General features: G+C 43.9%; 60 protein-coding genes and 1 pseudogene (1 of these 61 running past the window's edge). 41 read left to right on the forward strand and 20 right to left on the reverse strand.

Features of this window, described 5'->3' with window-relative positions; genetic code table 11:
- From ACGCCZ_RS15310 to ACGCCZ_RS15350, 9 genes are all read left to right on the forward strand, one after another.
- The coding region (locus tag ACGCCZ_RS15310; protein ID WP_411656459.1) for a hypothetical protein at nt 1–362 on the forward strand (362 nt) is incomplete at its 5' end.
- 74 nt (nt 363–436) lie between these two features.
- Entirely contained in the window at nt 437–616 is a 180-nt protein-coding gene (locus ACGCCZ_RS15315; RefSeq protein WP_411656460.1) for a hypothetical protein, read from the forward strand.
- Between the two features lie 64 nt (nt 617–680).
- Nucleotides 681–1,271, forward strand: coding sequence for a signal peptidase I (locus ACGCCZ_RS15320; protein ID WP_411656461.1), 591 nt, complete (start codon nt 681–683; stop codon nt 1,269–1,271).
- 416 nt (nt 1,272–1,687) lie between these two features.
- Complete coding sequence (locus ACGCCZ_RS15325) at nt 1,688–2,218, forward strand: hypothetical protein (protein WP_411656462.1); 531 nt, start codon at nt 1,688–1,690, stop codon at nt 2,216–2,218.
- A gap of 893 nt (nt 2,219–3,111) precedes the next feature.
- Complete coding sequence (locus tag ACGCCZ_RS15330) at nt 3,112–3,489, forward strand: SdpI family protein (protein WP_054323878.1); 378 nt, start codon at nt 3,112–3,114, stop codon at nt 3,487–3,489.
- The gene (locus tag ACGCCZ_RS15335; protein ID WP_082402165.1) at nt 3,473–3,997 is read left to right on the forward strand and encodes a GNAT family N-acetyltransferase; all 525 of its coding nucleotides are present in this window, start codon (nt 3,473–3,475) and stop codon (nt 3,995–3,997) included. The genes ACGCCZ_RS15330 and ACGCCZ_RS15335 overlap by 17 nt, the downstream gene beginning before the upstream one ends.
- A gap of 871 nt (nt 3,998–4,868) precedes the next feature.
- The gene (thpR, locus tag ACGCCZ_RS15340; protein WP_054323876.1) at nt 4,869–5,444 is read left to right on the forward strand and encodes an RNA 2',3'-cyclic phosphodiesterase; all 576 of its coding nucleotides are present in this window, start codon (nt 4,869–4,871) and stop codon (nt 5,442–5,444) included.
- Nucleotides 5,445–5,462: 18 nt separating this feature from the next.
- Nucleotides 5,463–5,684, forward strand: coding sequence for a GIY-YIG nuclease family protein (locus tag ACGCCZ_RS15345; RefSeq protein ID WP_411656463.1), 222 nt, complete (start codon nt 5,463–5,465; stop codon nt 5,682–5,684).
- A 129-nt stretch (nt 5,685–5,813) separates the two neighbouring features.
- Entirely contained in the window at nt 5,814–6,158 is a 345-nt protein-coding gene (locus ACGCCZ_RS15350; RefSeq protein WP_054323874.1) for a phenylpyruvate tautomerase MIF-related protein, read from the forward strand.
- Between the two features lie 240 nt (nt 6,159–6,398).
- On the opposite strand, the gene ACGCCZ_RS15355 is transcribed toward ACGCCZ_RS15350, so the two are convergent.
- Nucleotides 6,399–7,229: an undecaprenyl-diphosphate phosphatase gene (locus ACGCCZ_RS15355; protein ID WP_411656464.1), complete on the reverse strand. Its 831-nt coding sequence runs from the start codon at nt 7,227–7,229 to the stop codon at nt 6,399–6,401.
- A 335-nt stretch (nt 7,230–7,564) separates the two neighbouring features.
- Here ACGCCZ_RS15355 and ACGCCZ_RS15360 point away from each other — a divergent pair, with 335 nt between their 5' ends.
- From ACGCCZ_RS15360 to ACGCCZ_RS15400, 9 genes are all read left to right on the forward strand, one after another.
- Nucleotides 7,565–7,795 carry an acyl carrier protein gene (locus ACGCCZ_RS15360; protein WP_054323873.1) on the forward strand — a complete coding sequence of 77 codons (231 nt, stop codon included), beginning with the start codon at nt 7,565–7,567 and terminating at the stop codon, nt 7,793–7,795.
- Entirely contained in the window at nt 7,792–8,403 is a 612-nt protein-coding gene (locus tag ACGCCZ_RS15365) for a 4'-phosphopantetheinyl transferase family protein (RefSeq protein WP_054323872.1), read from the forward strand. The genes ACGCCZ_RS15360 and ACGCCZ_RS15365 overlap by 4 nt, the downstream gene beginning before the upstream one ends.
- Nucleotides 8,363–9,913 (forward strand): AMP-dependent synthetase/ligase, encoded by a 1,551-nt coding sequence (locus tag ACGCCZ_RS15370; RefSeq protein WP_411656465.1) that lies wholly within the window; start codon nt 8,363–8,365, stop codon nt 9,911–9,913. The genes ACGCCZ_RS15365 and ACGCCZ_RS15370 overlap by 41 nt, the downstream gene beginning before the upstream one ends.
- A gap of 200 nt (nt 9,914–10,113) precedes the next feature.
- Nucleotides 10,114–11,178: an HD-GYP domain-containing protein gene (locus ACGCCZ_RS15375; RefSeq protein WP_054323871.1), complete on the forward strand. Its 1,065-nt coding sequence runs from the start codon at nt 10,114–10,116 to the stop codon at nt 11,176–11,178.
- Between the two features lie 49 nt (nt 11,179–11,227).
- Complete coding sequence (locus tag ACGCCZ_RS15380) at nt 11,228–11,794, forward strand: prolyl-tRNA synthetase associated domain-containing protein (protein ID WP_054323870.1); 567 nt, start codon at nt 11,228–11,230, stop codon at nt 11,792–11,794.
- 222 nt (nt 11,795–12,016) lie between these two features.
- The gene (locus ACGCCZ_RS15385) at nt 12,017–13,090 is read left to right on the forward strand and encodes a tetratricopeptide repeat-containing glycosyltransferase family 2 protein (protein ID WP_411656466.1); all 1,074 of its coding nucleotides are present in this window, start codon (nt 12,017–12,019) and stop codon (nt 13,088–13,090) included.
- Between the two features lie 422 nt (nt 13,091–13,512).
- A complete protein-coding gene (locus ACGCCZ_RS15390; RefSeq protein WP_411656467.1) occupies nt 13,513–17,094 on the forward strand; it encodes an Ig-like domain-containing protein in 3,582 nt (1,193 codons plus the stop codon).
- 1 nt (nt 17,095) lies between these two features.
- Nucleotides 17,096–20,050 carry an Ig-like domain-containing protein gene (locus ACGCCZ_RS15395; protein ID WP_411656468.1) on the forward strand — a complete coding sequence of 985 codons (2,955 nt, stop codon included), beginning with the start codon at nt 17,096–17,098 and terminating at the stop codon, nt 20,048–20,050.
- Nucleotides 20,020–20,937: a hypothetical protein gene (locus ACGCCZ_RS15400; RefSeq protein WP_411656469.1), complete on the forward strand. Its 918-nt coding sequence runs from the start codon at nt 20,020–20,022 to the stop codon at nt 20,935–20,937. The genes ACGCCZ_RS15395 and ACGCCZ_RS15400 overlap by 31 nt, the downstream gene beginning before the upstream one ends.
- Before the next feature lie 70 nt (nt 20,938–21,007).
- Here ACGCCZ_RS15400 and ACGCCZ_RS15405 read toward each other — a convergent pair whose 3' ends face one another.
- Nucleotides 21,008–21,232 carry a hypothetical protein gene (locus ACGCCZ_RS15405; RefSeq protein WP_152918347.1) on the reverse strand — a complete coding sequence of 75 codons (225 nt, stop codon included), beginning with the start codon at nt 21,230–21,232 and terminating at the stop codon, nt 21,008–21,010.
- Nucleotides 21,233–21,691: 459 nt separating this feature from the next.
- On the opposite strand from ACGCCZ_RS15405, the gene ACGCCZ_RS15410 reads away from it, so the two are divergent.
- The 3 genes from ACGCCZ_RS15410 to ACGCCZ_RS15420 all read left to right on the forward strand — a co-directional run bounded on the left by ACGCCZ_RS15410 (nt 21,692) and on the right by ACGCCZ_RS15420 (nt 24,882).
- Nucleotides 21,692–22,114, forward strand: a complete 423-nt coding sequence (locus tag ACGCCZ_RS15410) for a MarR family winged helix-turn-helix transcriptional regulator (protein ID WP_054323868.1) — start codon at nt 21,692–21,694, stop codon at nt 22,112–22,114.
- A gap of 142 nt (nt 22,115–22,256) precedes the next feature.
- Complete coding sequence (locus tag ACGCCZ_RS15415) at nt 22,257–23,090, forward strand: DegV family protein (protein ID WP_411656470.1); 834 nt, start codon at nt 22,257–22,259, stop codon at nt 23,088–23,090.
- 436 nt (nt 23,091–23,526) lie between these two features.
- Nucleotides 23,527–24,882, forward strand: coding sequence for a sodium-dependent transporter (locus ACGCCZ_RS15420; protein WP_054323866.1), 1,356 nt, complete (start codon nt 23,527–23,529; stop codon nt 24,880–24,882).
- A gap of 397 nt (nt 24,883–25,279) precedes the next feature.
- On the opposite strand, the gene ACGCCZ_RS15425 is transcribed toward ACGCCZ_RS15420, so the two are convergent.
- Together ACGCCZ_RS15425 and ACGCCZ_RS15430 are read right to left on the reverse strand one after the other, a co-directional pair.
- Entirely contained in the window at nt 25,280–27,022 is a 1,743-nt protein-coding gene (locus ACGCCZ_RS15425; protein WP_411656471.1) for an ABC transporter ATP-binding protein, read from the reverse strand.
- 155 nt (nt 27,023–27,177) lie between these two features.
- Complete coding sequence (locus tag ACGCCZ_RS15430; protein ID WP_054323865.1) at nt 27,178–27,693, reverse strand: peptidylprolyl isomerase; 516 nt, start codon at nt 27,691–27,693, stop codon at nt 27,178–27,180.
- 236 nt (nt 27,694–27,929) lie between these two features.
- On the opposite strand from ACGCCZ_RS15430, the gene ACGCCZ_RS15435 reads away from it, so the two are divergent.
- The 4 genes from ACGCCZ_RS15435 (at nt 27,930) to ACGCCZ_RS15450 (ending at nt 30,953) form a co-directional block, all read left to right on the forward strand.
- Nucleotides 27,930–28,046 carry a homocysteine S-methyltransferase family protein gene (locus ACGCCZ_RS15435; protein WP_152918352.1) on the forward strand — a complete coding sequence of 39 codons (117 nt, stop codon included), beginning with the start codon at nt 27,930–27,932 and terminating at the stop codon, nt 28,044–28,046.
- Nucleotides 28,047–28,395: 349 nt separating this feature from the next.
- A complete protein-coding gene (locus tag ACGCCZ_RS15440; RefSeq protein ID WP_411656472.1) occupies nt 28,396–29,574 on the forward strand; it encodes an FN3 associated domain-containing protein in 1,179 nt (392 codons plus the stop codon).
- Nucleotides 29,575–29,590: 16 nt separating this feature from the next.
- On the forward strand, nt 29,591–30,103 hold the full coding sequence (locus ACGCCZ_RS15445) for an Ig-like domain-containing protein (protein WP_411656473.1): 513 nt from the start codon (nt 29,591–29,593) through the stop codon (nt 30,101–30,103).
- Nucleotides 30,104–30,194: 91 nt separating this feature from the next.
- Entirely contained in the window at nt 30,195–30,953 is a 759-nt protein-coding gene (locus tag ACGCCZ_RS15450) for an exodeoxyribonuclease III (protein WP_085531778.1), read from the forward strand.
- Between the two features lie 265 nt (nt 30,954–31,218).
- On the opposite strand, the gene ACGCCZ_RS15455 is transcribed toward ACGCCZ_RS15450, so the two are convergent.
- Both ACGCCZ_RS15455 and ACGCCZ_RS15460 read right to left on the reverse strand, forming a co-directional pair.
- Entirely contained in the window at nt 31,219–31,764 is a 546-nt protein-coding gene (locus tag ACGCCZ_RS15455; protein WP_054323862.1) for a DUF1836 domain-containing protein, read from the reverse strand.
- 45 nt (nt 31,765–31,809) lie between these two features.
- Nucleotides 31,810–32,697, reverse strand: coding sequence for an AraC family transcriptional regulator (locus ACGCCZ_RS15460; protein WP_411656474.1), 888 nt, complete (start codon nt 32,695–32,697; stop codon nt 31,810–31,812).
- A gap of 375 nt (nt 32,698–33,072) precedes the next feature.
- Between ACGCCZ_RS15460 and ACGCCZ_RS15465 the strand changes: the two genes are divergently transcribed.
- The 4 genes and pseudogenes from ACGCCZ_RS15465 (at nt 33,073) to ACGCCZ_RS15480 (ending at nt 38,626) form a co-directional block, all read left to right on the forward strand.
- Nucleotides 33,073–33,447 carry an OadG family protein gene (locus ACGCCZ_RS15465; protein ID WP_054323860.1) on the forward strand — a complete coding sequence of 125 codons (375 nt, stop codon included), beginning with the start codon at nt 33,073–33,075 and terminating at the stop codon, nt 33,445–33,447.
- Between the two features lie 92 nt (nt 33,448–33,539).
- A complete protein-coding gene (locus ACGCCZ_RS15470) occupies nt 33,540–34,709 on the forward strand; it encodes a sodium ion-translocating decarboxylase subunit beta (protein WP_054323859.1) in 1,170 nt (389 codons plus the stop codon).
- Nucleotides 34,710–34,874: 165 nt separating this feature from the next.
- A pseudogene (locus ACGCCZ_RS15475) lies at nt 34,875–37,223 on the forward strand (ATP-dependent helicase).
- A 41-nt stretch (nt 37,224–37,264) separates the two neighbouring features.
- Nucleotides 37,265–38,626 carry an MATE family efflux transporter gene (locus ACGCCZ_RS15480; RefSeq protein ID WP_054323927.1) on the forward strand — a complete coding sequence of 454 codons (1,362 nt, stop codon included), beginning with the start codon at nt 37,265–37,267 and terminating at the stop codon, nt 38,624–38,626.
- 211 nt (nt 38,627–38,837) lie between these two features.
- On the opposite strand, the gene ACGCCZ_RS15485 is transcribed toward ACGCCZ_RS15480, so the two are convergent.
- Complete coding sequence (locus ACGCCZ_RS15485) at nt 38,838–39,515, reverse strand: hypothetical protein (protein ID WP_054323858.1); 678 nt, start codon at nt 39,513–39,515, stop codon at nt 38,838–38,840.
- A 112-nt stretch (nt 39,516–39,627) separates the two neighbouring features.
- The gene (locus tag ACGCCZ_RS15490; protein WP_411656475.1) at nt 39,628–41,124 is read right to left on the reverse strand and encodes a recombinase family protein; all 1,497 of its coding nucleotides are present in this window, start codon (nt 41,122–41,124) and stop codon (nt 39,628–39,630) included.
- Nucleotides 41,125–41,374: 250 nt separating this feature from the next.
- Here ACGCCZ_RS15490 and ACGCCZ_RS15495 point away from each other — a divergent pair, with 250 nt between their 5' ends.
- Nucleotides 41,375–41,602 carry a hypothetical protein gene (locus ACGCCZ_RS15495; RefSeq protein ID WP_411656476.1) on the forward strand — a complete coding sequence of 76 codons (228 nt, stop codon included), beginning with the start codon at nt 41,375–41,377 and terminating at the stop codon, nt 41,600–41,602.
- A 214-nt stretch (nt 41,603–41,816) separates the two neighbouring features.
- Here the strand turns inward: ACGCCZ_RS15495 and ACGCCZ_RS15500 are convergent, their stop codons facing one another.
- The 9 genes from ACGCCZ_RS15500 to ACGCCZ_RS15540 form a co-directional block, all read right to left on the reverse strand.
- Nucleotides 41,817–43,430: a recombinase family protein gene (locus ACGCCZ_RS15500; protein ID WP_044904667.1), complete on the reverse strand. Its 1,614-nt coding sequence runs from the start codon at nt 43,428–43,430 to the stop codon at nt 41,817–41,819.
- Nucleotides 43,431–43,541: 111 nt separating this feature from the next.
- On the reverse strand, nt 43,542–43,751 hold the full coding sequence (locus ACGCCZ_RS15505) for a hypothetical protein (RefSeq protein WP_002303258.1): 210 nt from the start codon (nt 43,749–43,751) through the stop codon (nt 43,542–43,544).
- Between the two features lie 870 nt (nt 43,752–44,621).
- Complete coding sequence (locus ACGCCZ_RS15510; protein ID WP_003019503.1) at nt 44,622–45,788, reverse strand: XRE family transcriptional regulator; 1,167 nt, start codon at nt 45,786–45,788, stop codon at nt 44,622–44,624.
- Nucleotides 45,789–46,166: 378 nt separating this feature from the next.
- Nucleotides 46,167–46,595, reverse strand: coding sequence for a DUF2185 domain-containing protein (locus tag ACGCCZ_RS15515; RefSeq protein ID WP_411656477.1), 429 nt, complete (start codon nt 46,593–46,595; stop codon nt 46,167–46,169).
- A gap of 2 nt (nt 46,596–46,597) precedes the next feature.
- Complete coding sequence (locus ACGCCZ_RS15520; RefSeq protein WP_411656478.1) at nt 46,598–46,927, reverse strand: hypothetical protein; 330 nt, start codon at nt 46,925–46,927, stop codon at nt 46,598–46,600.
- A gap of 64 nt (nt 46,928–46,991) precedes the next feature.
- Nucleotides 46,992–47,897: a hypothetical protein gene (locus tag ACGCCZ_RS15525; protein ID WP_411656479.1), complete on the reverse strand. Its 906-nt coding sequence runs from the start codon at nt 47,895–47,897 to the stop codon at nt 46,992–46,994.
- Nucleotides 47,898–48,087: 190 nt separating this feature from the next.
- Nucleotides 48,088–48,198 carry a helix-turn-helix domain-containing protein gene (locus ACGCCZ_RS15530; RefSeq protein WP_411656505.1) on the reverse strand — a complete coding sequence of 37 codons (111 nt, stop codon included), beginning with the start codon at nt 48,196–48,198 and terminating at the stop codon, nt 48,088–48,090.
- Between the two features lie 712 nt (nt 48,199–48,910).
- Nucleotides 48,911–49,285, reverse strand: a complete 375-nt coding sequence (locus tag ACGCCZ_RS15535; RefSeq protein ID WP_411656480.1) for a type II toxin-antitoxin system HicB family antitoxin — start codon at nt 49,283–49,285, stop codon at nt 48,911–48,913.
- A 286-nt stretch (nt 49,286–49,571) separates the two neighbouring features.
- A complete protein-coding gene (locus ACGCCZ_RS15540; protein ID WP_143255359.1) occupies nt 49,572–49,772 on the reverse strand; it encodes a type II toxin-antitoxin system HicB family antitoxin in 201 nt (66 codons plus the stop codon).
- A gap of 409 nt (nt 49,773–50,181) precedes the next feature.
- Here ACGCCZ_RS15540 and ACGCCZ_RS15545 point away from each other — a divergent pair, with 409 nt between their 5' ends.
- The 6 genes from ACGCCZ_RS15545 to ACGCCZ_RS15570 all read left to right on the forward strand — a co-directional run bounded on the left by ACGCCZ_RS15545 (nt 50,182) and on the right by ACGCCZ_RS15570 (nt 53,219).
- Entirely contained in the window at nt 50,182–50,394 is a 213-nt protein-coding gene (locus tag ACGCCZ_RS15545) for a hypothetical protein (RefSeq protein WP_054323853.1), read from the forward strand.
- 43 nt (nt 50,395–50,437) lie between these two features.
- Nucleotides 50,438–50,743: a hypothetical protein gene (locus ACGCCZ_RS15550; RefSeq protein WP_411656481.1), complete on the forward strand. Its 306-nt coding sequence runs from the start codon at nt 50,438–50,440 to the stop codon at nt 50,741–50,743.
- Between the two features lie 201 nt (nt 50,744–50,944).
- On the forward strand, nt 50,945–51,097 hold the full coding sequence (locus tag ACGCCZ_RS15555; RefSeq protein WP_411656482.1) for a hypothetical protein: 153 nt from the start codon (nt 50,945–50,947) through the stop codon (nt 51,095–51,097).
- A gap of 503 nt (nt 51,098–51,600) precedes the next feature.
- Entirely contained in the window at nt 51,601–51,810 is a 210-nt protein-coding gene (locus ACGCCZ_RS15560; RefSeq protein ID WP_411656483.1) for a hypothetical protein, read from the forward strand.
- Entirely contained in the window at nt 51,797–52,249 is a 453-nt protein-coding gene (locus ACGCCZ_RS15565; RefSeq protein WP_411656484.1) for a hypothetical protein, read from the forward strand. The genes ACGCCZ_RS15560 and ACGCCZ_RS15565 overlap by 14 nt, the downstream gene beginning before the upstream one ends.
- Nucleotides 52,250–52,652: 403 nt before the next feature.
- Nucleotides 52,653–53,219: a Gp15 family bacteriophage protein gene (locus ACGCCZ_RS15570; protein ID WP_054323849.1), complete on the forward strand. Its 567-nt coding sequence runs from the start codon at nt 52,653–52,655 to the stop codon at nt 53,217–53,219.
- Between the two features lie 33 nt (nt 53,220–53,252).
- Here ACGCCZ_RS15570 and ACGCCZ_RS15575 read toward each other — a convergent pair whose 3' ends face one another.
- A complete protein-coding gene (locus tag ACGCCZ_RS15575) occupies nt 53,253–53,678 on the reverse strand; it encodes an LITAF-like zinc ribbon domain-containing protein (protein ID WP_411656485.1) in 426 nt (141 codons plus the stop codon).
- 414 nt (nt 53,679–54,092) lie between these two features.
- Between ACGCCZ_RS15575 and ACGCCZ_RS15580 the strand changes: the two genes are divergently transcribed.
- From ACGCCZ_RS15580 to ACGCCZ_RS15595, 4 genes are all read left to right on the forward strand, one after another.
- Nucleotides 54,093–54,506 carry a Rha family transcriptional regulator gene (locus ACGCCZ_RS15580; protein ID WP_411656486.1) on the forward strand — a complete coding sequence of 138 codons (414 nt, stop codon included), beginning with the start codon at nt 54,093–54,095 and terminating at the stop codon, nt 54,504–54,506.
- A gap of 739 nt (nt 54,507–55,245) precedes the next feature.
- Nucleotides 55,246–55,494: a type II toxin-antitoxin system Phd/YefM family antitoxin gene (locus ACGCCZ_RS15585; protein ID WP_054323846.1), complete on the forward strand. Its 249-nt coding sequence runs from the start codon at nt 55,246–55,248 to the stop codon at nt 55,492–55,494.
- A 2-nt stretch (nt 55,495–55,496) separates the two neighbouring features.
- Nucleotides 55,497–55,757: a Txe/YoeB family addiction module toxin gene (locus ACGCCZ_RS15590; protein WP_054323845.1), complete on the forward strand. Its 261-nt coding sequence runs from the start codon at nt 55,497–55,499 to the stop codon at nt 55,755–55,757.
- Nucleotides 55,758–56,421: 664 nt separating this feature from the next.
- Complete coding sequence (locus ACGCCZ_RS15595; protein WP_158088935.1) at nt 56,422–56,571, forward strand: hypothetical protein; 150 nt, start codon at nt 56,422–56,424, stop codon at nt 56,569–56,571.
- 17 nt (nt 56,572–56,588) lie between these two features.
- On the opposite strand, the gene ACGCCZ_RS15600 is transcribed toward ACGCCZ_RS15595, so the two are convergent.
- Together ACGCCZ_RS15600 and ACGCCZ_RS15605 are read right to left on the reverse strand one after the other, a co-directional pair.
- Nucleotides 56,589–56,876 (reverse strand): helix-turn-helix domain-containing protein, encoded by a 288-nt coding sequence (locus tag ACGCCZ_RS15600; protein ID WP_082402161.1) that lies wholly within the window; start codon nt 56,874–56,876, stop codon nt 56,589–56,591.
- Nucleotides 56,877–56,893: 17 nt separating this feature from the next.
- On the reverse strand, nt 56,894–57,481 hold the full coding sequence (locus ACGCCZ_RS15605) for a sigma-70 family RNA polymerase sigma factor (protein WP_054323843.1): 588 nt from the start codon (nt 57,479–57,481) through the stop codon (nt 56,894–56,896).
- A gap of 178 nt (nt 57,482–57,659) precedes the next feature.
- On the opposite strand from ACGCCZ_RS15605, the gene ACGCCZ_RS15610 reads away from it, so the two are divergent.
- Nucleotides 57,660–57,671, forward strand: the 5' portion of a protein-coding gene (locus tag ACGCCZ_RS15610) for a hypothetical protein (protein ID WP_411656487.1). 309 nt of this gene lie beyond the right edge of the window; the window shows 12 of its 321 coding nt (coding positions 1–12); it begins with the start codon at nt 57,660–57,662; its stop codon lies off the right edge, out of view.

Consider the following 57,671-nt stretch of genomic DNA (forward strand, 5'->3'; position numbering starts at 1 on the left):
GTGCCGGAGCATTCTGTTCCGGCACACCGGTCTATCTTATTCACAAGGGGAAGGGCAAGTTGTTCAAACTGCTAAAAGAATCGTGGCTGAGTCTCACACTGGTATTGGTGATTCTGGCGACCGTCTGTACAGCCACGTTTGCATGGCGGGAAGACCTGGACAAGGTCAGTCTCACAGCAAAAAGTGTGCTGCTCAATGCGAAGATGGACCTTGCGAACAACGCGGAGTCCGACCTGGGTGTTTTAAATCTGGCGGCTTTACAGGATGGCCAGACAGCTTATATTCGATTTCAAATGGAGAATTACTCCAATATTCCTTCTGCCGTATCTTTCCGTGTTTCTAGTGAAGGACGCGAACGGTGAAGAAATTACAGATGCTTTGGAAGGCTGGGAGGTTTCTATTTTGAGTGAAGGCGAACCTTTGAAGCTTTCTGAGGATGGCATTTCTTTTATCTGCAGAGGTTCCAGCGGTGGAAAATGGTTCTGAGATCAATGCTTATACGCTGCAGTTAAAGGCTGCCCCTGATGCGGACTACAGCGAATTGGGTACAGAGGACGCGCAGCTGTATGTCACGGCGGATATTCGAATTCTTGAGGAGGAAACTGTTCAGGAATAAGAAATCGGTTGTCGATCATACTCAGCGGATTTTGTAGAATGTCATAGTAGAGAGGCTGCGTGTGATGGAACAAGTTAAAAAAATATGGTCGATCATCTGTAATATCTTGAATGCTTTTTTCTTGGTTTTACTGGTGGGGTTGGTCGTGGTTTTGCTTTATCTCGCGATCGGCTCGAAAGGAAACGGGTTGCCGTTTCTACAAAATTATCAGTTGTTTACGGTGTTGAGCGGGAGTATGGAACCAACTTTGAATGTTGGCGGCGTAATCATTGTGGAGAAAGTGGACCCGATGACGCTTGAAGAAGGGGACATTATTACATTTGTTTCCAATGATACCACACTCAACGGAAAGGTTGTCAGCCACCGGATTCTTCAGGTGGTCGATAATAATAATGGCCGAATGTTTATCACAAAAGGCGACGCGAATGAGGACCGCGATGATGCGGCGGCTGTCCCCGATAATGTGATTGGACGCGTTATTTTCCATATTCCTTACTTGGGGTATCTCCTCAATTTTATGAAGACGAAAAATGGTTTTTTCTTGATTCTACTTTTGCCGCGGCATGATTATTTTTGTTGGTGGGAGACCATCAGTTTGTTGAAGAATTTTTGGGCCTATGTGGATGAGAAAAAGGCACTCAAGGAGGGAAAGTAGTAGGACGGTTCAGAAGAAGAACCGGAACTTCCGGAAAAGAGCGAACAACCTGAGGAAAAGCAGCAGGCGGGGCCCGAGAAATCTATGGGAATAGAAACAGGGGAATCTGCTTCGGGACCGAATGCGGTACAATCTTCAAATGAAGATGCAGGCGAAGAAATGCTTTTAGCTGCTGATAAAACAGAATACAACCGATGAGCAGTTTGCAGAGGATTTGCTCCAATCGGATAATGAAACGGAAAACAAACCGACAAGTTGTACATAGATCAAATTTGTGAATCGATCTGGAGGAGTGGTTGTTATGAAGAAGAACTTTTTGAAATTACCAGTGGCTGCCATATTAAGTATGGGCCTCTTGCTCTACAGCGGTAACAGGGACAACACTCGCTTCAGAGGAAGGGGAAGAGGGGTCGTTCTTGGGCACCGATCAAGAGATGGCCGTTTCGGTCTATGATGGGGACCTGCCGGATTTTAACGAGGCAGCGGTACCGGACGGCGCTTCTGCTTTTAAGAAAATGGTAAAATCCAATGGGAAAGAAGACTCCATTCAGCTTTCCGCAGAGGATCTGTTGAATGGACAAATTACAATAAAGAGGCCTGTGAATCTCTCGATTGAAGGATATGATGCCTTAAGTGCTTCAGAACAGAACAAGATTAAACTTGTCATCGATCTTCCGGACAAATTGGAGGAAGATTCTTTGTATGCGATGACGATCCTTGGACTTCCAGAGGAGCATATTGTTGTGCGAAATCTGGGGCCGGTAAGCTTGTATGTAGGAGATATTCCGGAAGCGAATGTGCCAGAAGAGGATGTGGAGGAATCTTCGAAAGAACCAAGCAACAATTCCGGCTCTGTTTCGGGTGAATCAGACAGGCCCAGTGGTTCTTCTGAAGAACCTGTAGAGGATTCTCAACAGTCGACCGATTCTTCTGTAGCGGCGGAATAATTTGGAATAACTGCTGAAGTCAAGGTTTACTAAACAAAAGCGATAAGAAATTGTTTGATAAAAGAGGTCAAAAAAATAGCGCCTGTTTTCAGTCAGGCGCTATTTTTTTGTTGGCGCGGAATAGGCATGATAAAAACCCCCAGTTGAACAGGGGGCGGAATAAAAAACTTATAGAGGAAGAGAGGGACTCCCTGAGATAAAATAGAAGTGGTTTGGCGGCCACACAACAAAAACACAGGAGGTCAAGTCATGAAAGACATAAATAGTTTATCGCATAGTAGGACTATGTTTTTATACTCGAATGGGGACAGAGGACGGATGTATCTGTAATGAAGCTGCAAGGACGTTAAACTCTTAAATTTTTCGGAATAATAAGAGCAACTTATTCAACGAATTGGTTATTTTACTCTTTTTTCTAGAGTGATAAGATGCTATAATCCAATCGTAAAGTGAGATATATAGAGAACCCTATCGATGGGAATCAAGCACAATAGGGTAAGAAAAAGATGGAATATGGACAAAAGAGTTTGTTTAAAAACTTTGGAAACGGTTTATGTGTTTGAATCATACGGAAACCAAAAAGAGCGTATACCCGATTGATCCTTCGATTTAAAAGGGTAACAATTGGCCTCGTATATTTTTGTAGAGAGATTCTTCAGTTACTTCTGTATTTATAGGAGGAAACCCTTAGTAGACCATTGGAAAGTTTAGTTGTTTTTCATTAAAAACATATAACGATTCTGTTTGTTGGTTCGTTATGAATATGCTTTGCGCCGTTTTGTTTATTTGGGCTTTTATTGTGAACATAAAAAGGTATCATGCAAATCAAGATGAGTAACAACTCCAGTTTATAGAACTAAGAAAATTAGAATTTAGTTGCGGGAGAAATGCTTATGGGATTTTGGATTTATATGTTGATTATGGATTTACTTCTCCCATTTACGATGATTGGCTTTGGGAGACATTTTATGAAGAACGCGCCAAAGACAATTAACGGAGTATTTGGATATAGGACTTCCATGTCTATGAAAAATAAGGAAACATGGGAATTTGCCCATAAATATTGTGGTAAGATATGGTATATTTGCGGGTTAAGCGCATTGCCGATAACAGTAATATTTATGCTCTTAGTAATTGGAAAAAATGTGGAAACAGTAGGAACAGTCGGAGGAATTATAATGGGAATACAGCTGGTTCCTTTGATTGGTTCTATTTTTCCAACAGAAATTGCTCTGAGAAAAAATTTTGATAAAAATGGAAAAAGACGGTAAATTCCAGTTTGTTGAAACGAAAAGAAGAATAAATGCGATAATTGAAACAGAAAAATTGACAAGGAGAACGTTTTGTATGGTTCTGATTGAACAAGTCGAAATAAACGATAGTTTAAAAAAAGACATTCAAAAAGAATTTGAGAAGTATGAGGCAAAGGACGGCGTTTCATTTAATCATACTCCGTTTTGCTTTGTCGCAAAAGAGAACGGGAAAGTAATCGGCGCCATAACAGGGTTTCGTTGTTTTTCAGAAATTTACATTGATGAATTGATCGTGTTCGAACATCAACGAGGAAAACACATTGGGACACAGTTAATACAGATGGTGGAAGATACCTATAAAAATCAAAATTTGCATAATATCAATCTTTGTACCTATGAATTTCAGGCACCAGAATTTTATAAAAAACTAGGATTTGAATTGGAATTCGTAAGAAGAAATAATTATAATTCCAAATTGAACAAATACTACTATGTAAAATATTTTGATAAAAGCGATTCGCTATAAATCAGATACTTTTTCAAAGGAAAACATTTTTTTGAAATTCTTGTCAGCTTCCAGTTTGACCATTTCACATCCACATTTTAAGAGGTTGGTCTTATATGATTGACCGCTTTTTAACAAAAGACACCATTTAGATGTCAATGGTGTCCCTTTTAGTGTGACTTTATTGTCATATTAAGGTTCGTTCAATCGTAGTAAATTCGTGGTAAAATGAATGTTTTTCTATACTCCAAAATGTTTGAACGTGTAGTGTTTATGCGGACAATCAAAAATCAGATATAAAATTTATAAATAATTAGTTTATACGTACCTTTAAAAAATGTAGCGAAAGGTTGTCCTTGACACCATCTTTTGGCTGTTTATGTTGCTAACTGCGCTTTTTCCATAGCTTTATCATGATGGATAGACTTGTATCTGAATTTTTATGGGAATAGATGCAGTTACCATAGTAGGGGCCACTCACTCGACCGGGTGCTTTTTATTTCGGAACCATGCAGAGCCAAGCAATGATCTTGTTGAATTCGCTTACCCTATCTGAACGGTTGCGTTATTTGTACACATTGGCTGTACTTCCTTTATCGCGGGGATCGAATACGGTTTCTAAGAGGTAAAGGATATAAAAAAGGAATATAGAGATAGAAATGGAAGTTTGAAAGAGAGCCTTCTTTGAAGCCCTGCCTTACCAGGAAGATCGTTCTAAAACTATTTTGATCGATCGGCTTTTAGAATATGTTTGAAATATCGTTGAGACGAGGGAATAACTTTCGTTTCGTTATTTATCAAATTTTTAAAGTGGGCGTGGTTAGAATCTTCTTTTTAACCAGTTTTTGGCCAGCGAAAGTTAAGAGAAAAAGCCATTTTTCAGGAGGGAAAGATGCGGCTGTTTATAGGTATCCGTTTTAATGAACTCATGATAGAGGAACTTTGGCGTCTTGAAAAATGCCTTCAGAACGCAGCGATTTCGGGAACTTTTATACGAAAAGAGAACTTCCATTTGACACTCTCCTTCCTGGGGGAGACTGAGTCCATTGACACAGTGGTTCAAATAATGAATCGTCTCGAATTCCCGGTGTTTTCGTTGATGCTGAAGGGAATAGGGAGTTTCTGTTCAGATCAAAAGGGGAAGACCATCTGGGTCGGTGTGGAGTACTCCGAGCAACTACAAAGCCTACAGAGAACTTTAGAAAGGTCTTTACTCGAAAGTGGCTATTCATTGGAGATGCGTGCCTTTCAACCACATATTACCTTGGGGCGAAAGGTCCTTTTGCGGGAAGATTCTTATTTGAATGAGCTTTCCAGAGCTGTGCTCCAGCAAAAGATGCAAGTAGAACGAATTTCTCTCATGCGATCGGAAATTCAACAAGGGGTACGCATGTATAAAGAAGTCTACTCAAAGGAATTAAGTCGGATAAACCAATCGATTCCTTGCCAGAGTTTCGAAACGAATTGAGTGAAAGGGATGTACTACATGGAGACTAGGGGGAAATGCACGGTTGTATATATCCTCGAATGTTCCGACGGAACCCTCTACACGGGTTGGACGGACCAACTGGACAATCGCTTGGCGGCCCACAACTGTGGACGGGGGGCCAAGTATACGCGTTCTCGCAGACCAGTGTGTTTGGTTTATTGTGAGGAGGTTCCGGATCGTTCCGCAGCTTTGCGCCGGAGGCGCAGATTAAACGTTTGACACGATCTCAGAAATTGAGCCTTATTCACGAAGCTTCGCTTGAATAGAGAGGACTATTTGTGATATACTTTTGAAAAATAACGCTTAGTATAATGGCGTATGGATGAAATTAAAGGAGGAATTACTACCATGCCATGTATTCAGACGAAGGTCAGCGTAAAAATGACGGAGCAACAGGAAAAAACCATTAAAACGGAGTTGGGAAAGGCAATTTCCCTGATTCCAGGGAAAAGCGAAAATTGGCTGATGCTTACCTTTGAAGATGGTTGTAAAATCTATTTTCAAGGGAATTGTGACCAGCCGGCGGCTTTTGTAGAAGTAAAGATTTATGGAAAGGCCAACGGAGGCGTTTATAATAAAATGACTGCGGCCATAACAGACATACTGAGTAAGGAGTTGCAAATCGCCCCCAATCGGATTTATGTAAAATACGAGGAAGTTGCCTACTGGGGATGGAACGGAAATAACTTTTAACGAAAGATCGAAGATCATCTATGTGACGTTTCACAGAATACCAACAAAACAAAAGACCTCCGCAAATCGTTCGATTACGAAGAGCGGAGGTCTTTTTTGATTTCTGTTAAAGCCGTTTTAATAGCATTTAATTGAACTAGGTATATCGGCACGAAGAAGGAATTTTGTTTGAACAACGACAAAGAACACTTATAAAATAAACAATTTGTATTATTATATTTATATATTTCAAATTGTAAATCAAACGTTGGCAAAGACTAAGAAATACAGCAAGACAAGTGCCCCCAAAATGATACGATAGTATCCAAAGGCTTTAAAATCGTGCTTTTTGATGTATCCCATCAGGAACTTAATGGCAAGAATTGAAACCACAAATGCGACAATCATACCGGTTAAGAGAATGGCGATCTCCATACCGGAATATGTAAATCCAAACTTCAACATTTTCAAGAGGCTTGCCCCAAACATCACTGGGATAGCTAAGAAGAATGTGAATTCCGCCGATACTGTACGGGATGCACCAAGTAATATACCGCCAAGAATCGTTGCACCCGAACGGGAGGTCCCTGGAATTAATGCCAACACTTGAAACAAGCCAATGCAGAATGCAGTACAGTAGGAAAGGTCAGAGAGCGTTTCTACTTTAGGCTTACGGCGCTTATTCCAATTTTCTACAAGGATGAACAATACGCCGTAAAGAATCAACATAACGGCTACTGTGACATAATTAAAAAAAGTGCTTTCGATTAAATCGTCAAAGAGCAGACCGATCACAGCCGCTGGCAGACAGGAGACAATGACTTTTCCCCAAAGCGTAAAAGTATCGCGCTTTTCCTGCTGCGATTTTTTGGGCGAAAAGGGATTCAGCTTATGAAAATACAGCACAACAACGGCAAGAATGGCGCCGAGCTGAATCACAACCAAAAACATGTCCTTAAAAGCCTGTGAAGTGTTGAGCTTAATAAACTCGTCGGCCAGAATCATATGGCCGGTGCTACTGATGGGCAGCCACTCCGTAATTCCCTCGATGATTCCAAGGATGGCGGCTTTCAGGAGTTCGAATAAGTCCATTTGTATACCTCCTATTGGTTGGTAGTTTTGGCAGCATCTACTGCACATTTGTAAATCCTTCCAGTTTGCTATTATCCATTATACAATGAATAGACGCAAAAATAAATTGATAATTGGTGAACCGTTAAAAAGCTTTTTCTTTACAGGGAAAGCTAAATAAACTCTATTTTTGTCGAAACTGTACCTCTTTCACAAACCTCCTGAAAACAAACCGAAAAAGCTTGATACCTCGGCTATTGAAAACTTTTTTCTGCAAGGCTATAATCCAGATATAGCCAGAAATTTCCATGGCCTCATCATGGAAATTGAGAGCGCGTAAAAGGAGGAGTTTAAACATGTTTGAACAGATGAAAGAGATTATCCGAAATTATGTCCAGGTTGCAGATGAGGACATTCATGAAGATTCCAGATTTGTAGAGGATCTGGGGTTCAATTCTTATGAGTTTATGTGTCTGGTCGGGGAAGTGGAAGATGTGTTTGACATTGAAGTGGACGAGCGTGAAGCGGCTAAAATCAAAACGGTACAAGAGGCATTGCATTACATCGCTACTTTGACGGAAGAATGATCTATGCCTGCTCGATTCCCCATGGCATGGGGGAGCATTCAGCCGCTTATACGCTGCTTTCTTGGGTGTTGTATGAGAAGTATCGGTTGACCGGAAACCTATTGTTGGCCCGAACACCGCAGGGAAAGCCCTTCTTGCGCAATTATCCGGGAATCTTGTTCAACATTAGCCATTGCGCAGGGTTGGTAGCCTGTGCAGTGAGTCACACAGAGGTTGGCGTGGATGTTGAGAAAATCCGTCTCTATCCCCCACGGATGCCGCGGCGTATTTTGGCACCGTCTGAACAAGAACAGCTTTTAAAAAGCGAAAATCGAGAGGATTTATTTTTTCGCTTTTGGACGTTAAAGGAAAGCTATGGAAAAGCATTGGGTGTGGGGATTGGTTATCCGTTTCGAGAAATCCATTTTCAACTGGGACCGGTTCCCACATGTAATGTTGCTGGATTTTCGTTTGCGCAAACGGTTTTAAGAAGTGGATTTATTTTGTCCGCTTGCCAAAGGGGGACAGAGCAAGCGCAGACAATGGTATTCTTACGGCACTTGCCGGAACAGACAGGAGGTATTTCCTATGAATATGAACCAACTGCGAAACCTGAAAGACTTAATTGACTTTTCCGCGGAAATGTATGGAGAAAAGATTGCCATTCGCACAAAGCAGAAAAAGGAGATCATTGATAAATCATACATCGCGCTTAAAGCGGATAGTGAGGCCTTTAGCCGGACACTGGAGAAGTATGCGCTGAGGGGAAAACATGTGGCGCTCTTGGGACCGACGAGTTATGAATGGATTGTAGGATATTTTGGCACAGTAAACTCCGGGGGCGTTGTTGTACCAATCGATAAGGAACTTCCGGCAGCCGACATTTGCGACGAGCTCCATCGGGCGGACGTCGAGGTATTGGTATATGACAGCAGTTATGCAGACATTGCAGCGCAGGTGCGGCGCGATTGTCCACAGGTTACGTCTTATTTTGAGATGCAGCGGGAGGCGCATGGAGAGGATGTGTGGTCTTTGCGCCGCTGCTTAGAGGAAAATTGCGGAGCATTTGATGAACCTATAGATCGCGAAAAACTCAGTGTAATTATGTATACTTCCGGTACAACAGGAAAGAGCAAAGGTGTGATGCTGAATCATCGCAATTTGATTGACAATGTTGTGCACTTAGAGATGGGGATTGAACCTGGTACAGCGGTATTGATGACAGTCCTTCCGATTCACCATGCTTATTGCTTTACCTGTGACATTCTCAAAGGGCTTCAGCTGGGTTCAACCATCTGTATCAATGACTCTTTGATGCGTATTGCGAAGAACTTGCAAGTTTTTAAGCCCAATACCATGTTGGTAGTCCCTATGATTGCGCAAGTGATGTATAATCAGGTCTGTGAAGCAGCAAAGAAATCCTTGGTCATCCCCAAAAAGGTGATCGCAAAGGCCGCTTTTGGGGGGAATCTACGCACGATTTACTGCGGTGGCGCCTATTTAAATCCGGAGATGATTGAAAAGTTCCGAGAATTAAATATCAATTTAGTACAGGGTTATGGAATGACAGAATGTGCACCTTGCATCAGCCGCAATTCAGAGACATGTATCAAAGAGGATTCTGTTGGGAAACTGTTGCCTGGGTGTGAAGCAAAGGTCGTAGATGGCGAGATTTGGGTAAAGAGTAGTTCCGTGATGTTGGGCTACTATAAGAACGAAGAAGCGACCAGAGAAACACTGGTGGACGGCTGGCTGCGTACGGGGGACCTTGGCTATGTGGATGACGAGCAATTCCTTTATATTACAGGCCGAAAGAAAAATTTGATTATCTTGAGCAATGGCGAGAATGTTTCCCCCGAGGAACTGGAGAATCGAATCAGCGAGGACCCCTTGGTTGCAGAGGTATTGGTGTATGAAGAAGAGGGGCAGATTACCGCGGAAATCTACCCCAATGAAGACTATGTGGCGAAAAAGCGCATTCAGGATATACAGAAGGAACTGTCTGACCACATGGACGAAATGAATCGGTCACTGCCGATGTTTAAGCAAGTGCGCCGTATTAAGTTGCGCAATACCGAATTTGAAAAGACAACCTCTCGAAAGATTAAGCGGCATTATGGCTCGAACTGTGCAGAATAAAAGGAGAGATACCATTTTCTGCTATATGTACACCAATTTGGCTGAATGTAGAGTGGTTTTAGGGGATGAACCGTGTATTCTATTCCACAAAGTGACGTTTTTTGTCTTGTACGATACTTGTAAAGCCTTTTTACTTACAGTATAATGAAAAGAAAGGCCATATTTTGGCGGTTTGAGCGTATAAGAGAGGCGGCGAAAGCGTGGAGTCAAAAGCAATTCTCTTCGTGGGCAATGCGGGACCGGAACGGGACAGCCTGCGCAAATTGTTCCAAGACACTTATTCTAGCCAGGAAGCGGACAATGAGGAGCAGGTATTGCAATTTCTGGAAACCCGGCACGATTGTGTAGCAGCCATACTGCTCGATATGGATGAAAGGACATTTGACGGCTTTGATGTGCTGTGTACCCTGTCGGAATTGCATTGGACGGATCGAATTCCGGTGGTTATGATTACCTCCCAGCCCCTGGACACGACGGTTTTGCGTGGATATGATAGGGGGATGGTTGACATTATCTGTAGACCCTACCAGGAGGAAATTGTGCGCCGGCGTGTCCAGAACATCATGGAGTTATACGCGCACCGCTTACATCTAGAAAACTTAGTGAACCGCCAGACCCAGGTTCTGAAACAGCAGGCGCGCAAGCTGCGCCGTACATATACCTTTATCATCGACGCGCTCAGCACGGCGGTGGAATTCCGAAACGGAGAGTCTGGGCAGCATATCCGGCGGATTCGTGGAATCACAGAATTGCTGCTTCGCCATTTGGCACAGTCCCATAGAGAACTGGGATTGGACGAGGAACAGATCGAGACCATTGTCTGTGCATCTGCGATGCATGACATTGGAAAGATCGCAATTCCCGATTCCGTACTATTAAAGCCGGGAAAACTGACAGAAGAAGAATTCGCTATTATGCAGAAACATACGGTCTATGGTTGTGATTTATTAAATAGCCTTGCTTATGTACAGGATGATCCCTTGATTACTTATTGTTATGAGATTTGCCGTTCTCATCATGAGCGTTGGGATGGACAGGGATATCCCGACGGTCTGACCGGCAATGCAATTCCTTTAGCTGCACAAGTGGTGTCGCTGGCAGATGTGTATGATGCGCTTGTGAGTGAACGTATTTATAAACCTCCCTATTCACACCAAGAGGCTGTTCGAATGATTCAGCAGGGCGAATGTGGAGCATTCAATCCCATGCTGATGCAGTGTTTCTTAGAAACCGAAAAACAGTTGGAAGAACAGCTAGACGCTTAGGATAGAGGGGGCCAGGCGCGCTCATTGGTCTGTGAAAGGGAGGACTTCGATGGAGTTCATTGATCGGCAAATTTATCAGGGACGGCCAACCGATTCCGAACGTTCTGCTCGGGAAGTCGCTGTGTATGATCTCTTGGATCGGTTGGGAATCACATATGAGCGATTGGATCACAGTACGGCAGCGACGATTGCCGACTGTGAGGAGGTGGAAGCCCTCCTGGGCGTGGAAATTTGCAAGAATCTGTTTCTCTGTAACCGCCAAAAGACCTGTTTTTATCTTTTGGTGATGCCAGGACGCAAAGCATTTCATACAAAGGAACTGTCTTCTCAGATCGGCAGTGCGCGCTTGTCTTTTGCAGGACCTCTAGAGATGGAAGAGCTGTTAGGGGTAACGCCGGGTTCAGTCAGCATCTTGGCGCTTATGAATGATCTGCAACACCGGGTTCAGCTCTTGGTTGACCGTGAGATTCAACAAGAGCCGTGGTTCGGCTGTCATCCCTGTCTCAATACATCCAGCCTTAAAATTCGTACGGAAGATATTTTTCAGATTTTTCTACCGCATACCGGCCATCAGCCGATCTTTGTAACACTTTCTGATGATATGCCAAATCCTTAGAACAAACGATTTAAAAAAGAGGGTGTCCCAAAACGATGGATCTTTCGATTCATAGGAAAAGGACATCCTCTTTTTGTTTGGAAAAATATTTAAGTTTCTAAAAAACGAGGGTACTCCTTCCGTCATTTCATGACTTTTGGGACACCCTCGTTTCTTTATAGGCACATAAAATAGGATTGCCGCATAGGATGCCAACAGACGAAAGGATGGGGGGCAAATGCGATGGTAACCATCAGCTTATGTATGATTGTACGAAATGAGGAGGCTGTTTTGGCACGATGCCTTGATTCCGTTAGCAAGGCTGTGGATGAAATCATCCTTGTGGACACCGGATCAGAGGATCGTACAAAGGAAATTGCCAAACGATATACATGCCATATTTATGACTTCCCGTGGGTGGACGATTTTTCTGCTGCCAGAAATTTTTCGTTTTCAAAAGCCACGATGGAATACTGCATGTGGCTTGACGCAGATGACGTCCTTCTTGATGAGGATGCAAAGGCGCTGATGCATTTAAAAGAAACTTTGGACCCCAGTGTTCGTGTGGTCATGCTGCCCTACCAGATCGCCTTTGACGCGGAGGGAAAGCCGACCTTTTCTTATTACCGCGAACGCCTCATCCGAAATGGACAGGGAATGTGCTGGGAAGGGGCCGTGCATGAGGTCATTACTCCCATTCAACCGATTCTCTATGGGACTGCGGCGGTTACACATCGAAAGGTTGGCCCTGGTGACCCAGACCGCAATTTGCGAATTTATGAAAAGCAATTGGCAGAAGGAAAGGTGCTTTCGCCGCGAGAACAATTCTATTATGGGAGAGAACTATACACCCATGGAAGATATGGAGAAGCACAGAAAATCTTCCAGGCTTTTTTAGACAGTGGAGCAGGGTGGTTGGAAAACGAAATCGATGCGTGCCGGCAAATGGCCTATTGTCGATATGCGTTGGGCAATGAAGCAGGCGCATTGCGCGCACTGTTGCAAAGTTTAGAGCTGGATGTACCCAGAGCGGAAGTCTGCTGTGATATAGGAAAGCATTTCTTCGACCGAGATCAATACACACAGGCGATTTTTTGGTATGAAACAGCGGCAAGTCGAGAAAGGGACGATCGTTCTGGCGCCTTTGTTCAACCGGATTGTTATGACTATATTCCCTATTTACAGCTTTGCGTATGCTATGATCGCTTAGGGAATCTCAAAAAGGCCAATTTCTATAATGAAAAGGCGTGGGCTTGTAGACCACAATCAAAAGTCTGTCAAAACAACCATCTCTATTTCCAAAGCAAACAAATATGATACAGCCTACCCGTTTTTTACTATATTTTTTCGAACCTATTTACGCGATCGATTCTTTGATTTTCGGTCTAAAATCCACCGCTTACCTGCAATCAAGTATTGCATTTTTGCGGTGGGTTTATTTTTTGAAAAAAGGAAAAAGAAATATAATATTTTTGTTGCACAAATAGCGAAATTTTTTACAGGATTGTGTATCAAGTCTTGTAGTTCAAAGGAAAAGATGCTAGTATATACAATATCTTAGGGGAAACATTGCCAATCATTATGCACAACCGCAAATTTTTATCCGTTGAGATGCTATTGGGAGGTTGGGATGGAAGTACCCTGTTTGAGATGTGAGAAGGAGGAGATGTTTCAAAAAGAAATTTGGAAAGAGTAAACATGAAGAAGAGAAATGTTTGGAAAAGGAGGTTTGTACACAAGTGAAACAGAGAAAAAGGTTTCTGGCACTGCTTCTGGCAGGAGCAATTGCCACCGGCAGTTTTACCGGTGCGCTGGCTTTTACAGAGGAGCAGGTGAAGGACAGCACTACCGAGGCGGTCAATCGTTTAGAGGATACCGCAGAACTTGACCGGCAGATTTTGTTTGTGGATGATTGGAAGTTCTATTTGGGGGACCCATCCGGGGCCGAGGAGAAAAACTTTGATGATTCCAGCTGGCGTAACGTGACCTTACCGCACGACTGGAGCATTGAATTAGATTTTACCAATGGCGCTACAACATCGGAGATCGGTCATTTGGCCGGTGGCATCGGTTGGTATCGAAAGACATTTACCCTTCCCCCAGAGATGGAAGGAAAGCGGATCACCGTCGACTTTGGCGGTGTCTATATGGATAGCTATACCTACGTAAACGGGGAATTGGTTTCCCGCCATCCCTACGGTTACACGCCGTTCTCCTATGACATCACGGACCTGGTGGTCTGCGATGGAAAAACGGAGAATGTGATCGCGGTACAGGCAGAAAATAAAATTGACAGCATGGCAGGTACAACCAGCCGTTGGTATTCTGGCAGCGGTATTTATCGCGACGTTTATTTGACGGTTACAGAGCCGGTACACGTAGCACGTTATGGTACAAAGATTACGACGCCGGATCTGGAAGCGGAATATACTTCCGATGAAGACGTTACCGTCAATGTGGCGACACAGGTACAGAACGATTCCGAGGAGGAGACGGCCGTTACCGTTCGTACCTCTATGGTGGGGTATGACGACGACAGTGTTCTGATCGATCCAGTGGAGTCGGAACCCGTGACGGTTGCGGCTGGCGAGACAGAGACGGTGGAGCAGGTCCTTTCTGCTGCGAATCCGGCTTTGTGGTCGCCGGAAGACCCGAACCTATATAATCTGGTCACCGAAATTCTGGTGGATGGCGTTGTAACAGACCGCTATGAGAGCCGTTTCGGTTTCCGTTGGACAGAGTTCACGGTCAATGATGGATTCTATCTCAACGGTGAGTGGATGAAGCTTCAGGGTATGTGCATGCACCATGACCAGGGCGCATTAGGTGCGGTGTCGAATTACCGCGCGGTTCAGCGCCAGATGGAAATCCTCAAAGGGATGGGCGTCAATGCCATCCGTGTCACACACAACCCAGCGTCGGACGAGCTGTTGCAGGTATGTGACGAACTAGGATTGATGGTGATTGACGAGGCATTTGACTCATGGTATCAGGGCAAAAAAAATTATGATTATGGCAAACGCTTTTTTGAAGTGGAAGCGACCGATCCAACAGCCAAGCCTGGCCAGACATGGGCAGAGTTTGACCTCAAGACCATGGTGAACCGTGGAAAGAATTTCCCGTCCATTATTATGTGGTCCCTAGGAAATGAGATTTATGCAGCGAATGATTCCAGAGGACCGGCTACTGCTCAAAAGCTGTACGATTGGACCAAGGAGATTGATGACACCCGCCCCTGCACGATGGGCGAAGATAAATTCCGCACAGGAAATACATCCGACACCACCTCCAACTATGTAAAAGTTGCAGAAAAAATGGATGTAGTCGGTATGAACTATGTTGATAACAATTGGACCCGGTATGACGCACTTCGTGAAACACACCCCGACTGGATTATATACGGTGCGGAGAATTCTTCTGCGACCAAGAGCCGTGGAATCTATGCGCACCCAGACAGCGAAGGAACAGGGGATGCGGGCAGCCATCTGGACTATCAGCAGTCCTCTTATGACAACGATCATGTGGGCTGGGGCAGCACCGCGACACAAAGTTTGGTGATTGATCGGGATCGAAAATGGCTTCTTGGCGAGTTTGTCTGGACCGGCTTCGACTATATCGGCGAGCCGACTCCGTGGAACCAAAATGCGACAGCGCCGCCAAAGAATTCATATTTCGGCATTGTTGACACAGCGGGCTTTGCAAAAGATGCGTATTATCTATATGAGAGTCAGTGGACATCTGTAGAGGACAATCCGATGGTCCACATCCTGCCGCACTGGAATTGGGAGGATGCGGAACTTCGCTCTCAGGTGACCGTAAACGGAAAGATTCCAGTTCGCATTTATTCCAACGCACGCTCGGTCGAACTGTTTAAAGATGGGGAATCCCTCGGAAAACAGACTTTTGACACGATTGCTCCATACCAGGATGAAAAGGGCGAAGACGTTGTTTACCAAGTCAATCCGGATGATGAGAACAAGCTCTATCTGGAGTGGCGTATTCCGTATGAGCCCGGCACATTGAAGGCAGTTGCTTATGACGAAAATGATGAAATGGTTGCTGAAGATGTCGTGACGACAGCGGGAGATCCGGCAGCGATTTCGCTTTCTGCGGACCGGCAGGTCATTGAGTCCGACGGACGGGATCTCTCCTATATCACTGTGGATGTTTTGGATGCGGATGGCAACTTTGTGCCGACAGCGGACAACCAGATGTATTTTGACATCACCGGCGACGGCAAGATTGTTGGCGTAGACAACGGCAATGCGCCGAGCTGGGAACGCTACAAGGACTATGACGGCGTTTGGAAGCGCAAAGCTTTTAGTGGAAAAGCACTGGTAATCGTTCAGTCCACTAAAGAAAACGGCTCCTTTACCTTGACGGCTACTGGAGACGGGCTTTCCAGTGATTCCATCACCTGCTATACAACGGAAAATGCAGGCGAAGGTCATGAGATCCTAGGATATGACAATCCTGGAACAGTTGTGACGAATGTCAACGAACAGCCGAATCTTCCGGAAACCGTTATGGCCATCTACAGCGACGGCAGTAAAGAAGAAGTCCCAGTGGAATGGGATGAAATCTCCGAAGATCAGTTGGCACAACCTGGGACCTTTACGGTACGCGGCGTTGTGGACGGTACGGAGATTGAAATTACAGTCGTTGTAAAGAGCATTCTTGGTATCCGTGATACCCGGATGGTTGCACAGACCGGCATCATTCCGACGCTTCCGGAGACTGTCAAAGTCGTATACAACGACGGCACGGAACAGAACGCAGCAGTTACATGGGAAAAAATTACCGAGGAAGAGGTTGCCCAGGAAGGCACGTTCACAAAACTCGGAACCGTAGAAGGCGTTCCAGAGGAGATGAAAGCGACGGCTTATATCCGTGTGGGCGAGCGCACGCTTCTCGGCTCCAATGTAGCAGTTCGCGAAGCCGGGGAAACCTATCCAAAGGCCAATGCTTCGTATAATGTAGGAACCGGTCATAACAAGTCCGACAGTATCAACGACGGCGTAATCGCCTTTAATCCCTCTTGGAACAACTGGGAAAATGGCGGTGTCGCTCAAGAAGATTCTTGGGTAAGCATCGAATTTGAGGAAGCATATACCACGAGCAAGATTGGTGTACACTTCTTTACAGACGGCGATACGAAAGAACCAAGAGAGCTACTGGTTGAATACAGCAACGATGGAAGCGAATGGACTGCTGTAGAAAATCAGAGCAAAACAACGGGCTTCAATGTGGCTCAAGGCGATGTGAATACCGAATATCCCATCACCTTTGACGCAGTCGAGGCCAAAGTATATTCGCCTTAAGATGAAGGGACAGGTGCGCAATGCCACGACCTTCAGACCGGTGGGTATTTCGGAATTTAAGGTTTATGCGGATATTACGACTGCGCCGCAGCCAAGCAGCAATGCCACTCTGACCTCCTTGCAGTTGAATGGTGAGGAGATAGAAGGTTTTGATCCTTCTACATATTCCTATACATATGTGCTTGGTTACAACGATGAGATTCCAGAAATCACAGCCATTCCAGCTACAAATGCTTCAGCATTTGTCGTTCCGCCTTTGACGAGCGATGGTTCCGCGTCTATTATTGTATCTGCAGAAGATGGTACAACGAACCGCTATACCATCCAGTTCCAACGCAGCGACGCAACGTTGGACCATGTAGTGCTTTCCGCAGAAAAGACCGAACTGGTGGAAAATGAGCTGGTTCCGTTTACCCTGACCGCTACAATGGAGGACGGCACGGAACTGACCAGCGGCAGTTACACAGTAGCCTATAAGGTTACTGCAACGGATGCAGAACAGAAGGGCTGGGTCAAATTCAATAACAATGGACAAATTGAGGCGCATACAGCCGGTACCGTTGAGGCCGTGGCAGAAGTGACTTATCGCGGGAAAACCGTTGCTTCGGAACCATTGTCTTTGACGATTGCAGCAGCAACCGAACCGATTGTCGTACAATTCTATGATAAGGTTTCGGTTACAACAAAGCTGAACACCGCGCCGGTGCTTCCGGAAAAGGTGACCGCTTATGTAGCGAACAGCTTTGCACGCGAACTGTCTGTACAGTGGGATTCGATCGACCCTGCTAAGTATGCGACATACGGAGAGTTTACGGTGGAAGGTACGGTGGAAGGCCAGGAACTCAAGCCAACAGCGACGGTTCTTGTCAAAGACGCGATTGCCGTACAGCAGATCTCCGCAGTTACTCCGTACAGCAATACGCCTACCTTGCCAGAAACGGTTACCGTTTATAACAGCGATGGAACTACGAATACAGAGGTTCCGGTTACCTGGGAACCGATGTCCGTAGAAGATTTTCAGGCAGACGAGGGGACGATTGTTCCGGTTAACGGTACAGTCAACCTGGATGGGACAGAGCTGCCGGTGGTTGCAAATGTACGTGTCACGAGCCAAGATGTGGCTACCAGCAAAAACTATGCGGAGCTTCAGAATGGGTATGAACTTCCATTTGCAATTGCCTCCTATACGAATGACGTTCCCGAATCCACAGACCGAGTGGAGAAGTTGAACGATGGGAAGATCTCCTTTGCAACTTCGGACGCACAAGGCAAAAATATCTGGTGCGATTGGAAGCGCAATGCGGGCGGCACTGAAAACTGGATTGCTGTCATTATCGGCAACAGCGGCGCGGTTGTGAACCGTTTTGTAGACACTGTAAAGGTTGGCTTCTACGACGAAGGCGCATCGGGCGGCACACAGAAACCCTCGGATTACCGCATCGAATACTACACAGGTCCCATGGATTTCGAATTGCCGGAAGCGCCGACAACCGCTCTGGGTCCGAACAACCCGCGCGGCCATGTTCGCGACATGGTCGACAGCCCGCTTAACGACGACAACAATTGGAAGGAAGTTTCCTATGTGGGCGGAAAGCCTGCGGTCAAGACCGGTGAGATGATGGAAATTACCTTTGATCCGGTGGAAACTTGCATGTTGCGCGTCTATATGACTCCGACAGGAAATGCTTGCTTGGGCGTGACCGAGTTACAGTATTTTGGTAAAAATGCGATTGCAAAGACAGATTTTGCTGTAAATGCCATTAAGGTCGGCGGCGAATTGCTTGCAGATTTTGATGCTTCCAAGATGGATTATACAGTGGAACTCTCTTCTGCTACCGTTCCTACGGTTACAGCGGAGGCGACCAATAATGCATCGGTTACCGTTGTTCCAGCCATAGATGCAAACGGCACCGCAAAGGTAATTATTGCACCGGAAGATGGCAGTGTTGCGAATACAAAGACCTATACCATTCAATTCCATAGCGAATCCACTGGCGATACCTATCCGGTGGAAATTGCACCGGTGGATGGAGCAACCGTTACCTCTGATCTGCAAAACGCACAAGAGGGTCAAACCGTTACAGTGAATATTGCAGATATCGCGGAGGGCAAGCAGTTCCATTCGATCGCAGTTGCTGATGCAAATGGCAATCCGATTGAAACAACAGAGGTAGTAGCTGGTGCACAGTATACCTTTACAATGCCCGCCTCTGCGGTGACCGTTACAGTGGTTTTGGAGGACAATAATCCCGGTCAAGAGCACCTGCTGACGGTTACGTATTCCGGTAAGGACGTTTCTCTGTGGGTAGACGGCGTTCAGCAGAATTTTGCGGATAGAGTCAACCGGTATAGCGTTCATTTGAAGAAGGGTGAAGAAATCGCCCTGACGTTCAAACCGCGCAATGACGGAAGAGAGTTCCGCCAGATTCTTTGCAACAATGAGGAGCAGTCCATACGGAACACATCCGAATATCTGTATGTTGATACGATGGGCGGCATGGATACGACATTGGAATTTGTATTCGATGTAGTATATAAAGGACTGTTGAAACAGACCATTGACGCGGCGCAAAAGGAAGTCGACGAAGGCAATACAGAAGGTTTGCTTCCTGTGGTTCAAGAGGCCTTTGAGACGCGCTTCCAGCATGCAAAGGATATCTATGCCAATAAGCAAGCAACACAGACGCAGATCGATGCAGCTCAGATGGACCTCATGCTGGTCTTGCACTTCTTGGACTTCAAGTCCGGAGATAAGGATTATCTGAAATATCTGATCGATACAGCGGACGCAATCGACCGCAATCAGTTTATAGAAGCTGGTCAAGCAGACTTTGAAGAGAAGCTTGAGAAGGCAAAGAAGTCTATGCGGACGAAGGCGCCCTTAAGAATGAAATCGATGATGCAGCGCAGGCGCTCCTTGAGGCGATGCTGGCACTCGAACACAAGGCAGATCTGACGCTTCTGAATGTCGTAATTGAAAAGGCGTTGGATGTGCTGGATGACCTGAATGCGGGTTATTATATCCCGAACGAAGAGGCCAATGAGGCGTTTAAGATTTCTTTGGCAACAGCGCAGTCCCTGACAGAAGAGAGTGGTCAAAAGACGGTTGACGATGCAGCTTTGGATCTTTCGAATAAGATGGCAGCCCTCCGTTTGAAAGCGGATAAGACGGCATTGGAAGAACTCCTGAAAGAGATGAGAGGCATTGATCCGTCCGACTATACGCCGGAGAGTTACGCACCCTTTGCCGCAGTGATGAAGCGGGCAGAGTTGATGTTTAACGATCCGATGTTGAGTGTTGACGATGAGCCGGAAATTCAGAGCACGGTCAATGAAGCAAGGGCTCTGTATACCAAGCTTGTCCGAAATCATTCGGGTGGCAATTCCAGCGGTAGTTCGTCTGGTGGAAGCCATTCCAGCAATTCCGGAAACACTTCTGGGATGGGTACATCCGTTGTGACGACCAATCCAATCATCACAGCTGCACAGAACGTCCAGACACAGATCTATGTTGTCTCCGACACGACATTGCCATTTGCTGTGAAGAGAGGTAGCGCGTATTGCTTCAAGATGACCGTTGTCGGCAAGCATGACAGCCATGCCGAGCTTCACAGTCGGCAATGGCGATGTGCTGAAGACGCAGTATGTCGCAAAAGTCGGCAACGATTATTACTTCCGTGTGTGGGCGATCGGCGCTCCGGGCAGCAGTACGGGTGTGTACACCACTCTGCCAGGACAGAATCCGCAACTGCACTGTGTGGTAACCGTAAAATAAGGGCCGTTTCTTCAGCCAATTTTTTGCCAATGGTTGTAAAAAAGAAAACTAAAATTGTGCTGTTGTAAATAGACCTGGTTAAAAGCAAATGAAAAGGGTGCTCTGAATCTCGATTCTTTCATCGGGTTCAGGGCGCCCTTATTGTTTAGGGCACCCGATAAAGCCGATGGAGGCTTCCCGTAAAAAAGCTTTCAATTTGAGCATCGAACCATGCGAGCTGCTAATAACAATCTTTCGATGATAGAAGATTGCCGCTGGGACGGTGACCGCCCGTTTGCGGGCTGTGGGGCAAGTAATATGAGCGGAATTGAGACGCTTGCCGGTAATAGAGGGTGTCCCAAAACTACGAATTTTTCGATTCATAGGAAAGGGGTATCCTCTTTCTGTTTGGAAAAACATCTGAATTCCTAAAAAAAACGGGGGCTCCTTCCGTCATTTCATGACTTTTGGGGCACCCTCTTTTATGCTTCCGGCTTAGCCAGTAGGTTTGACTTTATTTGATTTTTTCTATAAGGACAAGGAAATTCTTCCATAAAAATCCTGTATTCGATGTGCAGCGAGCAGAAGACTTCCCCGAATGAAACGGTTATCATTTGCGTCTTGAGTAGAAAGGATGAAATCAAAAAGGCGTAAAATCCAGGAAAAGAACCATGGGTTTTTGTAGCTTGTCGCCAAGCTTATGATACTTCTATTGACAAACCAATGATCTATGGTAAAATATTACTTAAAATTTTTTAATTATATGCGATCAGGATGGTATCTTGTAGGTTTGCAGGAAACATCGTTGCACTTTTACGATGGATGTCCATGAGGAGGATCGCCATGTTGGAAAAAACCTTTAATGAGATCTATATGAAATTTAAACTGAATTTTTATAAAAATATTTTCCGCACGGTGAGTGAATGCAATAATCGGTTGAGCGCGACAGAGGCTTTTTCAGTCGAGGTGATCTATGCGATGCAGGGGCCTACGATTCGAGAATTTGCCGATTTTGTCAACATCTCGCAACCAAACGCTACGTATAAAATCAATTCTTTGGTGAAAAAAGGGTATATCAATAAGGTCAATTCGGCATCAGATAAACGGGAATACCATTTAGAGGTCACACAAAAATTCTTGGATTATTATCGCGTGAACGACTGCTATATCCAAGAGGTTATGGAGAAGATTCGCAAACGTTTTTCTCCAGAAGAAGTCAAACAGTTTGAGCATGTTTTGCAGATTATGTCCGATGAACTGATGTAGAATCACAAAGGATTGTATTTTGGGAATCCCAAGCGGAAAGGTCTATTATCATTTCGATCTTTCGGCTTTTATGTGGATAAATCGTTTCTCTAAAAGATGGATGAATCTTTTAGGAGGATTATTAAAAAGGTGGGTATTTATTATGGCTATTCGAATTATTACGGACTCCACATCGGATATTTCGCAGGTACAGGGCGAAAAGATGGGGATCACCATTGTCCCACTCAAGGTTGTATTTGAGGATGGGGAATATTTGGACGGTGTCACCCTCACGCCGGATGAATTCTATCAGAAACTAACTGTATGCAACGAACTTCCCCATACAAGCCAGCCGGCTCCGGAGGCCTTTTTGAAGTATTTTAAAGAGGCTAAGGAAGCGGGGGATGAAGTCATTGTTGTGCCAATCTCCAGCAAGTTGAGCGGTACTGTACAAAGTGCTGCTGTGGCCAAAGAACAGTGCGGCGCGGATAACGTGTTTATTGTGGATAGCTTGAATGCGACCATAGGCTTGCATCTGTTGATTGATATAGCGGTTTCTATGAGGGAAGAAGGAAAATCCGCAAAGGAGATTGTAGAGGCGCTTGAGGCTGCAAAGGAGCGGGTTTGCCTGCATATTGCAGCAGATACGCTGGAATATCTGAAAAAAGGTGGCCGTTTGACCAAAACGGCGGCGTTTGCAGGGACATTGATGGGAATTAAACCATTGATTGGGTTGGAAGACGGCGTGGTCGCAGTACAGGGCAAACCGCGCGGCATGCAGCGCGCTTTGGAGGATATGATCGGCCTGATCGACAAGAACGGCGGTGTAGATACAAGTTATCCTGTCTATTTGGGATATGCGGGCGATCAGGAGACATTGGCTCCCTTTCAAAAATTTATTCAGGAAAAACTTCCTCATGTCCGTCTTTGCACCAGCCCGGTGGGCAGCGTGATCGGAACCCATACCGGACCGGGGCGCATTTTATTGCATATCTGAAAAAGTAAAAGGACATAAAAAAGCCTACATGAAAATCCATGGGTTTTCATGTAGGCTTTTTTACATGCTCTATCTAAGAACGTGGCAAGTTTTTTCGATCAGATTGCAAAAGGGACCAGATGAAAGGTTTGGGAGTCTGTTCGTTTATTTCATCAAAATTTTGTTGTGCGAGGGACAAACGCGACAGAGGGACAGGCAAAAGGAAGAGAGGGGTTCCTACTATGCCCGGAATGGAGTGAAAAACGGCTATTTCTCTATATAAAATGCTAATTGATTTTCGAAATGAAAACGAAAAATAAATCTGAACAAAATAAAGGACAAAATAGTATATTATTTTACCTTTCTTGTTGAAAATTTGTACAGAGTATGGCATAATAAAATCCTACGCACTTCCGATCGCTAGACAAGGAAGTAAATTGAAATAGGAGGGTATTTTGTGGAAAAGAATAGGAGCAGCTTTTCCGGGAGGATTGGCTTTGTATTGGCGGCAGCGGGGTCCGCTGTTGGCTTGGGAAACATCTGGCGGTTTCCATATTTGGCAGCAAAATATGGCGGAGGAATTTTCCTCTTGATTTATGTGATTTTGGCGGTTACCTTTGGATTTTCGTTGATGATCGCTGAAATTGCATTGGGGCGAAAGACAGGATTGAGTGCAGTTGGAGCATATCGGGCTTTAAACAAAAAATACTCATTTATTGGGAATTTAACCTCTTTGGTGCCGATGATTATTCTGCCGTATTATTGCGTGATCGGCGGATGGGTAATCAAATACTTTGCAGCATTTTTAAGCGGCCAGGGGACTGCCGCCGCGGGGGATACCTATTTTTCGAGTTTTACAGCGCAGACCGCACAGCCGATTGTTTGGTTCCTCATTTATGTGGCTGCTACGGCGGTTGTTGTGCTACTCGGCGTTGAAAAAGGTGTCGAGAAGGTCAGCAAAATTCTGATGCCGATCTTGGTGGTCCTGTCCATCGTCGTTTGTGTGTACACCATTTGTATGCCCGGAGCGATGGAGGGTGTCAAGTATTATCTCCTTCCGGATTTCAGCAAATTCTCTTCAACGACAGTGCTTGCAGCATTGGGGCAGTTGTTCTATTCTATGTCGCTGGCCATGGGTATTATGATTACCTATGGTTCTTACATGAAAAAGGACGCAGATCTGGAAAAATCGGTAGGCCAAATTGAGCTTTTCGATACAGGAATTGCCTTTATGGCAGGCTTGATGATTGTCCCGGCTGTTTTCGTATTCTCGGGTGGGGATCAGGCACAGTTGAGCGCTGGCCCTAGCTTGATGTTCATTACACTTCCCAAGGTATTCAACAGTATGCCGATGGGGGGCGTGATCGGTTCAGCGTTCTTCTTGTTGGTGTTGTTTGCAGCTCTGACCTCTTCCATCTCCCTGATGGAAACGGTCGTCTCGATTTTGCAGGATAAGTTCCACTGGAATCGCCGCATGACCTGCCTGATTGTGTTTATCGGCATGGTGCTCATTGGAATTCCGTCCTCCCTTGGATTTGGCGCTTGGGATTTCATCAAGCCGTTGGGTATGTCCATCTTGGATTTCTTCGACTTTATCAGCAACAGTGTTCTGATGCCGATTGTGGCGTTCCTGACTTGCATCTTTGTTGGGTATGTAATCAAAACCAAGGTGGTTGTGGACGAGGTGAAAATTTCTTCCAAGTTCAAGAGAGAAAAGCTATTCAATGTGATGATTAAATATGTAGCCCCCATTTTTATCGTGGCGATTTTGGTCAGTTCGGTACTGAATGCGTTTGGAATCATCACGATTTGAGGAATTGCTCGTATAAAGGCTTGCGTTCTACGATCTATTCCGATCCGGTCGAAGCGTTTGTTTGCTGGTGATGTTTCGATCATGCAGTCGTGCAAACATTGGATAAACCTGATAAAGCGCCCTACATGGCAGTTATATAGCTGCCATGTAGGGCGCTTTTCTGATAGAATATCGATAGAGATCAAAACTGTTTGTAGGCCCATCTCCGAGTCTTACATCCTAACCGCAGGGAATGCCAATAAGAAAAGAGGGTGCCCCCAAACTACGAATCTTTGGATTCATAGGAAAGGGGCATCCTCTTCTGTTTGGAAAAATATCTACGTTTCTAAAAAGAGAGGGTATCCTGAAGTCATTTCATGACTTTTGGGACACCCTCCTTTTTTAAGGATACTAGATGTTATTTATCTTCCAAACCTTCAAACTGCATATTATAGTATTTTGCGTAAAGGCCGCCTTTGGCGAGAAGGGTTTTATGGTTGCCGCGCTCTTGAATCCCATCGTCGTCTAAAACTAAAATTTCGTCGGCGTTGCGGATTGTAGAAAGGCGATGGGCGATGACAATGGTGGTGCGGTCTTTTGCAAGCTTTTCCAAGCTTTTTTGGATGTGTTGCTCGCTTTCATTGTCGAGGGCAGAAGTCGCTTCATCCAGAATCAATATTTTTGGATTCTTTAAAAATACTCGCGCGATGGAAAGGCGTTGTTTTTGTCCACCGGAAAGACGCGTTCCGCGCTCTCCGACATCGGTATCGTAACCATCCGGAAGGCTGGTGATAAACTCATGGATGTTGGCATTTTTAGCGGCTTGTATAATTTCTTCCATGCTTGCATTTGGTTTTCCGTAAGCGATATTATCCCGAATGGTTCCTCCAAACATATAGACGTCCTGCTGGACAATCCCGATGGCACTTCGCAAACTCTTCAAAGTCAGGCTGCGCACATCTTTGCCGTCGATTGATACAGATCCCCCTGTCACGTCGTAGAAACGGGGCAAAAGGGAACAAAGCGTGGTTTTTCCTCCACCGGATGGCCCGACTAAAGCAACGGTTTCACCTGCACGGATATGAATGTCAACGTGATTCAGTACATTGCCGGAATCATCGTAGCGGAAAGAGACATTCTGATAATCGATTTCCCCATGTACATGTGCAAGCTCTTGCGCGTCCGGTGCGTCAATCATTTCTGGTTGTGTTTCCACAACCTCTAAGAAACGCTTGAATCCAGAATATCCCTTTTGGAACATCTCTGTGAATTCGATGAGCACGTCGATCGGATTGATAAAAATATTGATGTACAGAGCGTAAACGGCTAAATCTGTCACCAATATATCGCCTCGCGCAACAAAAAAGCCGCCGGAAACAAGCACTGTAGTAAACAAAATCCCCTGGAATAGGTTATTCCCTGCGTGGTAACTGCCCATTCGGCGGTAATTCCGCTCTTTGGAATCCAAGAATTGAAGATTGCTCTTTTGAAATTTTTGCCGCTCCAAATCCTCATTGGCAAAGGACTTCACCACACGAATACCAGCCAAACTATCCTGTACACGTGCGTTGACACCGGCGATTTTCCGGCGGTTATCCATAAACACTGCACGCATTTTTTTATTTTGGTCGATACAAAATAGCAGCATGATGAGTGTAACCGCAGCCAGAATCAAGGTCATAGGCACATTGATCCAGAGTAGCAGCGCAAAGGACCCAACAATCTTTAATAAGGAAATAAAGATATTCTCTGGACCGTGGTGAGCCAGTTCCGAAATATCGAATAAGTCGGATACCAGCTTGCTCATCATTTCGCCCGTATTGTTGCGGTCGTAGTATGAGAACGACAGGCGCTGAAAGTGGTCGAATAGATCCTGCCGCATATCGCTTTCCATCCGGGCGCCCATCACATGCCCTTGGTAGGTGATATAATACCGCCCTAAAAAGCGAAGAATGTACATCGCCAGCAGGCCGCCTGCCATCCAGGGAAGAATCCGATAGATGGCCTGCGCGCCATGGGTAAAAAGATCTCTTGTAGCCCAATTCAAAATCTGAGGAAACGCCAGGTCGACAACGCTGACGATCAGTGCGCAGAACATGTCCATCCAAAAGACAAATCGATAGGGTTTATAATATTTGACAAATTTTTTAAATACAGGCATAGAACCTCCTTGGTACACAACGAAAATGGTGTAGATGAGGTAGACACAGAAAAATACGGCTTAAAAGGGAAACATATCCTAAATCCTACATGGATTCAGGATATGTTTTTGTCTACAATCCATTTGCAACGATTCAGAAAGTGAAAATTTTGCTTTTAGAGCTTTTCTGGCTCTGGGTAGACCTCCCCAAAGGTTTCAACTGTGATCGACTGGATGGTCTGTTCCTCGTAAGGGCGGTCGCTGTAGTCCCGGCTGACGCTGACGATGCGGTCTGCTTCCTCCATACCGGAGATCACCTTGCCGAACGCTGCGTATTGCCCGTCCAAATGCGGAGCATCCTCCACCATAATGAAAAATTGCGAGCCGGCAGAATTGGGATTCATGGCCCGCGCCATCGAGAGGACTCCACGTGTATGCTTCAAAGGATTCGGGAATCCATTTCCAGAGAATTCGCCTTTGATGCTATATCCAGGACCACCCATGCCGGTCCCTTGCGGATCACCGCCTTGGATCATAAACCCAGGGATGACGCGGTGAAAAATGGTACCATTGTAAAATCCCCTGCCAGCGAGGGAAAGAAAATTATTTACGGTATTTGGAGCTATTTCTGGGTAGAGTTCTGCCTGGATGGCACCTTCATTCGTTTTGATTGTAATGATCGGATTTTTCATATACACCTATCTCCTTCCATTGACCATTTGTACGATTGCGTTTTATTTCATTATACCGTGCTTCTTCAGAATCATCAAGGCGAAGAAACGGATTTTGGAGGTTTCCATCAACCAATTGAAAAGGGATTTCTCTTTTTATGCTGTTGTGGTATAATTATTCCATATGGAAGGCGTGAAAAAGGGCTTAAATATTCCCTTTGTGGCGGCTATTGGGAGGAAATTAGAGGGCCGGCGAACTGCCGGAACTTTGGAATCTACAGCGGCCAGAATGGATCGGGCAGATGTATCGCGGCTATTTAGTGGCTGGGGCGGATATAGCCAAGGGCAATACGTTCGGCGCAAACGTCGTCTGAAAAACGGTTTCCGTTGTGTTACACAAGTAAAAAAAGCCGTTGGCGTTCCTTTCGCCAAAGGGGATAGAAAAAGGGGAACGATATGCTAAGGGTCGAAACGGATTTCTTGCATGTTTCATAACTGTATGGTTATGATTCACACTTTAGCGGGCTTTTAAAGGACAGGGAAGGGTTTATGCAAATTGTTGGGAAGTTGCTTTGTTCGATCTTGTGGATTCTATGTACGCTGGTCAGTATTGTTTTCGCAATTAGGCTCATACGGCTGAAAGAAAGAATCCAAACATATACGTGCAATCGAACGGGATCGGAATCGGAGGAGGAAGCAAAGCTTTATCGCAAGCAGATGCATATGGAACTTACGGGCAGTTTGTTAAGTGGTTTCATTGCGATCGTCGGCTTTCTTTTTTCTTATAATATTCCTATCCCACAGCCATACTTTTTTCCCTCGGACTGCGAGTTTTCCCATCCTAGCCCTTACGAAATACAAATTGAAGCAGATCCATATGTAGAAATCTACTATACGTTAAATGGAGAACATCTTCCACAACAGGAAGGGAATCGTTATGAAGGCCCCATTACCCTGACGAAAAATACGGCGGTTGTCGCACAGAGTAAATTCCTGTGCTTCTGGAGCGAGCCGGCACAGGTAAACTGTACCGTATACGACGCAGATCAATACCCGGAGGGGATGGACGCCAACCGCATAGAATTGCAGCAACGCCGCGTGGAATTATATGTGGGAGATATGTTCCCTTTATCTGTGGATATTTTTCCTGAGAATGCGATTCCTCCCATATTGGAGTGGGAGAGCAGCGATGACCATGTTGTGGCGGTGAATGATGAAGGAATCCTCACTGCAAGGGAAACGGGTTCTGCTGTGGTAACCGTCAAGGTCGGCGTTTTAAATCTATCTTCTCATTGCGATGTGATTGTTCGAGAACGGAACTCGCAAGGATTGCTTCCTGCGGAGAATCACTCCGGTTCCTCAGGCAGCCAGGTACATTCGACGCCAGTATCAAGGCCGAATGTACCGATTTCTTCCACGGAATCCTCTTTCGCGCCTGTTTCTTCGAAACCTTGGGTGCCTCCGACTCATCAGACAGATTCTTCCTATGTTCATGAGGAAGAACCATCCGTTCCACAGGTTGAACTTCCTACGACTTCAACGGTGCCGAAACCAGATGTTGTTTGGCCGGAGGTTTCCTCGAGTTCCAGCAAAATACCGGAATCCAGCAGCAGTAGCATCTCTTCCTCAACCCCTTCGTCGCAGCCGGATGAACCGCCTTATCTGGTGAGAATTGATATACAGTCCTTGCCGGAGAAGACGATTTATTCAGTCAGTGACCGGCTGGATTTATCGGGCTTCGCCTTGTTGGCTACTTATAGCAATGGGGCGACAAGTATTGTCAAAAGTGGCTTTACATGTACGCCTATGAAACTTGAAACAGCCGGGACCCAAGCAATCCGAGTATATTACGGCCAAAAAAGAGACGTCTTTTTCGGTTGTTGTACAGGAAGATCCGATTGAGATTCTGGCATACCGTGTGGAAAAGGCCTATCAAGATGCTTCTGTCTTACAGAGCGCTTTTTCAGTTTCTTTTACAACCAATGTCGCATTTCAAGACGCCACATTGGAAATCGATGGTATGTCCGCCGAATGCCCCATGAGAAATTCGACGGAAGGGATGCAGTCCTTTGACCGCAAGTACTTTTCGAAACCTTCCTATGATATTACATTGAAAGTTACGGACAATAGCGGAAATCAGGACGAGGTCACCTTTACGGCGGAACTGGGAGAAGTGGACATTACGATCGAGCCTACCCAGGCGCAGATTGCGGCTGGAGAGGATCTGGAGCTTGTTGCGGACGTGCTAGGGATTGCCGGGCATTCTGTAAGATGGAGCAGCAGCGCCCCTTCGGTCGCGAGTGTGAGTGATCATAAGGTTCTTGGTAAGGACTACAGTTCGGCCACTGTGTCTGGAAAGAAAAAGGGGCAGGCAACCATTACCGCAACGGTCGCCGGCAAAGAGGCGTCCTGTACGGTTACGGTCCATTGATCGATCAAAAGAACAGCGGTTGATATTTATAGTACAGCATGGCCCAGTAGAAAGAGAATTTTTTATTTGTCTTAGAAAGGGAAGATGCAATTTGAAGTTGATTTCTTGGAACGTCAACGGCCTTCGAGCTTGTTTGAATAAGGGGTTTATGGATTATTTCCAAACAGTGGATGCGGATGTATTCTGTATCCAAGAAACAAAGATGCAACCAGAGCAAGCGGAATTGATTTTGCCCGGATACCAGCAGTTCTGGAATTCCGCCCTAAAAAAAGGTTATTCCGGAACAGCGGTATTTACGCGGATGGAGCCGGTTTCTGTGCGGTATGGAATTGGTGCCGAGGAGCACGAAGGAGAAGGGCGAGCGATCACGTTGGAATTTCCGGATTTTTATCTGGTGACGGTGTATACGCCGAATGCGCAGCGCGAGTTAGCGCGAATCGATTACCGAATGGCGTGGGAAGATGCTTTCCGGGCTTATGTCAAGGGGTTGGACGAAAAAAAGCCGGTAGTCATTTGTGGGGATATGAATGTGGCGCATGAGGAGATTGACTTAAAAAATCCGAAGACCAATCGTGGAAATGCAGGTTTTTCGGACCAAGAGCGTGGAAAGATGACGGAGCTTTTAAACAGTGGTTTTACAGACACGTTTCGTTTCCTACATCCAGATGCTACAGGGGCCTACACATGGTGGAGTTATATGTTTCACGCCCGGGAAAAGAACGCAGGGTGGCGTATCGACTATTTCTTGATCTCGAATCGATTGCAAGAGCGGCTTCAGGCCAGTGAGATCCATGCAGAAGTGATGGGGAGCGACCACTGCCCAGTGGAATTGCTTCTGCGGGACGAATAGGAAGAGAAAAACGGGTTGCCTTTAATGTAGAAAATGCTTTCTCAGACGGAATTTCTTAGAAAATACCCGGAATCAGAACAGAGGAAATGGTTTTGTAGGAGGGACTTAGGAATGGGGATGCTCTGTTCCGCGTATAGAAGCGTTTTCCTGATAAAAAGAACGACAGCCGGATGTCCTACCAGGAGAACATCCGCTGTCGTTCTTTTATATCCATTGATTGTAAGGCTTTTTATAGTCAAAGTTATACGAACGATGAAAACGGGCATCAATGCTCTTTTTCTCGTTGCGCCGCTTCCAATTCGCTTAAAATCCGTTCGGCTGCCGTTCGGCGAGCCTCTGCTTCAATAGAAAGTTCGATTGCCAATCGGGAAAGTGCTGCTTCTCCCTCCGGCAATGCGGCAGCAACACGCTTACATACATCCTGTAAAGCCGTGCTTTGCGCGCCGCAAAATCGTTCGTACATATTAGCGCTGCTGTTGTCCTCCAAAAGCCCCTTGAGCAACATGTCGATATCTGGAATGGTCAATACAGGTTTGAGCATACAGATCATAGTCAGCATCGCCAGATGTTCCCGCGAATATTTCTTTTGTTCCGGCCGGGGAAGGACCCCATCCTTAACATAGTTGTTTATCATACTGGAAGTCAGCGGGGCAGCATCCTCCGTACGTGTTAGTGGTTCTAACTGCTTGTTCATATATGTGAGGACCTGATCCATATATAAATAGATCTCCGGCAGACGATCCCAGGCAACCGGGCGATATTCCTGTGTCCGGTTCGCCCATTCGCCGATTTTTTCGACAGCTTCGCTCATAAAAAACTCCTTTCCAAAGAGAAAAACTATACATTAAAAAAACAATCATTCCCGTGGAAATCCCTCTGTGGGGGACGGGTCCCCACTTTTAGAAGGGGCCTCTTTCTTTTTCTGATTTAGATAACGGCTTGGTGGGACGCCCATGTGCCGTTTAAAAACGCGGGAAAAATACAGCTGGTCCGAAAATCCAGTGGAATAAGCCACCTCGCCAACTGAGAGGTTACCCGCCTTGAGAAGCGCCGCCGCCTTATTCATTCGGTAACGCATAAGATATTCATTTGGCGGCATGGAGACGTGCTGCATGAAGATGCGGTACAAATGACTGCGGCTGATCCCCGCGCTGTCCGCTACATCCTCAATATCAATATCCCGCGAATAGTTGTAGTCAATAAACTTAATTGCCTTTTGGACGTATTCGTAGCCGGTCGTCCGCTGTGTAGAAGAATCTCCCAAATGGTCGATCAGCTCCGCCATGAAAAGATACAGTCCTCCCAACATGCGAGCCTCAGCGGAGGGCGTGGAACCGGATACATTGCAAATGTCGGTCAACAAGCTTTCGAGCTTCCCGTCGTGTTCGCAGTGAAAAATGGGAGTTTCCTCGCTCAACCCAGTTTGTTCCACTAAAAGTTTGGCGTCGCTCCCGTTAAAACCCACCCAGCAGTATTCCCATGGGTCCTGCGTATCTGCTGCGTAAGAAGCCACACAGGAGGGAACCACTAAGAATCCATCGCCTACGGAAAGATTGTACTCATTTCCTTTTACAGAAAAAACGCCGCGTCCAGAAACGATATAATGAATTAAATAGTGGTCACGAATCGCAGGCCCCCAGCTGTGGCCTGCTGCACAGCGCTGTACACCACAACTGTATACAGCCATGCCCAAGTTGTTATGATACGGGACTTTAAAGGAACACCGGAATTCTTCATTCGTCATACCGATCCCTCCCATGAAACGTGGGTATTGGTTGTTTCTATTATAATTCGTCGCGGACTTTTGTGCAATGACTCCACGGCAAATATCGAAAAAGAAAACCTATTTTATACCAAAAATTCATTGAAATTGGTCTTGTTATCGGTTATAATATGAATCGTTGTTAATTTGATTTTAGAGTGCCTTGTGGAAATAACGTAGAATTTAGGTTTTGTTGTTTGATAAGTCTTCATACGGGTATTTTTTTGAAATCCCCCGTATTTTGCTTATTGCAGCAGCTGTACTTGGATTTGCGAAGTTTTACAGGAACTCTTTTGGACGGTTTGTTCTTAGATCGGCCATATCACATAATATCTTAGGAAGAATGGGGAAATTCAAATGGATCCACAAAATGAAGTTTTACTCTCATTGACGGTACTGTTGACCGGCTTGGTTGTTGTATTCGCAATGCTGATTTTTCTGACGATTGTCATTAAAATCTATGGTTCAGTGATTTACAACACAACCAAAAAGCGGAGGGAAAGCAATAAGCCCAAAGTGGAAGCTGCTCCAACGCCGGCTCCAGCACCAGCCTCTGCTCCCATTGAGGTGGAAGAGGGGATTTCTGGGGAAGTCGTTGCAGCGATTGCAGCGGCCGTCTATATGACGTATGGCGTTTCTGCGTCGAGAATCCGTTCCGTCAAGCGTGCTGCCGCCAATCCGCGTTCCCTTTGGGGTGAAGCAGGAAGGCTGGAAAATACACGCCCCTTCTAAAAACATACTTTGTACGAACGCATCCATCACTCCGCAGTGGACAGGCTGGCTTGTCTGCTACAAATTGAATAAAGAAAGGGCTGACATTTTCAGTGGAGATTATCAATGAATTTTTGAATTCCATCGTGGATATTTTCAAAAGCTCCGGCTTTGCGACCAATGATTGGCGCAACTACATTATGATTGGCATTGCATGTGTACTGTTGTATTTGGCAATCAAGAGAGAGTTTGAACCGCTTCTTCTTTTGCCGATCGCTTTCGGTATGATGATGGTAAACCTGTATCCCCCCATTATGGCTGAGCCGACGGATGCGGCGAATGGAGGCCTATTCTATTACTTATATTTAGGCGTTAAGTTGGGGATTTATCCGCCGTTGATCTTCTTGGGGATTGGTGCAATGACCGACTTTGGTCCGCTGATCGCCAATCCAAAGAGCTTTTTACTTGGCGCAGCTGCTCAGTTGGGCATTTTCGTTACCTTTATTGGTGCAATTTTTATCGGAAATCTTGGCATTCCGAATCTTTCTTTTACGGCACAGGAAGCTGGTTCGATTGCGATTATCGGTGGTGCTGACGGCCCGACCGCAATCTTTGTTACATCAAAGTTGGCGCCACAGCTATTAGGACCAATCGCTGTTGCAGCTTATTCGTACATGGCCTTGGTGCCGATTATTCAGCCTCCGATTATGAAGGCTTTGACTACCAAGAAGGAGCGCTCGGTTGTGATGGAGCAGCTCCGTCCGGTTTCCAAGCTGGAGAAGATTTTGTTCCCGATTATTGTAACCATTTTGATCTCTCTGCTGTTGCCGGATGCGGCCCCGCTGGTTGGCATGTTGATGTTGGGCAACTTGATGCGTGAGAGTGGTGTTGTAAATCGTATTTCCAATACGGCACAGAACGAGTTGATGAACATCATCACGATTTTCCTTGGCGTCACCGTTGGCGCAACAGCAAAGGGCGAAGTTTTCTTGAGCCCCCAGACCATCGGTATTGTCATTCTCGGCCTGTTGGCGTTCTGCTTTGGCACGGCCGGCGGTGTTCTGTTTGGTAAGTTGATGTACTTCTTTACAAAGGGTAAGGTTAACCCGTTGATCGGTTCCGCAGGTGTTTCTGCTGTCCCGATGGCAGCGCGTGTGAGCCAGAAGGTTGGCCAGGAGGAAAATCCGGGCAACTTCCTGTTGATGCATGCTATGGGCCCGAACGTAGCCGGTGTTATCGGATCTGCGGTTGCGGCTGGCGTGTTGATCAGTATTCTGGGCTGATTGGGTCAGAAAACTGAATATTTGTTGAACGAACATACCCGCACACTCTAACAGCGTGCGGGTATTTAATTGAGGAGCGTATTTCCGTTCCGCTGATTTGTGGTTAGGAGCAGAAAAATGAACGAACAGACGGCGAATACGATCATAGGATTGAGAAAAGTTATGATGGAGCGGGAGTTTTCCCGTATGAATGACCAACAAAAGCAGGCAGTCTTTCATATGGATGGGCCCCTCCTGATTTTGGCTGGAGCAGGTAGTGGAAAGACAACGGTTCTTGTAAACCGGATTGCCAATTTAATTCGTTGGGGCAGTGCCTATCACAGTACAGTGGTGCCCTATGACTTTACACAGGACGAGTTGGATGTTCTACAGGCGGCATCCCAAGGAACCGTCCCCCTTCCGGATTCTATTCGAGATAGGTTGTCGGCAAATGCTTGCCGCCCTTGGCAGATTTTGGCGATTACTTTTACCAATAAGGCGGCAGGGGAACTGAAGAATCGTTTAGAGGCTATGCTGGGACCAATGGGGGAGATATTTGGGCGTCTACCTTCCATTCAACATGTGCACGTATGTTGCGCCGCAACGGGGAACGTCTTGGGTATACAAGTCATTTCACCATTTACGATACAGACGATTCTCGCCGGTTGATTAAGGATTGTCAGAAGGCACTCAACATTGATGATAAAGTTTTGTCCTACAAGTCCATTTTGTCAGCGATTTCCCACGCAAAGGATAATCTGATCTCTCCGAAGGAGTATGAACAGCAGGCCGGACGGGATAATCGGTTGATTTTGATCGCACAAGCGTATAAGCTCTATCAAGACCGCCTTAAAGAAGCGGATGCTATGGACTTTGATGATTTGATTTGTAATACAGTTCGATTGTTTGAAGAATGCCCGGATGTATTGCATGAGTATCAGGAGAAGTTCCGTTATATTATGGTTGACGAATATCAGGACACAAATCATGCGCAATATGTATTCGTCAAGTTGTTGGCGCAGAAGTATCAGAATCTTTGTGTTGTGGGCGATGACGATCAGAGCATTTATAAATTCCGCGGCGCAACCATTGAGAATATCATGAGTTTCGAAAAGACGTTCCCTCGAGCGGCTGTGATTCGTTTGGAACAGAACTATCGGTCTACGCAGAATATTTTGGATGCGGCGAACGCGGTGATTTCAAACAACACTGAGAGAAAGGGAAAAACTCTATGGACGGAGAATCCAGAGGGTTCCAAAATCGCTGTACATACAGGATATAGCGAACAAGATGAGGCCGATTATGTTGCCAAAAAGATTTTGGAAGGCGTAGCTGACGGAAGAAAGTATTCCGATTATGCGATTTTATATCGGATGAACTCCCAGTCGAACATTTTGGAGAAGATGTTTGTAAAGTCTGGGATTCCGTATCGCATCATTGGCGGACTGCGTTTCTATGAGCGCAAAGAAATCCGCGATATGATTGCTTACTTGAGCGTGATCAACAATCCTGCGGATGAGATGCGGCTGCGCCGCATCATCAATCAGCCAAAGCGCTCCATTGGCGATAAGACGATTGCACAAGCGTCGGAGATTGCAAACACCCTGGGAGAGTCGCTGTTTGATGTAATTTGTCATGCGGATACCTACGAGCCGCTTAAACGCACGGCGCCGAAGCTTTTACAGTTTGCAGAGTTGATGCAGTCCTTGATCGACGCCTCCAATGATCCAGATGTCAGCTTAAATGATCTGTACCATCTGATTCTGAGCAAAACAAACTACATCGAGGCTTTGAAGGCGGCAGAAAATGACGATGCGCAGGATCGAATCGATAATATCAACGAGTTATCCTCCAATATTATTAAATATGAGGAGGACAATGGAGAAGAAGCCAGCCTCTCCGGGTTCCTGGAAGAAGTGTCTTTGATGACGGACATCGATAATTTTGATGAAACAGCCGACTCCGTTGTCATGATGACGATGCATTCTGCAAAAGGCTTGGAATTTCCTGTGGTGTTTCTTCCGGGCTTTGAAGAGGGAATATTTCCGGGTTTACAGGCGATTTATAATCCGAACGAGATCGAGGAAGAACGCCGTTTGGCTTATGTGGCAATCACGCGTGCCCGGGAAGAGCTTTATATCCTCAATGCGGAAAGCCGTATGATTTTTGGCAGTACCTCTCGGAATAAACCCTCCCGGTTTATCGCTGAAATTCCCGAAGAATTGATTGAACGTTCGAGAACAAGGGAATGGAAAAAACCGAAACCTGGTATGGTGTTGCCTGACGTCGGCCTATGAAGCGCGTGTGGTTTCAACCAATGCAGCCCGGCACTTTGGGCCTTCCAGTCTGGAGCAAGGACATGCTCCATCGGAACCTTTGCGGGCTGGCGACCGTGTGTCCCATCGTACATTTGGGGAAGGATGCATTTTATCCGTAACGCCTATGGGAAATGACAATCTATTGGAGATTGCATTTGAACAGGTTGGCACCAAAAAATTGATGGCGAATTTTGCTCGTTTAACAAAGTTAAGCTAGGGAAGACGGCAACTTGAATTGATATGGAAAAGAGTGAATGCATGCAAGAAGCAACAAAACAATTTGAACAAAACAAAATGGGAACAGCCCCTATGTTCCCGCTGATTCTGTCCATGTCTTTGCCAGCAATGTTCTCCATGCTGGTTCAGGCACTGTATAATGTAGTGGACAGTTATTTCGTTGCAAAGTTGAGTGAAAACGCTTTGACAGCGGTATCACTTGTATTTCCCATTCAGAACTTGTTGATCGCGGTTGCGGTTGGCACTGGTGTGGGAATCAATTCCCTGATTTCACGCCGCTTAGGGGAAGGACATCGGGAAGAGGCCGATCATGCGGCAACTCACGGCCTATTGTTGGGAGTAGTAAACTGGATTTTATTTGCACTCTTCGGTCTGTTTTTCTCTCATGCGTTTATCAGCGCATTCACCAGCACGCCGGAAGTAGTGGAAATGGGCACGCAGTATATGGGAATTGTGTGTATCTTTTCTATGGGCGTCTGTGTAGAAGTCAATATTGAGAAAACTTTGCAGGCAACAGGCAACATGGTTTATCCCATGATCTTCCAATTGATTGGCGCAGTTACCAATATCATATTAGATCCAATTTTTATCTTTGGCATGCTTGGAATGCCAAAGATGGGCGTTGCAGGCGCAGCGGTTGCTACGGTAGCGGGGCAAATTTTGTCCATGATTGTGGCGGCCATTGTGCTCTTTTGCAAGGATCATGATGTGAAAATTTCCTTCCGCGGTTTCAAACTTCGTTGGAACACCATCCGGAATATCTATGCGGTCGGATTCCCCGCCATCATCATGCAGTCGATCGGCTCGGTAATGGTTATGGGTATGAATGCAATTTTGATTGTGTTTACCGAGACAGCAGTAGCCTTTTTTGGTATCTATTTTAAACTACAATCTTTTGTCTTTATGCCGGTTTTTGGTTTGACACAGGGGCTAATGCCGATTATGGGCTATAACTATGGCGCACGTAACAGAGAACGATTGGTGTCTGCTCTGAAGATTGGCAGCGTTATTGCTCTGGTCATTATGGCCTGTGGTATGATTTTGTTCTGGGCAGTTCCTGACCAGTTGCTTTTGATCTTCAATGCTTCTGAAAACATGTTAGGGATTGGTGTCCCTGCTCTACGAATTATTAGTTTGAGTTTCCTTCCAGCGGCACTGGGGATCTTGTTTTCCACACTGTTCCAGGCGGTTGGGCATGGTGTAAGCAGCTTGATCGTCTCTGTACTCAGACAGTTGGTCGTTTTACTGCCTGCGGCGTTTTTATTGTCCCAGATCGGTTTGCCACCCATCTGGTATGCTTTTCCGATTGCAGAAGTCGCCTCTCTGTTGGCCAGTATCTTCATGTTTGCAAGAATGTATCGGAAAACAATTAAAAATTTATAATGAATTAAATCGTAAAGGAGAAAATCCCGGACTCTATCCCAAATAGAGTCCGGGATTTTTGGAGCTACTGTTTTTCGAAGGGGGGAGTTGTTAGGACAAAATACTTTTATTTATTGAATCTCGAACTGAAAGGGTAAAACACGAGCCTGTGGAAAATAGGACTCCACAGGCTCGTGTTTTATGCCGCGATGATCGAAGTAAAAGGAAAGGTTTAGTCAGTACAACTAGATTTACGGTTGCGACAATCACAACCGCATCCGGATTCGCCCACCTTTGGCGGGAAGAATTCGTCCGTAGGAAATTCAATGCGGCGGAACATATCACACGGATTATCACTGGTTGTAACGCATTCTTTCTCTGGAATGCAGAAGTCATAGGCAGGGATTAACATCTGAACATTACGTACGATTTGCACAATGGTGAAGACACCGATTGTGACATAGACATTGCGGCAGGTGTTGGTCTCAAACTGGCCGCCAAAACGCTGGCAGATGCTGTCCGGAATCCGGCAACAGGTATCGCAACATCCCATCGGACGATCACAAATACGCGCAGAAAGGCCGATCGGTTCTGCAACTTGCACAGTGGCCTTGGGCAGAACCCGACCACTGGTGAGCTGCGTATCCACATCATCGCAGTTCAGATCCGAGCTGAACATTTTGACATTTCCTTCGCTGCCAAACAGGATGACCTTTTTATTGAATACAGAGATACCACTGACAATAACTGGGCCGCCAGTTGGCAGGGAATATACATCCAGGCAGACATTGAAGAAGAAGGTCATGTCAATTGAATAGAACCCCTTGTTAAAAGGAACAGGCTCCAGATCCAAATAGACGGTGATGACCTCCACATTGCGAATACGTACATTGGTTGCTTGTTCGATCAAGTCGTGCTTGTCGGGTGTGAAGTAAACACGAAGATCTTCCAGACAGTCTTTATCATAAGATCAACCTTTCTATAGATATAGAGATATTCTTATTTGTCCGCCCGGAGCGGCTTTATGTAGCGACATAAAGGGGTAAAAAGTAAATGTCGAGTTCAAATTCTGCGGGTTTAGCTCCCTTTCGTTTGCGATAGTCTATGTGCTCGATCACAGACTTCAACATTTCATTTTTAGCAGCCCCGGAAGCGTTTGGGTAGTGATCCAGGACATCTTGAATTCGCATCTGCATGGCCGGAATGTTGAGTTGCTTTTTCGGTTGCAGAAATGGAAGCTTAGAGTCTTTCAGCTTTTCAATGCGATCCAATAAGATTTGATGCCTTGCCAAAAAGGTATCGGCGTCGTAGACTCCCTGTTCCAAAAGATCATGTAGCCGGCTGTCCTGTTGCTTTGCTGTGCGGATCTCTCGCTCAATGGATTTCAAGACTTCTTCTGCGTGATCATCTTCATCAACGGGAACTGCCTGCATCGCAGAAAGGTTTCCGATTTCTTCGCGGAGCCTGCGCAATACTTCTTGTTCGACCAAAGCCAAACGGCTTGAAACGATACATCCACGTTTTTGACAGAGCAAAATGGGGCCACCCTTACACATCTGGCGCTGCATGGCTGCACCACAATTACTACAGATCACTAGACCAGCGAGAGGGTTTTCCACATATCCCTTAAAACTTGGGGAATGGTAGCGATTGGCAAAAATCTCTTGAACACGATAAAACGTATCCTCGTCGATCATTGCCGGATGGAGGCCATCAACCACTGTCCAGGATTCCTTTGGGTTATAGATTTTGCCATGTTTTGTACTACCTTGCATGCCTGGATGAATATAGGTCACTCGGTCCCATACGATTTTGCCAAGATAGACAGGGGAAGTAAGTATTTGGCGAATGGCAGTCCGGCCGAACTGTGCAGCACGGTGTGGTTTTGCCCCCATGCCATTGATTACATCCGCGATCTGCTGGCACCCCATGTTTTTATTTGCATACAGGTCAAACATCAACCGGACGAAGTTTGCTTCCTCTTCGTTGATCTTGAGCGTAGGACGTTTTCCAATTTTGGCCTTGTCATAGCCATATGGAGCGTTCGCCACATAGCCGCCGTCCTCGATGGTCTTCTTTAGGCCGCGCCGCAAGCGGCGTTTAATCATTTTGAGTTCCTGACGGCCCATGAACGCCTCAAATTCCGTGTATGTCTCGTCGCTCTCGTCATTGAGATCGTATGTTTTGACCGGCGTGATGATCTTTGTACCGGATGATTTGAACGCCTCCAATATAATGCCCTGGTCGCTCATGGAACCGCGGCCCAGGCGCTGAATATCCATACACAGAATTCCGTCGAATTTGCCAGCGGCGACGTCTTCCAGAAGCCGCAACATTTGCGGGCGTGCATAAAGGCTATCGCCGGAAACCACTTCCTCATAGATGTCTTTCTCTGCAATTGGAATGTTGTGCTCAACGGCAAACTTCTTTAAAATTTCCCGATGTCTCCGTAACGTTTCTTCCAGCGGTTCATGAGGATCGTCCATCCGGGATTTTCGAAGATACTCCCCATAGCGCAAAGGATTCACCTCCTTACTCTTCTATTTTGTTTATTGATATTTCATATCGGTACAATTATAAAAAGAAATATTGATCTTCTATTTAAAAGATTTTATATCCATGAATTGCATATATTCTCAAATAAAATTTTGTCGAAATAGAACAAATAAATCTTAAAGTGAAAAATGTTGACATCATGGAACGATTTTCCATTTACACTGGCCCTATATAGATAAAGGGCAGACAGGCCCAGGGAATGGAGATAGTTTTATGAAAAAATTGTATCATTGTCCCGAAAACGTGAAACAAGCAATCCGGGAGGCTTACAGCAAACAACCGGCAATATCAGACCGCCTTATCTTTCTTGCTCCCTACATCGGACGGAGAGAACGTGGAACGGAGAATCCGCAAGACCCCGGACAAGACCCCGATCTGGTCACGAGTAATATCTTGTCCTTTGCTCAATACGCCCAGATCCACCAAAAACGTGTAGATTAAATCATAATCATGTTGGGACAGGCCGTATCCATCTAATGCATCATAATCCGAATCCCCTACTTCCGGTTCTGCCGGGGTGGGGGAGTTTTTTTGTTGTGTAAAACCGAAGGCAATATCGACAGTAGTACCGCACAGAGAGCAAAAAGCAAATAGGGTGTTTGCATCAGGCTGCGATTGCCCGCTTTCCCTTAGTTAAAGATATGAACCCTCTTTATCAATCTACTTTTCCAATAAATCGGTAGTATATCTCTATTTCCTGTATTCTTTCGTTCTCCTCATTCGTTGTTGCCTCATGAATAAGGATTTTTTCTATCATTGCATTTAATAATGGTGCTGTCAGTTCCTTTGGTACGGAATACTCCTTGATTAACTCAATCCACTTTTCAGCACCTATCATATCCTGTTCCATTTTACTTAATTCTTCTCTTAGGTTGGTTATCTGCTGTTCCAGTTCTATCTGCTCTTTTTGATATTTCCCCGACAGCATGATGAAGTTTCGTTCCGTTATCTTCTCACAGGCTCTATCTTCATACATTTTCGCAAATAAACGGTCAATCTCATTTTGTCGGTTCTCGGCTTTCCTCAAGGCACTTGCCTTTTTCTTCTTTTCCCGTATTCGCTCTGCATTGCCGACTTTCTGTATCTTATGCAATACCTTTTCTTCGTCCTGCTGTACTGCCTTAGCCCAATACTGCAATCGTTCCAATACAGCTTGATACAGCACGTCATAACGAATGTAGTGCATAGAACAATTACCTTTACCAAACTGCCCGTAGTAACTGCAAGCATAATAACTATACGGTGTTTTATTTGCCTTATTTGTCGCAAACCTCATAGACCAACCACAATCCGCACACTTGACAAGCCCTGCAAATATCGGCGTTGCCTTTTCCTTTGTCTGTCTACGCCTTGATTTTATCTGCTCCTGTACACGATAGAACACTTCCTTGTCAATAATCGGTTCATGCGTGTTTTCTACTCGAAACCATTCGCTTTCGGGTTTTCGTACTTTCTTCTTGCTTTTGAAAGAAATGGTTGACTGTCGATTATGAACGCTGTTCCCGATATAGACTTCACTTTTCAATATCGCCTTTACATGAGCAATCGTCCACTCATAACGCTTGCTTTCGGGCTTTCCCTCAAAGATATGAGCAAAAGTACCATACCTTGTAAAATTCAGCCAAGACGCTGTCGGGACTTTTTCTTCTCGCAGTATTTTTGTGATTTTTGCACTTCCGTAACCTTGATAAGCTAGGGAAAAGATTTTTTCAATAATCCATTTTGTTTCATCATCAATCAACAGTTTCCCTTTGATGTCGGGGTGTTTCTTATATCCTAACGGAGCATAAGCCCCATAATACGCACCCTCTGCAAATTTTGTCTTAAACGCTGATTTCACTTTACGGCTCGTATCTCTTGCTACCCATTCATTGATGATGTTCTTAAATGGTGCAATCTCACTTTCGCCTTTTTCGCTGTCTACACCGTCGTCAATCGCTATGTAACGGACATTATGGCTGGGAAAATACAATTCAGTATATTGCCCTGTCATAATATAATTTCTGCCAAGTCGTGATAAGTCTTTTGTTACAACACAGTTGATTTTTCCTGCCTCTATATCCTCAATCATTCTTTGAAAGCTCGGTCTTTCAAAATTTGTTCCCGACCAGCCGTCATCAATATATTCATCAATCACATTCAAATGATGTTCTTTTGCATATAGACGCAACATACTTCTTTGTGTGGTAATGCTGGAACTTTCGCCCTGTAATTCATCATCTCGGCTTAACCTAAGATAAAGTGCAGTATTGTAAATCTGTTGTTTCATTGTCAGTTATCCTCCTTTATAACTAACCCGTGTTTACAATACCTGCTTGCAAGTAAAGTATAACACGGGTACTTTTTGTCATTCAATCTATTTCTTACAACTGCACCGATTTTATGCGATTGTCTGCTTTGCTTTTTCCAACATGACATCCGTTAGAAGTTCTTCCATTGTCTTTCCCTTTTCGGAAAAATGCTCTTTTACAACAATCTTTGTCTTTCCTCTGTTGCCAATGCCACACTTGCCATTTTTCTTTTGAATTGTTTTTACAGCATTATCAATAACACATACCCCCTTTCTGTAAAATCTTTCTAAGCAATTCAACGGCTTTTGTCATAGCCCACAGGAGTTCCACCTCTGCATAGTTCTTATGTAGCCGTACCCATTGCGTGCGACGCTCTGAACGCTCAAGCTGTGGCTGTACGGGAGTATCATTATCTGACAGCACAGGTCATAGCGATAAAAGAGGACAAGTCTTTTACAAGAACACAGATAGGTTATCGCTCGCTTTTGCAGGGGAAAGGTCATGGCGTATCTGTTTCAACGGCTCGCTGTCTGTCAAACGTATTGAATTGCTTTATTCAGTTGTCAAAGAACGATTGAAAGAAGAAAATCATCTTTCCTATATACCGCGTTGGAAAAGAGGAGAAATGTAACTAAAATTCAAAACTTTTTCCCTTTTTCACTACTATCTGTACAGCAAACGTCCATTTGCTAAGTTGAAATAGAAAAATTTTAACTTCTTTTCATGCACCATATAGGGATAGCAAGTATCGGTTTGCTAAGTTGATGATGAAAAAAGATTGTTTTTCTTTCCACGCCCTAACTCCCCATACACTACCGTTCCTGCCAAAAATGGAATGAAAGATTTTCTTTGCTCCATATAGGGAACGGAAACTACGGATTGTTAAGTTAAAAATGAAAATAGTTTCTTCTTTCACACCATATAAGGACAGCAACCACCGATTTGATGACCTGTTTTCAAAAAAAGTTTCGATTTTCTTTCCTCGCACCATATAAGGAATAGAAGTCTTATTTTGTTGCAGGTTTTTCAAAAAAATTTCAATTTCTTCTTACATTCCGTATCTGTACACCAAAGGAAGATTTTATGACCTTATTTAAAAAGTTAGATTTCCTTTCCTCGCACCATATCTGTACACAAGTAGCCGTTTTGTTGCAGATTTTTTGAAGAAATTAAAAAATACCGTCATTCCTTTGTGGAACAGCGGTATCTTTCTCAATCATATCTGCTATATCTGTTGTCATTTGTTTGATTTTTAATTCCTGCTTTTCTGTTAGTCTTGTATGCCTGTCGATTTCTTCCAGATACTTTGCTCCTGTTTTCTTTTCAATCTCTTTTATCATCAATAAAGAGGGCATGACCTGTCTTTCTAACCAGCGTTTTGTTTTATCCATATTGACAGCAACAGGTGTCATAATAAATGGAAGTGAAGTCGTTACATTATCTAAAAATATATCCCATAAAATATAATCGGGAAAATCTATTTGTGTGAGGATAAGATTTGCTATGGTCTGTTCGGGATTTCTTGAAAAAACAAGTTGTTCTATCGTTTGTTCTGCTTTTCCATTTTTCAAACGAATTTCAAAGCGGTTCTTAATGTCTGTTTTTATGCCCTTGCTTTTTTGTTCCTTTTCTTTTTCATACAAGCAAAAGTAAATAGAACTACTCTTTGAACCAATATAAAAAGTTTTTGCAGTATCTCCATTTGTACCCGATAATTTTCCGCTGTCTACTGCTTCATGGGTTCTTGAACGTTTCCATACCTTGTTGGCATAATAGCGTTCCCTTAGAATTTCTATATCCAGCAATCCGCCCATATCATTGATTGCTAAATCTATACGTTTAAAAACGCCTTGATAATCTATACAACAGCTTAAAAAGGAATACCAGTCTATCCCTCTTGCCTGTAAAACATATTCCAAGTTCCGACACCCCATACCTCTTAATTCTAATAAAACACCCATAGAACTATCTTTAGAAGCATTTACACTAATATCCCCATAGATATACTGTTCTTCATAACCAAACATTCCATAATCTTCATGTATAAAATATTCGCTTTTCATTGCCAGTACATTTTTTATAATCTCCAATGCGTCTGTGGTAGGAAAACGAACACGCAGATAGTCAATCGTTAAAGTGAAAGGCTGTGTACAATTACAATAATCAAGATAATGTAGAAGTATATGTTTCATTTCTTTACTGGCTTTTGTTTTTCCGTTTTCAATTTCATTTAAGTTCTGCCTGCTGATTTGTAGTTCCAGTGCCAGTCGTGATTGCGAATAATCACAGGCATTTCTCTTTTGTTTTAATGTTTCAATAAATTTTATATCATTCATGCTTTATTCCTCCAATCAAAAAAGGCATATACTCATAGGAGCATACACCTTGTATCTTATATTTATTTTCTATTGATATGCTGTTTTAGACCTGTCGGGTAAAAAGAATAGGGTGTGAAGTGAAATAAGTTCTTATAACTTTATAAATCGTTGCATATCAGCAGTTTTGTATTTGTTTTTGCTCTTGTCTTTTGTAATAGTACCCCCCTGTTAGATAACGGGGGCTTACTGTTCGCTCGCAAGCTCGCTCAACTGACGAAGTGAACCAGCCACTAAAAACGGCGGAAAAATCTAAAAGATTTTTCCACCGCCGTGTCTGGATCACTCCATTCCGTTTATGAAAGTTTCATTCCATCAAATATACTCACAAAATAGAAATTATGCATTTTGTTTGCTTAAAAATATAGGTTTAGAACCATTATCTATTTCAAATGTACAATCACTTACTCTTATATATGCACTTCCTATTTTACATTTTAAATATGGAAGAATATCCCTGTCATAATTACAGACTGTATTTAGTGCAAATACATGGCAATTATTAGGATTGTTCATATATTCATCATCCTCATTACCTGCCATAAATCGCCATCCACTATCAGGTCTACCTTCATCTGGTTTCTCTCTAACCATATATCCAACTTTAAACCCTTCTTTAGTTATTTTGTCAGATACAATACAACCTTCACCATTTGGCTCATTCCAATTAATTAGATTTTCAACTTTAATTTCAATGAAGCCATCTTTTGTTCGTTTAACACTATTTGATGTAGGTTCATTTTTCTTAAATTTATCAAACAATCCCATAATCAACGCTCCTTCAAATTCTTATTTAGCACTTCTCGTGGCTTATAAATTCCATTAGAAAATTTTCTCACAAAGCCTTTGGCAGGAAAATCAGGATAATTAAATTCCCATAAACACCCACAATTTTTACACCTGTACCATTTAGTTGCAAACCATTCTATATGTTCATTACAATCTGTATAACTATAATATGGGCTTTTAACCTCTAATTCTTCAAAAACATTATTTAATACTTGCGATTCAAAAAAATTTTTTAGTATCTCAAACTCTTTTATAGAATTAATAACAATTCCAATTCTTTCCTGACAATCGCATTTTACCACCGACACCATAAACCATCTCCTTACCTTAATAATCCTTAATATCTAAAACAACTTCTACATTTATCAACAATCCTTACTTACTCATTCGTTTATCAATAGTTATAAAAATCAAAGCACAAACAACCATAACTAGCGGAATTACAAGACCAAATCCATCAAGAATATTTTCAACTCTATCAGTAAAACAACTTATTATCGCTAAAACAACAGCTATATAAGCCGGTAATGAAATATAATTATGAATCATGGCAAATAACTTTGTCTGTTTAGGATTTTTTGAAAGTTCAATAAGTTTTGGGATAATCTCTTTACGAGAATCACCTAATTCCAACGCCTTTCTTCTCGATACTCCTGCTGATTTATAAACAACCGGATATATCCATATTCTTGTAATAAACATAATCGGAATACACAATACATAAACAAGAACTCTTATAATATTATCAAATGATGTTTCTTGATTCCAACCAGTATCAGCTATATTAGGATATCCTAAAAAATTAAGTACTTCTTTAATTATACTTGAATTTTCAGAATCACAATAAGCATATACCGCTGTATTTTCATTATACATAGCAACGTAATAATTTGTTTCTATATCTAAAATATATATACGATAATTTAGCTTTCTTTCATTAAACTCTACCCTATTAGTTGTTCTGTTCCCATATATTTTATTGAATGCTTGTGTATAAACTTTTCTTGCACTTTTTACATTATCAAATTGATAAAATTCAAAACGCAAATCATCTTGTTCAGCAACAATACAATTTTCTAATCCCATAGCAGGAAAATTATTTTGTGCATTATCTGTAATATTAAAAGTTTGTATTCCTTGTTTTGTAAGTGCATTTTCGACCTGTGTTACATTTAGCGGATTAGGACGATTAGCTACAAATGCGTAGAAAATACCTCCAGCAAATGCAGTAAATATAATAACAAAAATTAATATAGGCTTAATTCTTATCTTATTCTTCAATGATAACATCTCCTCAAACTCATAAAGTTTATCGTTTCCTTAACATAAATTATATCACTCTAAAAATGAACAGTCATTCTTTTTCACTTTATCTAATGAAAAATTATTAGATATAGAAAAAGACACTATATTTCAAGTGTCATTCTCTTATACACCAATATTCTGCAAGCAGGTAAACACAGGTTATTCCTTAATATCCTTTTGTTTGGGAAACTCCGGATTCCCAGGATGCTATGGTTTGCTGCTTTTTGCCAAGTTTTTCTGCAATTTGCTTTTGGGTAAGCCCCGAATTTATGCGCATGGATTTGGTAATACTTGCGATCTCTTCTCTTGTCACGTTATCATCTTTTGGCTTTTAGAGTATGCTGCCGTTATCAAAAAGTCAATGCAAAAACGGAGGAAATCAGTAAATACATACTGAATATATCGATATTAATATATAGAAAGATCGAAAAATAAGCAAAAAACAATAAAAATATTTTATATTTGAGATAATATTCATTCAAAAATAAACAAAATTAAAATCAAAAAGAATGTGGTGGCTCAAGAGACGAACTTAACTCTACAACAATTATATGACATAACGAGTAAAAGAAGAAACTCGATGCGAATGAAATGTTTAGAGCCCGCGAAGTACTTGGCATTATTCCAAATCATTTATTAGTTTGTACGGTGACAGGAGAGACAAAAACAGTATAAAAAGGCCGCCCCAAGGCAGAGGAGGAAGCCAAAGTAGGAAGGAGATGATAACGATGGAGTTTCTGAAGTGAATGATCATTTCAGACGGAACTCGTGTGGCTGCTCTTTTGGATGGGTTTTTGACGGTGAAATTAGAAGGATTTATTTTAAGAAAAAAGAGACCTCTGATCCGACACTCTCAATTGAGGGAATCGCCACAGAGGTTTTTAAGGCTAATGGTGCTATGGAATTTGAGCGGATATGGATTTCGTTTTTACAGAACGAACTGGGCAAAAAATGACAACCATTCTTTCATTGTATCGGAGGTTTTGTTTTCAACTAAAGGAACTAAAGCAGACGTTTAGGCTTTTTGTTGTTACTGATAAATGGTGGTTAGAGAATTCTGAAGCACCTGCGAAAAATTGATATGGTTCTTTTCTGCAAAAATATTGAGCCATGCGAGATTTGTAAGATTTTTTCGAACCGCTTTTTATCATATTTTCCGTGTAGGCATCCATGTCCAAAACGAGAATGTTGACGAAATCACCGGGTTTAGAACGGAGGCTCTCTATTGGGCTTACTTTGGGTACGTCTTTGCCATCTTCCAGTCCACCGAGAGCCCATCCGGAAACTGCATCCGTAGCCATTAGAATAGAATCTGTCAGAGAATCCCCTTCGCTCACGCATGCGGGAAGGTCTGAGACTTCCACTGTATAACCACCTTTGTTCTGCCTGTAGGGACAGAAATAAGCTGGATAGATTAAATTCATTACGTAAGAACTCACTTTAATGCTCCTGCGTAATTCCCAAAGCGTTTTTCAGAGCAGCCTGCAAGGTTTGGGAAAAGTTGATCCCTTCGCGCTCTGCCTGTGCATTTAGCCAGAACGGAATAGACATGTTTTTTCGTACAATGCGATTATCCGTTTCTGCTCGGTATTTGATTGTATCTACATCAATCCAAGCACGTACATTCACATCTGATTCTATGGGAATATTCTATGGAGCGCATGCAGAGGGGATTTCTACGTGCTGATCTTCCAGGACACACAGGCAGCCTGCCATCACGTTGCATACCATGCTCACCGCTTCGTCTAGAGTAACTCCACCTGTGATACATCCAGGAATATCTGGGACGGAGGTAATATATCCACCGTCCCCATGAGGACTAAAAACTGCTGTATATAAACAACGTACGATAAAGCCTCCTTAAACATTTTTGACAAGCAAGGGGCTTATCGAAGCTCCACCTGTCTTAATAACTTTTTTGCTGCTGTATTGTCAATTTCTATATGACGTTTAACTGGAATAGTGATTTTGGTAGCTGGGTTGAAATATATATCATGGTTTCCACTATACATTACTAGCTAAAGCTCCCGGCTTTTAAAGTGTTGATTACCTTCCAGCGTTTCATCTTCGTTCTCCCTTTCTTTCTTTATATTATTACACATAAATCCAAATGACGTTACACAAAAATACGCATATAAAGAAAAGAGAAAAATTATACATATCGACAAACGCTTCAGCATAATAAAAACCGGCCCACGGCGGCGAAAACCGGGCATAGGACAATCCACGAATCCCATACCCATTCTAGGAGGTGATTCATATGGCATATGCCCGCGGAGATACAGGAACACCCATTGTGCGAGTCTACTACATAGACGCAACGCCGGAGCTGGTGGCGCGAACGCGAGAGAACTTCGAGCGGGCGTTGTCGAAACTGGAAAGTGAACGATTAGGGGCGGAAGTAGAGATAAAGGTTGAGTGGCCCACTTATGCCACACGCAAGGAGAATACAAATCGAAGAAGATTAACATGAGACACATTGGTGGACGAATTTTCACAAGCCGTAGAGCAGGAGGATGAGGGTATTTTTTCGAAAACGGGATCGCTTATTGGTGGCGGTATCTGAAAATATCGCTGGGGCAATCAACCCCGTGAAAGAGGCTTCAGCGCCTATTTTGATCTGTATCATATGCCGGTATGCGGATCAGCTCGGTAAGGTGTACCCAAGTGCAGAAGAAGTGGCCAAAGAGTTTCAAAACGTCTTGGGAACCGCGTCTTTTGTGATTTCAATGGAAGGAGGAAAGCCGAATGCTGGAATGGATGATGGCACACCCATAGATGACGCTGATTCTGATGTTGGCGACGCTGGCCGTATTGGATGATGATCGTACGGACGATAGTAGCAAAGGCACATCACAGATGGAGCGATCGACCGCCAGAAATTTTAAAAGGAAGAAAACCGGAATGATACTGATAAAAAAGAAAGCCGCCGCCAGAAGGGGCACTTCTGACAGCGGCAAAGGGATAATTCTTCACGCGCTTAGTGTACCGCAGAGAGAGGAAAATGTCAAGGAGGTAAAGGTGTGAGACCGTGCATTTACCCGTTGGGTGACCGGAATATCGTAGGAGCCCGTGTAGCAGACCTTCGAAAAGCAGCCGGTTGGAAACAGATGGAATTTATGGCAATGCTACAGCTTCGTGGAATGAAATCTCTGCAACCGACCTTTCGAAGTTAGAGGGGCAGAGCCGTAGGGTAACGGATCAGGAGCTTTCCATCATTGCAGCGGCGTTACATACAACGCCGAATACTCTCTTGAAATAGGAGAGGGGGAAAGGAAAGTGAAACGGTCGGAATTGCAGGAAATCATAAATAGCGCAGTTGAGAAAGCGCTCAAGGCCTGCGATGAAGATAATCCCGTTGCGGCATAGTCACTGTTTATTTCTGCACTGGATTACGCTGGTCGTCGGATCATTGGGGACCGATTGGAGGAACAAAGGTTGAAGAAGTGAACACCAAGGAATGGCGAGAAGAACCAAAACCCATAAAAGGCTATTACATAGACCCGGATTCCGTAGAGAACGGCGTTTCCCCTATCAATTTTATCGGATGCTTCAAATTCAACCGGCTGTCCAGAAAGGAAGAGACAAGAAGATTGCAGCACGATCCACAGCAGGTCCGCCGCGTATGGCAAAACACAGTGAATAATGCACGGGGCACGTGTTTGAAGAGGAAATCAAGATGGCATGTAGACATTACAAGGCACAGCGGCGCGCAAAGATTGATAAATTTCCGGAGCCGTTTCGTGTGGTGCAGAAGAATGGGGAGGGAATGTTCACTAGGAGGTTCACCGCCGCTGCGGCACCGGACTATCAAGTTTGGGGCCAAATATACGGCCACAGACCGGATGAACTGGAACGTCCTGACACAAGAGCAGATGGCTACGCTTAAAGATCACGCTGGAATGGGTGCGGCTACCGCGGTATGCGTTGGAATAAAAGAGCACTTTTTCTTCCTGCCGTGGGACGTCTGGCGCGATTATGAAAGCAATTTATGGACGAAAATATGTGACTGGTGGAGATTTACACCCGTGTCGTGTGAAATTCAATGGGATGGTGTTATTCCTAGATTATATGTGGGAGGATGTGAAGCGATGAGCGAGGAGAGAGGCCTTTTGACAAGCCAGGAGAAAAAAGCATATTTAGAGCACTACAAAGAAGCGGATAGAGAGATTGACCGTTTGTGCGAGGAGTTGTCACGATGGCGGGCGTTGGCAACCAAAGTAACGCTTGTTTTATCTCAAGAGCCCACAGGAGGCCGAGAAAGAGAGAATCAAATAGAATTAAGCTTTTGTAAAAATTATCGCCTTAGAAGGGCAAATAAACACTAAAATTAACGAGATATTGAAAACCAAACAGCGGGTGGAAGAAGCGATTCAAACGGTTCAGGACGGAACTCTGAAAGAAGTATTAGACAGGCGCATACTCGGAGAAACGTGGAAACAAATAACCGTGCACATGAAACTACACCTATCAATGGACTTGTTCCCTTCACGGAAAGGCATTGAAAGAGTTGATCGTAATTGATACTTAAAGTGTGATATAGTTAAACTATTGAGAGTGAGTACAAGGATGAGTTCACGTTCTTTTCTGAAAGGTACTTCCTTTTGTAACCAATCTACTTGCCGTATTACAACCTATCATTGAGGATAGCATTCGTCAACATCAGTCCGATGCTAACGCAAAAGTGGCAACTGCTGTAAAGATCAACCGAGAGCAGCGCCGCGCAAAGAAATGGCCGGGTGGGATTTACCGGAATTTGTGGAGATTGGCGGTAAGACGTATCAAATCAATGCGGATTACCGGGATATTCTTGATAGTATTACCTGTCTGAGCAATCAGGAAGAGAGTGAACAAACGTGCCTATACGTCGCAATGGCGCTTTTCTATGAAGAGTTTGCGGATATGCCGCGAAAGGATTATCAAAAGGCTATTTTTTGGATGATGCGCTTTATCAATTGTGGTGAAGAAGAGACGGACACCCGCCCGCGGCCAAAACTTCTTGATTGGGAACAGGATCACAACATGATTGTGGCGGATGTAAATAAAGTGGCAGGGTGCGAAGTGCGCGCCCTGCCCTTTTGCCACTGGTGGACATTTATCGCGTGGTTCAACGCTATAGGGGAAGGACAGCTTTCCACAGTAGTTTCCATCCGCGATAAGCTTCGCCGGGGGAAGAAACTCGAGAAATGGGAACAGGAATTTTACCGGGATCACAAGCGACAAGTGAACTTGAAACAGAGATACACAGCGGAAGAATTGGCCGAGCAGGAACGCCTGAAAAAGTTATTAGGAGAATAAAAACCGCGCCCCTATGGAGGGCGCGGAGACTATTTATACTTTCCATCGATGTCCACAAGATTGACAAATAGCATATGTTTTGGTCTTGCTACCCTTGCGTGTCAAAAGAGGTATTAAAATAATTAATCCTAATGTACAGCAAGCTAAAACAATCCATACGATGGACATTAAACAACCACGCTTTTTTTGTTCAGCGACAGCTTGTACAGTTACATTATTACTGCGGCATCGTGGACAGATTATTTTTTTTGCCTCGTTTTGCACTTGCAAATTTAGTTGAGCTTGTTGTATACGCAATTGTTCACGTTGTATATCTAATTGCTGCTGAATTTGATTGGATGATATGTTGTTATTAGTTGGTGTTGCAATATTAGCAGTTTGCGATGTTGTGATAGCAGCTCCACAGTTCAAACAAAATTTTCCGTTTTCTGTTTCCGCCCCACATTTTGGACACTTCATAAATCTCCCTCCCCGATAGTTCACTATTTGTTCATATTATAATGCTTTTCGACAAATTCTGCAAGAGAAAAAGAAAATTTTCCTAATCCTCTTGACTTTTAAACATACATAATACATCATTTAAGTACGGACAAAATAGAGGGAGTTGAAAATATCCCCGAGAACAGGAAGACTAACAGTTGATCTTAAACGATCACGTATGGAAATCCGAATTTCTGATAATAACCAAAGTAAAATTGATTACTCTTGCAAGGTTTTCGGATTGACAAAAGCGGAGGTAATTAAGCAAGGCATTGATTTGATGTATGCAAAAGCACAAAAAATAGCAATAACGCCGTACGACCAAGCATAAACGTTATTACTATTAGTGTAATCTCTTGCTATACTATCCGGAATCTGTCAGAATCAACGCTAGTGCTCGATAGTCGAGAGGCGGCACAGATGATAGGGAAAACTCATGGGCATTTATTGCGTGACATGGATTCCTATAGGGCGATTTTGACTGAATCCAATTTTGGATTCAGTGACTTTTTTCAAGAGAGCACCTATAAAGATTCTACCGGACGTATGTTGTCATATAACCAAGTCACTAAAAAAACCTGTGAGCTGATCGCCCACAAGTTCACAGATAAAAAAGGAATTTTATTCATAGAGGCATATATTAACTGGTTCTATGAAATGGAAGAAATCTTGAAGGATTCTATACCCGTTCAAGTCATGTATTACAACGATCAGCCAATCTTACCGAAAGAGGATTTTCTGCGACTATGCCCACCAGACAAGCGTCAGAGAAGATGGTTATATCCCCCTGCCTATTTAGGATTTTAATGGGATGGGGTTAAACCTGAAAGCGGAATTTGAACAAAAATATAGACAGTATTATGATGATGAAACGTTCATGTATGTATACCATAGTGGTGTAGAAATCGCATTGTGGCTGTATGGTGTGCAGTCAAAACTCTGCACATAGATCATGGCATTAGTATAGCCACAAAAAGGATTGAAATGTGCGAAGTCCAAGCAAACATATTTAACTGACGGAATACGCGGAGAAATCGATGTCGCGATTGGTAATATCGCGCTGAATATCCATATGTGGAAGGAGGGGAAAGGCAGATAATCAGTAGTATTGCATAAGTGTAGCACCATAGAATTGTTACTATTTGCTGTCTTGCTCTTTACAGGCAAGTGGATTGAAATATACAATGCCTGTGCCAGATCAAGGGGCTGTTTGGTCTTGCTCTTTACAGGCAAGTGGATTGAAATCGTATAATGAAATTTTGAAAGGACTGATGAATACGGTCTTGCTCTTTACAGGCAAGTGGATTGAAATCCCTGCGGCGTTTTCCGCCCAAAACTCACATGCGTCTTGCTCTTTACGGGTAGGTGGGTTGAAATTGCAATTTTCCAAGGATGTCAGACGCATAGTTTGCATCTTTCTTTCTACGGGCAAATAGGTTGAAATAAATGTATGGGATAGGGGAGGCAAGAACAAATAGAAATCTCTTGTTTTTTTAGTATATGTACGCTATAATGTACATATACTGGCAAAAAGGAGGAGTTTGTTATGACCAATACAAACATTACCAATTTGCGAAAGAACCTGTTTGAATATATCGACCAAGCGATCACTTATAATGATGTAATCAATGTAAATACCAGAAAAGGGAACGCCGTCATTATGAGCGAAGAGGAATATAATAGCTTAATGGCTACATTACAGATTACATCGGTTCCTGGCTTGACAAAGGCAATTTTATCAGAGGCAGAACAGCCGCTTGATGAAATGGTGAATGCCGATGATCTGGAGTGGTAAATATGTATGTAGTAAAGTTATCAAAACGCGCGCAAAAAGATTTACAAAAACTGAAACAGAGTGGACTATCCAAGAAAGCACAGTCCCTGGTCGGTGTGATGAAAAAGAATCCATGGCAGAATCCCCCTCCATATGAAAAACTGGTGGGCGATTTAAATGGATTTTATTCTCGCCGAATCAATGCACAACACCGACTGGTGTATAAAGTGTATGAAGAAGAACAAGTAGTAGCAATCTACAGCATGTGGACACATTACGAATAACGAGATAATGAACCGCACTCCATCAGGGGGCGGTTTTCTTATGCACATTTTTAGTTCAGAGGTGACGGGTTGACAGACAGAAAAGTAATTATTGACACAGAATTAGACAACAGCGGTTTTAAAAAGGGGTTATCTGAGCTTAAAGGCGAATGATAGGTTGCCATATCCAGTATCAGTAATACAGTTGCCGTAGCGTTCAGCGTGGGGACCTTTGTTAATTTTGGTAGGGAATCTGTAAAAGTTACATCTGACCTGTCCAGTGCTATGTTGGGACTACAAAGGACTATGGATAGGCAAGGCTACAGCTTTTCACAGACACAGTCGTTTATTGAGAATTACATAAAAGATGGCTTCGTATCCATGCAAGATACAGCAACTTTTGGCTAGCAAGCATCTTTAACGATGGAATAGGCAATTTCGTCGGCGACGGAGCGCCTTAAGAATGAAAATTCTATTCTTGCAGACAATGCGAGCGTAACGAAAAACGTTTCCATCATGTGGAAGGAACATGTGTAGTCTATTGGCGACGGAATCGTATTTATTAGCATACACCAGCGAGGAGGTAGATACTACCATAGAGGGATGACAGACCGCGCAGACGCAGGCAGACGTAATTGCCGCAGACATTGTAGAAGGGAAAGGGGTAATTACCAAAGACGGGTTTGTGACAGGGACCCTGCAGGCAGGTGCGGCAGTCCCCATTGTTACAACAGCGGAAACCGGAAGGGCGTTTACGGCCACGATAGACGACATCACAGAACGAACTATTGGAATGTTAATTAAAAATTATCCCGCACCGCTTACAACATTGTAGCCGGGCAGCAGGCGCAATTATAACGTATCTGAAGTCTGACTTAATAAGTCCTGCCTATAACGTTCAATGTCTACCCCTAAGAAAAAGACAAGACGCAGAAAGATTTCAGAACCGGGGGCAATTTCTCCTTTTTCGATCTTTTGGTATTCACGCAGAGAGATGGATACGGCATCTGCAACTTGCTGTTGTGTCAGTTTTAGCTTGTCTGTACGAATGTGATAAATGTCGCTTGCAAAGTGTGTTTTAAATGACATGAATATTCCTCCTTTAAAAGAAGAATATTCGAATAAATTTTTAAAATCCATAAATCTTCCTCAACTTGTCAAAAGATATTAGAAGATTTAGGCAAAATATGTAAATTATTAGATTCGTACAGTCTTAGTTTTTGACATGCACGATGTTCTATTTTACGTATATTTTCTGGAGTGGTTTGTAATAGCTGTGCAATTTGTTTCGTAGAGTAACCATAAATATAGTATTTCATCACCCTTCGATATTTGTTAGGAAGTTTTTTTAGTTTTTGCTCTATGGTGTCAACTTCAATGTAGGTTTCCTGAGTGAATATGCTATAAGCTAAAATGCTGTCAAGGTCAGAAGTAGAATCTATCCTTTTTTTCTTCATCTGAAGACACCGAATATATTTTCGAGATATGCGGCGAACAGAACTATATACAACGTTTGATAAGTATTCTTGATCGGATTTCTGCGCGGATGAAAAGATGTCGATACTATTTTCAATGATCCAGTTGAAGGCTTCCATCACAACGTCGTCCGCATCGTAGGGGTCCTTTAGTTGGGTGAGGACCCAACGTTTCGCCGGATTGTAATATGTGGTGTATAGATTGATGAAATCATCTGCAAATAAATTGATATTTATAGAATGAATAGTGTTATTCACTACAACTGTCATAGATGCGCATGGCGTCGATACATACCGCTTCTTTGAAATTCCCGCTTGGCTCCTGCGGCGTGGAATTGCAATTGTTCTCATCCATAGTAAAATCCTCCTTACATCTGAAAAGTCGGGAAAAGAACCCGGCGCGCGGCGTTTCAGACGCACGCACAACCTTGTTTCTCCCTAACAGTTTATGGCAGGCGAT

This window comes from Anaeromassilibacillus sp. SJQ-1 (genome assembly GCF_046693725.1).
GTDB lineage: Bacteria > Bacillota > Clostridia > Oscillospirales > Acutalibacteraceae > Anaeromassilibacillus.

Bases quoted from the DNA above. Each gene is read 5' to 3' on its own strand.
- ACGCCZ_RS15355 (WP_411656464.1), bottom strand. From the start codon at position 7,229: ATGGACTTATTCGAACTCCTGAAAGCCGCCATCCTTGGAATCATCGAG.
- ACGCCZ_RS15430 (WP_054323865.1), bottom strand. From the start codon at position 27,693: ATGAAAAATCCGATCATTACAATCAAAACGAATGAAGGTGCCATCCAG.
- ACGCCZ_RS15560 (WP_411656483.1), top strand. From the start codon at position 51,601: ATGGCATGTAGACATTACAAGGCACAGCGGCGCGCAAAGATTGATAAA.
- ACGCCZ_RS15315 (WP_411656460.1), top strand. From the start codon at position 437: ATGGCATTTCTTTTATCTGCAGAGGTTCCAGCGGTGGAAAATGGTTCT.
- ACGCCZ_RS15365 (WP_054323872.1), top strand. From the start codon at position 7,792: ATGATCTATGCCTGCTCGATTCCCCATGGCATGGGGGAGCATTCAGCC.
- ACGCCZ_RS15350 (WP_054323874.1), top strand. From the start codon at position 5,814: ATGCCATGTATTCAGACGAAGGTCAGCGTAAAAATGACGGAGCAACAG.
- ACGCCZ_RS15415 (WP_411656470.1), top strand. From the start codon at position 22,257: ATGGCTATTCGAATTATTACGGACTCCACATCGGATATTTCGCAGGTA.
- ACGCCZ_RS15520 (WP_411656478.1), bottom strand. From the start codon at position 46,927: ATGGTGTCGGTGGTAAAATGCGATTGTCAGGAAAGAATTGGAATTGTT.
- ACGCCZ_RS15395 (WP_411656468.1), top strand. From the start codon at position 17,096: ATGAAGGGACAGGTGCGCAATGCCACGACCTTCAGACCGGTGGGTATT.
- ACGCCZ_RS15510 (WP_003019503.1), bottom strand. From the start codon at position 45,788: ATGAATGATATAAAATTTATTGAAACATTAAAACAAAAGAGAAATGCC.
- ACGCCZ_RS15400 (WP_411656469.1), top strand. From the start codon at position 20,020: ATGCTGGCACTCGAACACAAGGCAGATCTGACGCTTCTGAATGTCGTA.
- ACGCCZ_RS15370 (WP_411656465.1), top strand. From the start codon at position 8,363: ATGAATATGAACCAACTGCGAAACCTGAAAGACTTAATTGACTTTTCC.
- ACGCCZ_RS15440 (WP_411656472.1), top strand. From the start codon at position 28,396: ATGGAACTTACGGGCAGTTTGTTAAGTGGTTTCATTGCGATCGTCGGC.
- ACGCCZ_RS15590 (WP_054323845.1), top strand. From the start codon at position 55,497: ATGTATGTAGTAAAGTTATCAAAACGCGCGCAAAAAGATTTACAAAAA.
- ACGCCZ_RS15345 (WP_411656463.1), top strand. From the start codon at position 5,463: ATGGAGACTAGGGGGAAATGCACGGTTGTATATATCCTCGAATGTTCC.
- ACGCCZ_RS15330 (WP_054323878.1), top strand. From the start codon at position 3,112: ATGGGATTTTGGATTTATATGTTGATTATGGATTTACTTCTCCCATTT.
- ACGCCZ_RS15570 (WP_054323849.1), top strand. From the start codon at position 52,653: ATGGCCGGGTGGGATTTACCGGAATTTGTGGAGATTGGCGGTAAGACG.
- ACGCCZ_RS15320 (WP_411656461.1), top strand. From the start codon at position 681: ATGGAACAAGTTAAAAAAATATGGTCGATCATCTGTAATATCTTGAAT.
- ACGCCZ_RS15550 (WP_411656481.1), top strand. From the start codon at position 50,438: ATGAGGGTATTTTTTCGAAAACGGGATCGCTTATTGGTGGCGGTATCT.
- ACGCCZ_RS15530 (WP_411656505.1), bottom strand. From the start codon at position 48,198: ATGCGCATAAATTCGGGGCTTACCCAAAAGCAAATTGCAGAAAAACTT.
- ACGCCZ_RS15600 (WP_082402161.1), bottom strand. From the start codon at position 56,876: ATGGATTTTAAAAATTTATTCGAATATTCTTCTTTTAAAGGAGGAATA.
- ACGCCZ_RS15385 (WP_411656466.1), top strand. From the start codon at position 12,017: ATGGTAACCATCAGCTTATGTATGATTGTACGAAATGAGGAGGCTGTT.
- ACGCCZ_RS15405 (WP_152918347.1), bottom strand. From the start codon at position 21,232: ATGAATCGAAAAATTCGTAGTTTTGGGACACCCTCTATTACCGGCAAG.
- ACGCCZ_RS15455 (WP_054323862.1), bottom strand. From the start codon at position 31,764: ATGAGCGAAGCTGTCGAAAAAATCGGCGAATGGGCGAACCGGACACAG.
- ACGCCZ_RS15495 (WP_411656476.1), top strand. From the start codon at position 41,375: ATGAAAAAATTGTATCATTGTCCCGAAAACGTGAAACAAGCAATCCGG.
- ACGCCZ_RS15515 (WP_411656477.1), bottom strand. From the start codon at position 46,595: ATGGGATTGTTTGATAAATTTAAGAAAAATGAACCTACATCAAATAGT.
- ACGCCZ_RS15460 (WP_411656474.1), bottom strand. From the start codon at position 32,697: ATGACGAATGAAGAATTCCGGTGTTCCTTTAAAGTCCCGTATCATAAC.
- ACGCCZ_RS15545 (WP_054323853.1), top strand. From the start codon at position 50,182: ATGGCATATGCCCGCGGAGATACAGGAACACCCATTGTGCGAGTCTAC.
- ACGCCZ_RS15360 (WP_054323873.1), top strand. From the start codon at position 7,565: ATGTTTGAACAGATGAAAGAGATTATCCGAAATTATGTCCAGGTTGCA.
- ACGCCZ_RS15465 (WP_054323860.1), top strand. From the start codon at position 33,073: ATGGATCCACAAAATGAAGTTTTACTCTCATTGACGGTACTGTTGACC.
- ACGCCZ_RS15585 (WP_054323846.1), top strand. From the start codon at position 55,246: ATGACCAATACAAACATTACCAATTTGCGAAAGAACCTGTTTGAATAT.
- ACGCCZ_RS15480 (WP_054323927.1), top strand. From the start codon at position 37,265: ATGCAAGAAGCAACAAAACAATTTGAACAAAACAAAATGGGAACAGCC.
- ACGCCZ_RS15605 (WP_054323843.1), bottom strand. From the start codon at position 57,481: ATGACAGTTGTAGTGAATAACACTATTCATTCTATAAATATCAATTTA.
- ACGCCZ_RS15425 (WP_411656471.1), bottom strand. From the start codon at position 27,022: ATGCCTGTATTTAAAAAATTTGTCAAATATTATAAACCCTATCGATTT.
- ACGCCZ_RS15410 (WP_054323868.1), top strand. From the start codon at position 21,692: ATGTTGGAAAAAACCTTTAATGAGATCTATATGAAATTTAAACTGAAT.
- ACGCCZ_RS15500 (WP_044904667.1), bottom strand. From the start codon at position 43,430: ATGAAACAACAGATTTACAATACTGCACTTTATCTTAGGTTAAGCCGA.
- ACGCCZ_RS15565 (WP_411656484.1), top strand. From the start codon at position 51,797: ATGGCTACGCTTAAAGATCACGCTGGAATGGGTGCGGCTACCGCGGTA.
- ACGCCZ_RS15380 (WP_054323870.1), top strand. From the start codon at position 11,228: ATGGAGTTCATTGATCGGCAAATTTATCAGGGACGGCCAACCGATTCC.
- ACGCCZ_RS15575 (WP_411656485.1), bottom strand. From the start codon at position 53,678: ATGAAGTGTCCAAAATGTGGGGCGGAAACAGAAAACGGAAAATTTTGT.
- thpR (WP_054323876.1), top strand. From the start codon at position 4,869: ATGCGGCTGTTTATAGGTATCCGTTTTAATGAACTCATGATAGAGGAA.
- ACGCCZ_RS15335 (WP_082402165.1), top strand. From the start codon at position 3,473: ATGGAAAAAGACGGTAAATTCCAGTTTGTTGAAACGAAAAGAAGAATA.